This window comes from Actinoplanes auranticolor (assembly GCF_018332655.1).
Lineage (GTDB): Bacteria > Actinomycetota > Actinomycetes > Mycobacteriales > Micromonosporaceae > Actinoplanes > Actinoplanes auranticolor.
This window is the reverse complement of the sequence record NZ_BOQL01000093.1, coordinates 1-44,459: the sequence shown is the minus strand read 5'-3', so window position 1 is coordinate 44,459 and position 44,459 is coordinate 1. Positions and strand designations below refer to the sequence as shown.

Here is a 44,459-nt window from a genome sequence, read left to right as displayed (position 1 = left end):
TCCGCCCGGTCTTTCGTGTGCCGGCGACTCAGAAACTGGGCGCCGAGGTGGGGGCCCGCAACGTGCCGAGGTACGGGTGCCACAGGTGGTCAGGATTGTTCTCGACCGCCGTGACGACGTCGCGCATGACGGCGAGCACCTTGGGTTCCTCGCCGTCGTACACGTCGCCCTGCAGCATCTTCAACACGTCGACGCGGTATCGGGGGTCCTGGACGAACGCGGTGAAGAGAACGTTCAGGCGGTAGTAGATCGAGATGAACTCGTACCAGTACTTCACCGCGCGGCGCAGCTTGTTCTCGTACGTGACGAACCGGTCCCTGGCGAAGTCACCGGCCTGGTGCGCGGCGATGACGTCCTGCGCGGCGATCCGGGCGCTGTTCAGGGCGACGCTCACCCCGCTGGAGAAGATCGGGTCGACGAAGCGGGCCGCGTCCCCGATCAGCACGAACCGGTCACCGGTGATCTGCTTCATCGCATAGCTGTAGTCACCCTCGGCCTTGAAGGGCCGGATCCGGCGCGCGTCCTGCAATGCGTCCCGCAATTCCGGACGGCTGCTCACGAAGTCCCAGAAGAACTTCTCCCGTTCGTTGCCGGCCTGCGAGAACCGCTTCTTCTGGGTCACCACCCCGATGCTGGTGATCGTGTCGGTGATCGGGATCTGCCAGACCCAGGTGTCCTTGATCGGCAGGAAGTGCACGAAGATGTGGTCGGCGTCGCCGCTGGTGCCGGCCACCCGCTTGCGGTCCAGATCCTCGAACCAGGTGTGGATGGCGTACTGGTCGAAGACCGGGTCGGGCACTTTCACCTTGAGCTGGCGCCCGATCAGGGTCTGCCGGCCGGACGCGTCGACCACCATGCGGGCGGTGAACGGCACCTCCCGGGGTCCGAACCGGCACCCGAGCCGGACCACGGCGGGGTCGCTGAAGTCCACGGCGAGCACACGGGCACCGTTGAACACCGTGGCACCCTGTTCCTCGGCGTGGCGCAGCAGGATCGCGTCGAACCGCCCGCGATCGACGTGGAACGTGTAATCGCGATCGACACCCGGCTGGTTGCGCTCCACGAACTGGATGTCCGCGGTCCAGCCGTGGCTGAGCCCATCGTAGCCGAGATCGGGGATGTCCCGGCTCTCCGCCGAGGTCCACGAGGCGCCGTACTTCTTCGGGAAGCCGGCCTCGTCGATCTTGTCCAGCGCGCCGATCTCGGCGAGCACCGGGGTTGTGGCCGGGACCAGGGACTCGCCCACGTGCGGCCGGGGGAAGGTCTCGCTCTCGAACACGACCACACTGAGCCCGGCGCGCGCCAGATAGGACGCCATGGTCGAGCCCGCGGGTCCGCCGCCGATCACGGCCACGTCGTAGTCGGCTGCCGGGACGGTGCTCATGCGCGGACTCCGTCCGCGGACTCGTCGGCCAACATCTCCGAGATCGTCCGGATGTCTTTGAAATGCTGGCCGTCGATCTTGTCGAACGGCACGTGCACGCCGAGTTCACGCTGGATGAAGGACATCAGGACGGCCACCCTCAGCGAATCGAGGATGCCGGATTGCACCAGCGGGGTGTCCTGGTCGAGGACCAGGTCGTCGCCGGGCTGGGCGAATTCTCTCGACACGAAGTCGAGCAGTGCGGCCGAGTACTTCTCCGGTTCCATCGCGGGGATGCACCTTTCTGCTGTCGATCGCGGTAACAGTGGGAGGGTCACGACGTGCGGGGGCGGCCATCGCCCGGATGCGACGCGCCGGCGACCAGTTCGGCCGCGGACATCCGGTCGGCTTCGGCTCGGATCTCCGCCTCGACCGCCGCGGCGAGACCGGTCACCGTGGGTCGCTCGAAGACGGCGCGGATGGGCAGATTCACGTCGAAGGCGGATTGAACGGCGGCGGTCAGGCGGATCGCCAGGATGGAGTTGCCGCCGCGGGCGAAGAAGTCACCGGAGCGGCCGGCCTCGGCTCCCAGCAGGTCGGCGAAGATGCCCGCGATCCTTTCCTCGACGATGCCGACCGGCGCGTCCGTGACCGTCCCGGCGACGTCAGCCAGGGCGGGCAGGGCGCGGCGGTCCAGCTTGCCGTTGGCGGTCAGCGGTATCGCGTCGACGACGACGACGGCGGGAACCAGATAGTCCGGCAACCGCTGAGCGCAGTGGTGGATGACCGTGGCCGAGAGCAGCGACGTGTCGGGCAGGCCGATCGCGGGCACGCAATAGGCGACCAGGCGTACGTCGGTGCCGGCCGTGCGATCCACCACGACCACGGCCTCGCGGACATCCGGGTGCCCTGTCACCACCGCGGCCACCTCGCCGGGCTCCACCCGGTAGCCGCGGATCTTGACCTGGTCGTCGATCCGGCCGACGAAGTCGATCACGCCGCCTGGCACCATCCGGGCCAGGTCGCCGGTGCGGTAGATGCGGGCGCCGGGCGGCCCGTACGGGTGGGGCAGGAAACGCTCGCCGGTGAGCGCCGGCCGGCCCCGGTAGCCGCGGGCCACGCCGAGGCCGCCCACGTACAACTCGCCGATGACCCCGACCGGCACCGGGCGCATCCGGTCGTCGAGAACGTGCATGTCCACGCCCGGCAGCGGCCGGCCGATGGGCACCGCCACCGAATCGTCTCCCGCGGTAACCGGATGGGTACAGGCTCCGACGGTGGTCTCGGTCGGGCCGTACTCGTTGATCAGGCGGCCGGGACCGAGCAAGCCGGCCCATTGCTCGGCCACCGGCACCGGCAGCACCTCACCGGCGACCACGACGACCTGGGCGAGCCCGGCGAGCTGCGCCGGAGCGAGTTGGTCGGCCAGCACCCGCAGGTGTGCCGGGGTGAGCTTGAGGAACGCGAACGGTGCCGCCTCGTGCAGCCGGGCGCCGAGCTCGGTGAGGTCCATGTCCTGGGGCAGCAACCGGGTCGGCTGCCCGGCCAGCAGGGGCGCCCACACGTTCGGTACCACCAGGTCGAAGGCGACGGACGAGAAGACCGCTCCGCCGCCGGAGCCCTGGGAGGCCAGCTCGTCGACCGCCCACCGGATGTGGTTGGCCAGCGCGCCGTGCGTGATCTGCACGCCCTTCGGGGTGCCGGTGGAACCGGAGGTGTAGATCACGTACGCGAGATCCTCGAGCGTGTTGTCCGTACGCGGTGGCAGCGCACCGGGGACCGGCCCGGTGGCCTCGCGTCCGACATCGAGCACCGTCACGGTTGCCGGCAGGGCACCCGCGAGCCGGCCGGGGTGACTCCCACCGGTGACGAGCAGCGGTACGGCGGCATCGGCGAGGACCGTCGCGACCCGCGGCGGTGGAGCCGCCGGATCGAGCGGAAGGTAGCAGGCGCCCGCCTTCCAGACGGCCAGGAACGCCGCCGGCAGGTCGACGCCACGGTCGAGCAGCACCCCCACGGTGTCGCCCGGTCGCACGCCGAGCGCATGCAGGTGCCCGGCCAGCAGGCCGGCCCGCTCGTCGAGTTCGCGGAAGCTCAGCGATCCGTCGGCGGCGATCACGGCGACCGAGTCCGGCACCGCGGCGGCCCGCGCCTCGAACCGGTCCAGCACGGAGTCCGTGACGGGGGCGACCGGGTTGCGGCCCGCGGCGATGATGGCGTCCTGTTCCGTCGTCGACAGGAGGCCGAGCTCTGCGAGGGGGGTTCCGGGCGCGGCGGCGGCCTCGGCCAGCAGCCGTTCCAGGTCATCCGCGACCCGCTGTACGGTGGCGGGATCGAACAAGGAGGTGGCGTACTCGAGGACACCGAACAGCCTCCCGTCGACGAGCTCCCGCAGGTAGAGAGTGAGATCGGTCTTGGCGATCGTGGACGACTCCACCAGGGCGCGCAGTTCGGTGGGATCGTCCGGCAACCCGGTGTGCCGCCGGTCGTGGAAGTCGAACGCGATCTGATAGAGCGGGGTCCGTGAGCGGTCCCGCGTCGGCGCGAGTTCGGCTACCACGCTGTCGAACGGGAGGTCCTGATGGGCGAAGGCCGCGCGGCACGTGTCACGGATCCTGCTCACCGAGTCGGTGAACGACAGCCCGCGGTCGAGGTCACAGCGCAGCACCAGGTTGTTGAGGAAGAAGCCGACCACGTCTTCCAGTTCGGGGCGGTCACGACCCGCGACCGGCGTGCCGATCGTGACGTCCCAGCGGCCGGTCTGGCGGGCCAGCCCGGTCGCGAAGGCAGTCAGGGTCGTCATGAACATGGTGGCGCCGGTCGTGCGGCCGATCTCCGCCAGTCCACTCACGGTGCCGGCCGGGACGGTGAAGGTGATGACCGCGCCGCGGGGGTCGCGGACCGGTGGCCGGGGCCGGTCGGTGGGCAGCTCGGTGGGCTCGGCTCCGTCCAGTGTGGTCCGCCAGTGTGCGAGCGCCCGCTGCTTGGCCGTTTCGTCGAGCCGGGTCTGTTCCCAGACCGCGAAATCCGCGTACTGCACCGGTGGCGGCGCCAGGGCGGCGCCCCGTCCGGCGACGATTTCCTGATACTCGCGGCGCAGCACGGCGGCCGACCAACCATCGGCGGCAATGTGATGGGTGAGCAGGACGAGGACCGGTTCGGCGGCCGTCGCCCGGGGCATCGCCAGCAACGCGCGCGCCATCGGCCCGGACTCCAGATCGAATCCAGCCGCGGCCTCCTGTTCCACCAGCGCGCCGATCGCGTCGGGTCCGGCGTGCTCGACCCGCAGCGGTACGGCTCGAGGCGGGTCGACAATCTGCACCGGTTCGCCGTCGAGCAGGACGAAGCGGGTGCGCAGGGCCTCGTGCCGGGCGATCAACTCGTCGAGGGAGCGCCGCACGACGGCCTCGGTGGTGCCGTACGGCACGGGCAGGAAGACGCCGGTCACCCATTCCCGGGAGGACGGCTCCAGCCGGTCGAGCATCCACAACCGGCGCTGGCCCGCCGACAGCGGCAGTGGTCCGCCGCGCGGCACCGGCCGGATCTCCGGGTCAGGGGTCTCGACGCCGGTGAGCAGACCGGCTTGTTCCGTCAGGGTCGGCGCGGCGAGCAGGCTGCGCAACGAGATCTCGTGTCCCGCCCGCCGTAGCTGGTTGGCCAGCCTGATCAGCTGCAGCGAGGTGCCGCCGAGCGCGAAGAAGTCGTCGTCGCGGCCGACCGGCCCGGTGTCCAGCAGGTCCTGCCAGAGATCGGCGACGAGTCGCTGGGCCGCGGACACGGGCTCCGTGTAGGGCCGTGGCGCCACGTCGGCCGAGCTGAGAGCGGCCCGATCGATCTTGCCGCTGGATGTGGTGGGGAACTGCTCCGCGGCGATGAAGGCCGCCGGCAGGTACGTCTCCGGCAACCGGTCGAGCAGGAAGGCCCGGAGCTGTCCGGTGGTCGCCCGGCCCCGGACATGGGCGGCGAGCCGGGTGGTGCCGTCGGTCATGCGGTACGGCACGACGACGGCTTCGATCACGTCGGGATGGGCGGCGAGTGCGGCCTCGACCTCACCCGGTTCGATCCGTACCCCGTTGATCTTGACCTGGTGGTCGATCCGGCCCAGGTAGTCCAGTGTCCCGTCGGCGCGCCGGCGGGCCCGATCACCGGTCCGGTACAGCCGCTGCCCCGGCACACCGGTCGGGTCCGGCACGAACTGGGCCGCGGTCAGGGCCGGGCTTCCCAGGTAGCCGCGGGCGACGCCGATGCCACCGACCATGAGCTCACCGGGCTCGTCCGGTGCCGCCTCCGTGCCGTCGGGCGCCATGATCAGCACGCGCATCCCGTCGACGGGCCGGCCGATGCACACCGGCCCGGACCGTTGGAACAGGTCGAATCGGTGCGCGGTGACGTCGATGGAGCACTCGGTCGGGCCGTAGGTGTTCCACACCTCGATCTCGTCGTCGCCGTCCTCGACCAGCGCGAGGAACTTCTGCACCAACTCGGCGTGCAGCGGCTCCCCGGCGCTGAAGAGCAGCCGCAGTTTGTCGCAGCGCTCCCAGCCGGGCTCGGCGACCAACCGGCGCAGCACCGACGGCACCACCTGAAGCACGGTGACGTCATGCCGTGCGACCGCGCGGACGATGGCACCGGGATCGCGTTCCGCTCCCACCGGTGCCAGCACCACCGTGCCACCGCACACCAGAGGCGCGAAGATCTCCCAGCCCGCCGCGTCGAAAGTGATCGCGGTCTTCTGCAGCACCCGGTCGGCCGCGCCCAACCGGTGCGTGTCGACGGTCCACGCGACCCGGTTGGCGATGCCGCCGTGGGTGATCACCACACCCTTGGGCCGGCCGGTGGAGCCCGACGTGTACAGAACGTATGCCGCGTGCTCGGCGGTGACCTGAACGTCCGGCCTAGCGACGGGCCGGTCACGCAGAAGCTCCAGCGCCGGGTCCAGCACCAGGGTACGGATGCCGGCCTCAGCCTTGTCCACGTCGCTCACCAGGACCGAGGCCCGGGTGCCGGCAAGTACCTCCGCGGTACGCGCCGCCGGGTGCTCCGGGTCGAGGGGCACGTAGACGCCACCGGCCTTCCAGATCGCCAGCAGGGCCACGACCAGTCCGGTGCCGCGGGGCAGCCGTACGGCGACTGGAGTCTCGGCCGTGACGCCGGCCTTGGTCAGCAGGTACGCCAGCTGACCGGACCAGCGGTCGAGGGCCGCGTAGGTGACGGTGCTGTCGTCACCGACGACGGCGACGGCCTCGGGGGTGGCGGCCGCCTGACGGGCGAATTGCTGAGGTAGGGGCTGTACTGCGTTCATCGGACCTTCCCGGTGGGTTGGCTGGCACGGGACCCCCAGGAGCTCAGCAGCTGGATCAACGGGGGTAGGGAGTGGCGGTAGTAGAAGTGGTCACCGGGCAGCACCCGCAGGTCGAACCCGCCGACCGTGTGCATCCGCCACCGAGCGGCGTCGGCCGGGCCGACCGCCTGATCCGCGTCGCCCACGATCGCGGTGATCGGGCAGGTCAGAGGTGGCCCCTGCCGGTAGTGGTAGGCCCGGGACATCCGGCTGTCGTTGCGCAGCACCGGAAGCACGAGGGCCCAGAGCTCGTCGTCGTCCAGCCAGGCGGGACTCGCGCCGCCGATCCGGCGCAGCTCGTGCCGGAGCTGCTCGTCGTCGTCCGGCGTCGTCCTCTGCGAGACCGGCGGGACCGGCCCGGCCGCTGCCGATGGCGCCTTGCGGGCCGACACGAACAACCGGTCCGGCACCGCGGTCATCCGCCGGGCGACCTCGAAGGCCACTGTCGCCCCCATACTGTGCCCGAAGAACGCAGTGCGCCGGTGTGCCCGGGCCAGCACAGCGGGGACGATGTCCGCCGCCAGCGCCGGAAGGTCGGTCGGCAGCGGCTCGGCGTACCGGTCGTGCCGGCCCGGATACTGCACGACGGCCATTTCGATCGTGGGCGGGAGCTCGTCGGCCCAGGACCGGTACACCGCGGCCGAACCGCCGGCGTGGGGGAAGCAGACCAGCTGCCGTGACGCGTCCGGGCGGGGCCGGTGGACACGGAGCCACGGATCGGTCATGTGTCCCGCCGGCACCACTCGAGCACCGCCATCGCGCTGTACATCTTGTTCGCCGCCTGAGTGAACGCGATGCTGAGCGGGCCGTCGAGCAGTTCGGCGGTGACTTCCTCACCGCGGTGGGCCGGTAGATCGTGCATGAGCACGGCGTTCGGGTTGCCGTCCCACAGGTGCTTGTCCACCTGGAAGGGCCGGAAGATCGTCATCCAGTCGGCGTCCGGCTTGCTGGTCCCGGTGGTGCGCCACCGGGTGGTGTAGATGACGTCGAAACCGTCCGCCACGTCGGCCATGTCGTGCCGCTCGGTCACGGTGGCACCGGCGGCGGCCCGGGCCCGGGCCCGGGCGAGGATGTCCGGTCCGACGCCGTATCCGGGCGGGGTGCGCAGCTCCAGGTGGCTACCGGGGCACCGCATGAGGGCGAGCGCGAGCCCGACGGCGGTGTTGTTGCCTTCACCGACGTAGAGCACTCGCAGATCCTCGGTCCGGCCGAAGTGGCCGATCATCGTGGTGAGGTCGGTGAGCGCCTGGGTGGGGTGTTCGTCGACGCTCATCGCGTTCACCACGCTCAAGCCGCCGGCCCATTCGTACAGGTGCTGGTTGTGCAGATCCACCCGCGCCACCAGGCCGTCCAACATGGAGCCGAACACGACGCCGGTGTCGCGGGTCGACTCGCCGGTGTTGAGTTGCAGGTCGTTCGGCCCGTAGGTGACGAGGCCGGCGCCGAGCCGCAGCGCGCCCGCGGAGAAGGCGGTCCGGGTGCGGGTCGACGTGAGCTGGAAGAGCAGCCCGATGACCTGGCCGTCGAGCGGCCGGGACCGGTCCACCCGGCCGGCCGAGTGGGCCGCCCCGCGCTCCACGATCCAGCGCAGCGCCTCGTCGTCCAGGTCGTCGATGGAGACGACGCTGTGGTTCCTGACCACCATGGCGTACCTCTCAGGCGTGGGCGGGTGCCGGCGTGAAACGCATCGGCAGTCGTTTGAGGAAGCGGAAGTTGATGCTTTCCAGCCAGTCCTGCCTCGCCGCGGCCGGCTCGAGGGAGCTGGTCCGGTCCAGCAGCCGCACCAGGGCGATCTCGATCTCGGCCAGCGCGAGCGCGGCGCCGAGGCAGTAATGGATGCCGTGGCCCAGCGACAGGTGGTCCGAGGCCTTGCGGGTGATGTCGATCCGGTCCGGGTCGGGGTAGTGCCGCGGGTCGCGGTTGCCCGATCCGAGTACCAGGGTGACCGACTCCCCGGCACGGATCCGGTGCCCCGCCACCTCGATATCGGTCGACGCGACCCGGGTGGTGAACTGCACTGAGCTGTCGAAGCGCATCAGTTCCTGGGCTGCCCCGGTGGCCAGCTCGGGCCGCTCGCGCAGCAGGCGCAGCTGGTCCGGCTGCTGGGTCAGGGCCAGCACCGCGTTACCGATGAGGTGTGTCGTGGTGGCCTGTCCGGCGTCGATCAGCAGCAGGAAGTTGGCGAAGATCTCCTCGTCGTCGGCGTCGACCCGGTGCAACTGTTCGCCGATCATCCTGCTGAACACGTCGTGGCCGGTGCCGCTGCGCCGGGCCTGCGCACCCTCGGCGAACACGCACCGCAGCTTCTCGACCCGGGGGATCTCGGTGCGGGACTGGCTGAAGTACTCGGGAAGCAGCCCCTTCCAGGACTCGAGCAAGGGCATGGCGTGCTCGGGGACTCCGGTCATGCGGGAGATCACCGCCCTGGTGAGGGGCTCGGAGTAGTCATGGATGATGTCGATCCGGCCGCTTCCGGCCACCTTGTCGAGCAGGTCGTCGGCCACCGCGGTGATGAACGGCCGCAATTCGCGGACGTAGCGGGGGGTCATGCCCGGTTTGACGAGCTGACGCAGCCGGGTGTGCCGGGGCGGCTCGTTGAACAGCATCATGTCGGACAGGACACCGGTCAACGGCGCCATCTCCGCACGGATGTCCGCCGGCAACGACTCACTGAAGCCCACGATGCGGGCACCGGAGAGCCGGTCGTCCTTGCCGAAACGCGCGATGTCGTCGTAGCCGAGCACGACCCAGCTGCGCATGATCTCGTCCCAGAACACGGGGGTCCGCTCGCGCAGATGCCGGTACATCCCGTACGGGTCGTCGGCCCAGCGGGCCGAGAAGAGATCGAGAAGGGTCGGCGCCTGGGTGCCGGTCATGCGCGCACCGCCTCGCCGCCGGCCACCGCGCCGGTGAGCAGCGTGAGCAGCCGGGCCGTCTGGTTCTCCAGGTAGAAGTGGTCACCGGGCAGCACCGCCGTGTCGAAGGCCCCGGTCGTGTGCAGACGCCAGGCACGCATCTCCGGTAGCCCGACGACGGGGTCACGGTCGCCCACGACCGCCAGGACGGGGCTCGTCAGCGGTGGTCCCGGATGGTAGGTGTAGCCGTCGTTGAGCCGCAGGTCGTGGCGCAGCACCGGGAGGGCGAACCGGAACACCTCCTCGCGGCCGAAGGCGGCGGCGCCGGAACCGCCGAGGCGGCGTACGTAGTCCCGGATCTCCTGGTCGGAGAAGGACAGTCCGGTCGGCTGGGCCCGGGACGGGGCGTTGCAGCCCGACGCCACGAACGCCACCAGCGGCCGCGCGGACGTGGCGTTCCAGAGCCGGGCGACCTCGAATGCCGCCAACGCCCCCATGCTGTGCCCGAAGACGGCGGTGGGCCGTGCGTCGCCGTTGTGCAGGGCCGCCCCGATCTCGGCAGCGAGCAGCGCGATGCTTCCGGCCATCGGCTCCCCGAAACGGTCCTGCCGGCCGGGGTACTGCACGGCGGTCACCTCGATGGAGGGGGGTGCGGCGTGCGCCAGGTCGTGGAAGGAGCTTGCGGCTCCCCCCGCGTGGGGGAAGCACACCAGGCGCACGGCCGCGGCGGGCTTCGGGACGAAAACCCGCAAGGGTGAGCTCCGGGGTCGGAAGTCTGCCATGCCCCAAGCCTCCGGAAGCCTCTATATTTCTTCGGTATCGCGGCTATCCCCGGCCGGAGTGACGCGGCCGGTCCGGCCTCGTGGCGGGAGCGGCACCGGTCGGTCGGCGCTGCGTACGGCCGGGCTGATCGCCGCGGCGGCGGCGGTCAGCACCATCGTGATGCCCGCGCCGAGCACAGTGACGAACGTGCCGAAATGGGCCAGGACCACCCCCGCGATCAGCGGGCCGATCGAGTTCGCGCCCGACGCCAGCATCCCGGCGACACTGCCCACGCGGCCCTGCAACTCATCGGGCGTCGCCTGAACCTGGTACGCCCCCGCGGTCACGTTCAGCAGGGCCCCGGCGAACGACATCCCGCCGAAGAGCGCGCCGAGTATGAACGGGTTGGCGGTGAACGCCACCGCCGACATGAGCCCGGCCCAGGCGGTGAACGCGGAGATGAGCACCACGGCCGGAGAGACCCGCCGGACGAACCATGATGCACTGATGGCGCCCAGCACGCCGACCGTACCGGAGATCACCGCGATGACACCGAGCAGCGCCGGTGAGCCGCCGCTCTCCTTGATGATGACGATCAGGGACAGCGACATGATCTGGAAGAGCACGTTCGAGCATGAGACGAGCAGGAGTGCCGCCCGCAGGAAGCGCTGCCGGAACAGCCAGGTGATGCCTTCCACGACCTCGGCGCGCAGGTTGCGCTGCCGGATGGTCCGGGGGGCCTGGAGGGGCGTACGGATGCCGAGCAGGAGCACCAGCGCGATCAGGTGAGTGAGCGCGGTGACCCCGAACGGGAGCCAGCGGAACACGGTGAACAGGCCACTGCCGAGCGGTTGTCCGAGCAGCCCGGCAGCACGGCCCCGGGCCTCGTTTCGGGCATAGGCGGTCATGAGATGGCTCTGGTGCACGACGTTGCGGATCGCCGCCCGCTCGGAGAGCCGGTACAGAATGACGGCACTGCCCTCGACGAAGGCCGCCGCCATCAGGTGCGGCACCCACAGATGCCCGGTGAACAGCGCGATCGCGACGCTGCCGATGGCGGTCAGGCCGGCGACGTCGCACCAGATCATGGTGCGGCGGCGATCCCAGCGGTCCACCAGGACCCCTGCCGGGAGCTGCAACAACAGGGTGGGTAGCAGCGCGGCGAAACCCACGACTCCGGCCGCGGCTACCGAGCCACCGTCGAAGACCAGCAACAGCGGATAGGCCACCGCGCTGACGCGGGCGCCGAGCATCGACATCCCGGCACCCAGCCACAGCAACAGGAAGTCGCGATTCTTGCGCAGCGGTGGCGGGGTGGCCGCTTCCGCACTCTCCTCCAGGACGCTCAACGTTCCTCGTTTCGATAGGTGGTGCCCGGTCTCCGCACTTACGCGAAAGCCCTCACCACGGCATCGCCCGAGGCGCCGTTGGTCAGTACCACCCAGCCGTCACCGGATTGCACCGTGCAGGTGGCGAAGGCGTAATAGCCCACGGGTTCGCCGGCATGACCGAAGCGGATGTCCTGGCCGGAGGCGTCGACGACCGCGCCCAGTCCGTACGAACCGTCAGGACGGGTCCGCAACAGCGCCTGGGCCGATCCGGTGGACAGCTTGGCCAGCGGTCGTCCGAGATGGCCGCGACGGATCTCCAGCAGCAGCGACGCCAGGTCGATCGCCGTGGTCCACAGTCCCGCGGCCGCCTCATCGGGGCGCTTGAGCCATCCGTCGACGGCCGGTACGCCGTCCGCGTCGTGGCCCGCCGCCACCGTGCGCCCGCACCGCGACGGGAAGTCCTGGTCGAAACTGGAGCCGGACATCCCGAAGGGCTCGAACACCTCGGCCCGCATCACCTCGGCGAAGGGCAGGCCGGTGGCATCGATGACGACCTGTTGGACCACGTCGTAGTGGACGTTCGCCAAACGGAACGTGTCACCCGGCGCCGACTCGCGGTGCACTGGTTCGTTGCGAGCCGGGGGCCGGCCGTTCAGAATGTCCAGGATGGACGGTGCCGGCTCGCCGGCGGAGTAGCCTTTGCCGGCTACCAGCGAGAGACCGGAGCGGTGGCCGAGCAGATGCCGCAGGGTGATCGGACGTCCTTCCCCGGGGATCCGCCACTGCCGTAGGTATTCGTTGACGTCCTTGTCCAGGTCGAGGACTCCGCGGTCGACCAGTCGCAGGACACCGACCGCGGTGACCAGCTTGCTCAGTGAGCCGACCTGGAACACCGTGTCGGCGGTCACCGGCACGTCGCTGCCGGCGCGGACGGTGCCCGCACCACCCGCTTCGAGGATCTCGCCGCCCCGTACGACCGCGAAACCAGCCCCCGGAACCTGCGCCGAGACCAGCACGCGCATCGGCAGCGCCGGCGTGACGACGGGTTCTGGCTGCGGGGCGGCTGTGACGGCGGCCGAGACGGCTCCCGCGAGCTCGCCCAGCGTGGCGTACTGGTAGACCATGAAAAGCGTCAGTGGCAGCCCCTGCCTCGTCGCGTCGGCGACCAGCCGGATGACCAGGATCGAGTGCCCGCCCAGGTCGAAGAAGTCGTCGTCCAGGCCGACCTGGTCGACGCCGAGCACCCGGCTCCACAGCTCGGCCAGTGCCACTTCGACGGCGGAGGCCGGTGGGCGTTTGGCGACGGGCGCCGCGGTGGTGGGTGCGGGCAGGGCGCTCTCGTCGAACTTACCGTTCGCGGTGAGCGGCAGCTCATCGAGAACCATGAACGTCGAGGGCACCAGGTAGTCGGGCAGACCGCGCGCGAGGGCCGTGCGCAGCTCGTCCGGGTCGCACCCGCCCGGTTCGGCCGCCACCAGGTAGGCGGTGAGCCGCTTGTCGCCGGGCCGGTCCTCACGGACCACGACGCGTACCTGGCCGACACCCGGTTCGGCCGCGATGGCCGCCTCGACCTCGCCCAGCTCGATGCGATAGCCGCGGATCTTCACCTGGCGGTCGATGCGGCCCAGGAACTCCACCACACCGCCGTCCCGCATCCGTGCCAGGTCTCCGGTGCGGTAGAGCCGGGAGCCCCCGGCGCCGAACGGATTCGGGACGAATCTGCCGGCGGTCAGGCCGGGACGGCCCAGATAGCCACGCGCCACGCCGGTCCCGCCGACGTACAGCTCGCCCGGGACGCCGGTCGGCACCGGCTGCATGCGGCGATCCAGGACGTACATCGTCATTCCGGGCAGGGGGCGGCCGATCGGTACGACGTCACCGGTGACCGAGCCGGTGACCGGATGGATGCTGGTACCGACCGAGGCCTCCGTCGGCCCGTATTCGTTGATCACCAGGGTGGCCGGGGCGAGCGCGGACCAGCGATCCAGCATCGCAACGGTGAACGCCTCCCCCGCCACCAGGATCCGCCGGGCCAGAGTGTCCGCTGCTTGCTCGGGCAACTGGGCCGCGAGCATCTCCAGGTGCCCCGGGGTCAGCTTGATGAAGGAGTAGGGCGCGCCGGTGAGCAGCTCCGCGCCGAGCTGAGTCGGGTCGCCGCCGATGAGGTGCAGGCGGCTGCCGGCCATCAGCGGTGCCCACAGGATCGGGACCACCAGGTCGAAGGCGACAGAGGAGAACAGCGGAGCACCGCCGTCACCCTCGCACAGCTCCCGAGCCGCCCAGGCGAGGTGATTACCCAGCCCGCGATGGTCGACCAGGACACCCTTGGGCCGGCCGGTCGAGCCGGACGTGTAGATGACATAGGCGAGCTGGTCGAGCCCGACCCGCACGCCGGTCGCGCTCGAGGGAGCATCGTCCTCGTCGCCGGGCACGACGATCTGCCCGGCGAACCGGCTGGACAGAGCCGGCGCCCGGTCCGCGCCGGTGATCAGGGCGACCGCGCCGGCATCGGCGAGCAGGGCCGCCACCCTCTCGTCCGGGTGTGCCGGGTCCAACGGCAGGTATGCCGCGCCGGCCTTCCACACGCCCAGCAACGCGGCCGGGAGTGCGACCTCGCGGTCAAGCAGGACGCCGACCACCGTTTCCGGGCCCGCTCCGGCCGACCGCAGACGGTGGGCGAACCGGTTGGCCCGCGCATCGAGTTCCCCGTAGGACACGGCGCCGGTAGCCGTGGTCACCGCGACCGCGTCCGGTACGCGTGCGGCCTGCTCCTCCACCATGGCGAGCGCCGTCCTGGTCAGTGGTTCGGCAGCGGTGTGCGACCACTCCCGTAGCAGCTGGACGGCCTCGCCGGGGGGAAGGACGTTCGGCACCGCGTCGCCGTCGGGGTCGGCGGCCATCTCCTCGAGCACCGCCCGGATCATCGCGGCGATCCTGGCCGTGTCCACGGCGCTCACCGCGTCGGCGGCGGCGCGCAGGGTCATGACCTGCCCAGCGGTGATCACGGAGAGCGGGAACTCGTTGCTGGCGAAGCCCGTGCCCGCGTCGGCGTCGGTCAGCCCGGGATCCGGCCGCTCGAAGTCGTGGAAGCTGAAGTACACGTCGATGAGCCGGCGGCCGTCGCCCCATTCGCGCTGGATCGCCGGCATCGGGTAGTGCCGGTGCGGCCACATCCGGGCCTCGTCGGCGAAGGTACGCCGGACCAGCTCGCGCCAGGTGCCAGTGGGCCGGTCGGCGGGGAACGGCACGGTGTTGAGGTGCATGCCCAGCACCCGGTCCGCGCCCGACAACTCGGGCCGCACGTGGGTGGCCAGGCCGAGGAAGACCTCCTGGTCCACACTCAGCGTGGCCATCACCTTGACGAACGCCGCGAGCAGCACGCTCTTGAGCGGGGCGCCCGCCTCGGCAGCGAGACGGCGCAGCCCGGTGTCCACATCGCCGAAGGGCACCTCGGCCGTGCACAGCCGTCCCGGCCGCGGCGAGCCGGGAATCCAGGCGGTGGGCAGGCCGACCGGCCCGCGGTGCGTGACCACGGTGCGCCAGAACTCCCGGTCCGCTTCCGACGTCAGGGACCGGAGTTCCGCCGCGACCGCGTCGGCGAAGCGTGCGGCCGGTGGCTGGTAGGCCGGAGCGTCCGCGCCGTCGCGCAGCCGGTGGTAGTCGTCCAGCAGCTCGCGCCGCAGCAGATCCAGGCTCCAGCCGTCCACGATCAGGTGGGACTGGGTGATGGTGCACTGCCAGCTGTCGTCGTCGCACAGATGGATGTGGAACCGCATCAGCGGGGCCGACTCGTGGGCGAAGAGCGTCTCGCTCTGCTGCCGGACATAGGCGTCGATGATCTGCTGCCGGCGGGCCTCCTCCAGGTCGTGCAGGTCCGAGACCTGCACGGGCAGGTGGACATCGGCGTGTACGTACTGCACGGGCACCGAACAGGAGGTCAGGTCCACCGAGGTACGCAACACCTCGTGCCGGGCCACCAGCAGATCGACGGCCTGCTGGAACGCTGCGGCGTCGAAGGGCCGGCCGTCGCGGAAGCGCACCGAGTTGACCAGGTGGTAGTGACCGCCCCCGTCCTGCTTGGCGAGCATCTCCACGAGCATGCCCAGCTGGTTCTGGGTGAGCGGGTACGCGTCCATGACCCCCGCCGGCACCTTCGCCCGGTCGGACTCGGTGAGCAGGGCGAAGGGCTCCACCGTGGTACCGGAGCCCGGATGGCCGGAACCGCGGCGCAGCCCGGTGCAGAAGTCCGCCAGTACGGGCCGCTCGAAGACGTCGCGGACGACCAGCTCGAAGCCTTCCGCCCGGAGCATCCCGGCCAGGGTCAGCACCCGCATCGAGTCGCCACCGAGGTGGAAGAAGCTGTCGTTGCGGCCGACGCGGCCGACGCCGAGCACCCTGGACCACACGTCGGCGACCTGCTGTTCCACGGGCGTCGCCGGGGCGGCATAGGTGTCCTTGGCGACCGCTTCGTCGTCCGGGGCCGGCAAGGCGCGTACGTCGAGCTTGCTGCTGGTGTTCAGTGGCAGCCGGTCGAGCACGACGAAGGCCGACGGCACCATGTACGAGGGCAGCGAACGGGCCGCCCAGCTCCGCAGGCCGGGTACGTCGGGGCTTACCGGGCCGGCCGGCACGACGTAGGCGACGAGCCGTGGTTCGCCGTTCTGCTCCCGGACCACCACGACGGCGTCACGCACCTCGGCGTGCCCCGTGAGGCAGGCCTCGATCTCGCCCGGCTCGATCCGATATCCGCGCAGTTTGACCTGCCCGTCCATCCGGGTGACGAAGTCGATGGCGCCGTCGGGCATCCGGCAGGCCAGGTCACCGGTGCGATACATCCGGGTGCCCGGTGCACCGTACGGGTCGGGGCGGAACCGGTCAGCGGTCAGTCCTGGCCGGTGCAGGTAGCCGCGGGCCACCGTGGGGCCGCCGACGGTGATCTCCCCCGGCACGCCGTCGGGCACCGGCAGGCCGTCGCTGTCGAGCAGGTGGACGGACAGGCCGCTCAGGGCCCGGCCGATCGGCGCCCGACCGGCCGCGATGTCGTGGCGGGTCAGCCGGTGCTGGAGGGCGTACACGGTGCTCTCGGTGGGGCCGTACAGGTTCATGACCACGGTGCGGCCGAGTCCGCGGCGGGCCAGCCACGGCTCCAGTGTCCGGGCCTCGAGCGGTTCTCCGGCGAACAGCAGCAGGCGCACCGCGAGTTGCTTGACGCGCGGATCGCCGGCCGCCGCCGCGGCGTTCAGGCCACGGAACGCCGACGGTGTCTGGCAGAGCACGGTGACCTCGTGTTCCACGAGCAGGTCCAGCAGGTCCTCCGGGGAGCGGGCGACCTCGGCCGGCACCACGACCAGCCGGCCGCCGGTGAGCAGTGCACCCCACAGCTCGAACACCGACACGTCGAAGGCGTACGAGTGGGTCATCGCCCAGACGTCAGAGTCGTCGGTCGTGACGTGTTCACGGACTCCGGTCAGGAACTGCCCGACGTTGGCGTGGCTGACAGCGACGCCCTTGGGCCGGCCGGTCGATCCCGACGTGTACATCAGGTACGCCAGGTCGGCCGGCTCCGCGAGCGGCGACGGGTCGGAGTCGGGCTGGTCCCCCTGTTCGGACTGGTCGAGCAGGATCACGGTGCCGGTGAAGACGTCCTGGACCGAGTCGGCCGTTGCGGACGTGGCCACCACGATGCCGGCCCCGGCATCGGCCAGCATGAAGCCGAGCCGCTCGGCGGGGTTGGAGAGGTCGAGCGGAAGGTATCCGGCCCCGGACTTGAGGACACCGAGCAGGGCGGGCACCAGGTCCGCGCCGCGCTCGAGGCAGACGCCGACCACTGACTCGGGACCGGCTCCCAGCTCACGCAGCTGCCAGGCCAGGCGGTTGGCGCGCGCGTTGAGCTGGGCGTAGGTCAGCTCGACGCCCTCGGCGACCACGGCGACGTCGTCGGGGCTGCCGGAGGCCCGCGACTCGAACAGTGCCGGCAGACATTCTCCCGTCGCCTGCGGGACGGTCTCCGCGACGGTCTCCGGCACGGGCTGGTCCACGAGGCGGACGGAACGGGTGTCGCCATCCGGGTCGGTGGCCATCGCCTCGAGCACGGCGCGGAACATGACCGCGATCCGGTCGAGAGCGGTCTGGCTCAGCACGCCCGGTGCGGCCCGCAGGGTGATCCGGTCCTCTCCGCGGGCGTGCACGGACAGCGGGAACTCGGTGGCGGCGCTGCCGATAGCGACGCGCATCTCTTCGCTCTGCTCGCCGCGGGCGAAGTCGACGTAGTTGAACATGACGTCGATGAGCCGGACGCGGTCGCCGGTCAGGCGCTGCATCTCCGGCATCGGGAAGTGCCGGTGCGGCCACAGTCCGGTCTCGGTGTCGTAGACCTCCTGGACGAGTTCACTCCAGGTGCCCGTGGGACGGGTCGCCGGGAACGGAACGGTGTTGAGGAACATGCCGTGGACCCGGTCGGCGCCCGGGGTCTCAGGCCGGGTGTGCGCGACGAGCCCGGTGTGGAATGCCGGTTCCTCGGTGAGCTGGCTCATCACCTTGAGGTGGGCGGCGAGCAGGACGCTCTTGACCGGGCCGCCGACCCGTCCGGCGAGCGCGCGAAGGCCATCGGCGAGATCGTGACAGGGCACCGTGGCGACCGGTGAGCCGTCCTGGTCATCGGGTGCGGCCCAGGCCCTCGGCAACCGCAGTGGGGCATACCCCTCGACGATGCGCCGCCAGTAGGAACGATCCTCCGCCGAGTTGAGGGCCGCCAGCTCGGCGGCGATCGCGTCGGCGAACCGGACCGGCGGCGCCTCGTACGGTTCGGCTTGTCCCGTGTCGCGGATCTGCCGGTAAGCGGCGACGAGCTCGTTGAGCAGCCGGTGGTGACTCCAGCCCTCGAGGATGGCATGGCTCTGGGTCAGGCTGAGGAACCATCCGCCCTCTCGCTGGTGGGCGTGCACCCGGAACAACGGCGCGGCACCGGAGAGCTCGAACGCGTCGGCGCGTTCGGCGGCCACGAAGGCGGTCATGCGCTGCCGCTGTTCCGCCTCGTCGAGGCCGCGCAGGTCTCCCTCGGCGCAGGGCACGGCGGTGTGCGCCCAGACCAGCTGCAGGGGCACGCTGTAGGAGCTCAGATCGACGGAGGTACGCAGTACGTCGTGGCGGCCGGCGACGATGTCCACGGCGGAGCGCAGGGCCTCGAACGAGAACGGCCGGTTGTCGTCGATCAGCACGGAAGAGACGTTGTGGTAGAGCCCGCCTTCACTGTCGTGCAGCATCTCCACAAACATGCCCACCTGGTTCTGCGACAACGGGTACGCGTCGGACAGTCCCTCCGGCAACCGGTCCCGGTCCGCGTCGGACACCAGCGCGAAGGCCCGCACGGATCCCTGGACCGCGGGGGCGGCGCCACCGCGTTCCTCGGCCACAGCGGCCAGGCCGGCGACCGTACGGTGCTGGAAGACGTCGCGCACGGACAGGTCGAACCCCTCGGCCCGCAGCGCGCCGACGAGGGCGACGCCGCGGACGGAGTCTCCCCCGAGGGCGAAGAAGCCGTCGTCGATGCCGACGTCGTCCAGCCCGAGCACCCGGCACCAGACGGCGGCGATGCGCTCCTGCCCGGCCGTACGCGGCGTCGTGTCCGGACGGGCGGACGGTACGCCTGCCTCGGGTGCCGGGAGCGCCTTGCGGTTCAGCTTGCCGTGGACAGTCAGCGGGATCGACGTCATGCTCACGAACGCCGAGGGCACCATGTACTCGGGCACGCTCTCGCCGGTGAATGCGGCCAGCTCCGCCGCGGAGGGCAGTTGCTGTGCGGCCGGTACGCAGTAGGCCACCAGACGCTGCTTGCCGGCCTCGTCCTCGCGGACGATGACCACCGCGGACCGGACGCCCGGGTGGGTGCCCAGCACCGCCTCGATCTCGCCGAGTTCGACCCGGTAGCCGCGGATCTTGACCTGGGCGTCGGCCCGCCCGACGAAGTCCAGGCCCCCGTCGAGACGCCAGCGGGCCAGGTCGCCGGTGCGGTAGGCCCGGGTTCCCGGTGGGCCGTACGCGTCCGGCACGAACGAGCGGCCGGTCAGAGCGGGCCTGCGGCGGTAGGCACGGGCGACCGACGGACCGCTGATGTACATCTCGCCGGGCACGCCGATCGGCACGAGCTGACCCGCCGGGTCGAGCAGACGCACGATCACGTCCCGCAGGGGCGGGCCGATCGGGATCGGGCCGTCGTCGTCGACGGTGACGGTGTGCCAGCTGTCGATGACCGCCGTCTCGGTGATCCCGTGGACGTTGACTAGCTCCGGGGCGGTCAGCCCCAGCCGTTCGGTCCACGGGCGCAGGTCCGCCGTGTCGAGCGGCTCTCCGCCGTTCATGACGACCCGGAGCGTGAGGTCGTGAATGCGGTCGTCGTCCTGGGCCACCCGCGCGACCAGGGCCCGGAAGGCGGACGGTGTCTGGTTGAGCATCGTCACCCGGTGCTGGACGAGCAGCTCCAGCAGGTCCTCAGGGGAACGGCTGACGTCCTGGGGGACGACGACCAGCCGGCCGCCGTGCAGCAGCGCACCCCACATCTCGTAGACGGAGACGTCGAAGGCGTACGAGTGGAACAGTGCCCACACGTCGGTGTCCCGGATGTCGACGTGCTCGCGTATCGCGGTGAACAGACGTAGCACGTTGCCGTGGGTGACCTCGCAGCCCTTGGGGCGGCCGGTGGAGCCCGAGGTGTAGATGACGTACGCCAGGTTGGCGGCCTCCCCGGTGGCCGCCAGGTCGTCGGCTGAGCGGCCCGCGGTGGTGCCCGGATCGTCGGTCACGACGAGCGGCACGTCCGGCATCCGTCCGGTGAGCGACGACTGGGTCAGCACCAGCGCGGCTCCGGAGTCGGCGATCACGTACGCCAGCCGGTCGTCCGGGTTGATCGGGTCCAGCGGTACGTACCCCGCCCCGGTCTTGAGAACCGCGAGCAGCGCCGGTAGCAGCTCGATACCCCGCTCGACGCAGACACCTACGACGGTCTCCGGGCCGACTCCGCGTTCCCTCAGGACCCGGGCGAGCCGGTTGGCCCGCTCGTTCAGCTCGCGGTACGACAGGGTCACGCCGTCGGCCAGCACCGCTACCGCGTCAGGGGTCGCTTCGACCTGCCGTTCGAACACCCGGTGCAGGGTGGTTCCCGGCTCGTCCGGGGTCTCGGTGCCACCGGCAGCGAGCAACCAGTCCCGTTCCCCGGCCGGCAGGTGGATCGTCCGGGCGCTCGCGTCCGGATCGGCCGCCATCGCCTCGAGGACAGCCCGGAACATCTCCGCGATTCGTGCGGTGTGGGCCCGGTCCAGTACCGAGGTGCGCGTCTTCAGTGTCAGCCCCTGAGCGACGGAGCCGGTGACGGCCAGGTCGAACTCGGTGGCGCCCTCGCCGAGCCCGGTACGGGCGTCGACGGTGCGGTCGTCCACGACGGGGAAGTCCAGATAACTGAACAGCACGTCGATGAGGCGCCGGCCGTCGCCGTCGAGACGCTGGATCTCCGGCATCGGAAAGTGCCGGTGCGGCCACATCGCCGTCTCCGTGCGGAACACGGCCCGGACCAGCTCCCGCCACGTTCCGGCCGAGCGGTTCACGGCGATGGGCAGAGTGTTGACGTAGGTGCCGTACACCCGGTCAGCGTCGGCCGCCTCCGGACGGACGTGCGAGACGAGCCCGGTGTGTACACAGTCCTCGGTCGTGAGCTGGCTGATCACCTTCAGGTGCGCGGCGAGCAGGACGGTCTTGAGTGAGGAACCGGTCGCGACGGCCAGGGTCCGCAGCGGCGCTTCGAGGTCACGGATGTCGACTCGCACGAGGTAGTCCTCCGAGTCGTCCCGCTTCGCACCCGCCCAGGACGCGGGGAAGGTGAACGGCGCGGCGCTGTCCACGACTTCCTGCCAGTACGCCCGGTCCTCCGCCGAGACGAGCGCGTCGAGTTCGGCGGCGATCGAGTCGGCGAAACGCAACCGGGGCGCCTCGTACGCAAGCGGCTCCCGGCCGTCACGCACGCTGCGGTAGACCTCCAGCAGCTCGGTCATGAGCGCGTGGAGGCTCCACCCCTCGATGACCATGTGCGACTGCGTGAACGACAGCCGCCAGCCGTCGTCCTCGAGGTGCACGGTGATTCTGAGCAGCGGCGCGACCGCGACGTCGAAGACGGTCGCCCGCTCCAAGGCGACGTGTTCCCGCATCGCGTCGTAGCGCGCGCCGACCGGCAGGGGCCGGAGGTCGTGCACGGCGACAGGCGTCTCCACTCGCGCATGGACGACCTGCATCGGTGTGGTGAACGTGGACAGGTCGAACGAGGTCCGCAGCACGTCGTGGCGCGCCGACACGATGCCGATCGCGGTGCGCAGTGCATCCACGGCGAACGGTTCGCTGTCCTGCACATAGTAGGAGGCCAGGCCGTGGTACCGGTTGCGGGTGGTGTCGGCCAGCATCTCGACGAGCATGCCGGTCTGCATCTGCGAGAGCGGATAGACGTCCACCACGTCGGCCAGCACCCGGGCGCGGTCGTCATCGCCGATCAGCGCGAACGGCGCGGTGACCCCGTCGGCGCCGGCCGGCAGGACCGTTCGCCCGGCCAGCAGGCCGGCCAGGCCGGCGACCGTCTCGGTCTGGAACACGTCACGGACGGCGACGTCGAGGCCCGCGTCGCGGAGCCGGCCGACCAGCGTCACGACCCGGATCGAGTCGCCACCGAGTTCGAAGAAGCCGTCGTGGGCGCCGACCTGGTCGAGGCCGAGCACGTCCGCCCAGACGAGGGCGATCCGTTCCTCGGCGGGGGTGCGCGGCGCCACGAACGTGCGGCGGTGCATCGAGCCCGCCTCGGGGGCCGGCAGCGCGGCCCGGTCCAGCTTCCCGTTGACCGTCACCGGGACAGCGGAGATCGGTACGTACATCGTCGGCACCATGTACACGGGCAGACTGCGGCCGGCGAACTCCGCGAGGTCCGCCGCGGACGGCAGCTCGACGGCGGCCGGTACACAGTACGCCACCAGGCGCTGCTCGCCGGGCGTGTCCTCGCGGACGATGACCACCGCCTCGGACACGTCCGGATGCGCGGTCAGGACCGCCTCGATCTCGCCGAGCTCGATCCGGTAGCCCCGCATCTTGACCTGGTGGTCGATCCGACCGAGGAATTCCAGCCCACCGTCGGGGCGCCGCCGGCCCAGGTCACCGCTGCGGTAGAGGCGGGCACCGGGCGGGCCGAACGGGTCGGGGACGAACCGCTCGGCGGTCAGCGACGGCCTGCGATGGTAGGCGCGTGCCACTCCCCCGCCGCCGGCGCAGATCTCTCCCGGGACGCCGATCGGCACGGGGTGCCCGGCGGCGTCGAGCAGGTGCAGGGTCTCCGACTCCATCAGGGCACCGATGTCGATGACCGTGCTGGTGTCGTCGGGGTCGACCCGGTGGAAGGTGGACACGACGGTGGTCTCGGTGATGCCGTACATGTTGATCAGCGCCGGACCGCGGTCGCCGAAGTGTCGCCACCACGGTCGCAGCGCCGCCGACTCCAGCGCCTCACCGCCGAAGATGACCTGGCGCAGGGCCAGCCGCGCCAGCCGCGGATCGTCCTGGCCGGCCAGCGTGACCAACCGGCGGAACGCCGACGGCGTCTGGTTCAGCACGGTCACCTGGTGGGTGACCAGCAGATCGAGCAGGTCCTCAGGAGACCGGCTCACCTCCGGCGACACCACGACCAGCCGGCCGCCGAGCATCAGTGCGCCCCACATCTCCCAGACCGAGAAGTCGAAGGCGTACGAATGGAACATGGTCCACACGTCGGTCCTGGAGAAGCCGAGATGACGCACGCCCCCGGCCATCAGCCGCAGTACGTTGCCGTGGGTGACGACACAGCCCTTCGGCCGCCCGGTCGTGCCGGACGTGTAGATGACATACGCGGTCGTGTCAGCCGTGGCCGGTGACTCCGGGGCCGGGTCCGGGTCGCCGTCGAAGAAGCCGTCCGCGTCGATCAGCAACGATTCCGCGCCGGGCACCCGCCTTGCCAGCGTCGCCTGGGTGACGACCAGTCGCACATCCGCGTCGGCCATCACGAAGGCCAGCCGGTCATCCGGGTTCACCGGGTCCAGCGGCACGTAGCCGGCTCCCGACTTCAGGATGCCGAGCAGGGCAGGGACGAGATGGACGCCCCGCTCCAGGCATATCCCGACCAGGGTGTCGACGCCGGCGCCGCGGTCCCGGAGCATCCGGGCCACCCGGTTGGCCCGGGCGTCCAGTTCCCGGTAGGTGAGCGTCACGTCGTCGCACACCAGCGCCACCGCCTCCGGGGACGACGCGACCTGCCGCTCGAACGCCTCGGACAGGTTCGCGGCGTCCGGGCCGATCACGGATTGGCCAGTTCTGGACGGGCCGGTCGCGGCCGCCATCAGCCAGGTGGCTTCACCCGCCGGCAGGCACGCTGCCTTCGCGTCCCCGTCGGCGTCGGCGGCCATCGACTCCAGGATCGTGCGGAACATCTGGATGACCCGCTCCGCGTACTCCTCGCTCAGGGTGTGGGAGTCGGCGCGCAGGCTGAGCGTGCCGCCCAGCGCCGTGATGCCCAGGCCGAACTCGTTCGGTGCGTCGTTGAATCCCCAGCCGTCCTCCGCGACCCCCTCGTCCAGTTCGTGGAAGTCCAGGTACGCGAAGAAGACGTCAACGAGCCGGCGGCTGTCCCCGCTGCGCGGGATCGCGAGCATCGGGAAATGCCGGTGCGGCCACGCCTCGATCTCGCGGTCCGCCACCTGCCGGATGAGCTCGCGCCAGGTTCGGGCGGTGCGGTCCGCCGGAAACGGCAGGGTGTTGAGGAAGGTGCCGTAGATCCGGTCGCCCCCGCGGGCCTCGGGCCGGGTGTGGGTGACAATGCCGGCGTGGAACCGCGGTTCCCGGGTCAGCTGCGAGAGCAGTTTGACGAACGCGGCCACCAGCACGCTCTTGAGGGAGACCCCGGTGGCGGCAGCCAGCCGCCGCAACGCCGGATGCAGGTCGTGATAACGGGCCACCGCGCGGACGGTCACCCGGGGCGCACCGCGGTCGCCGTGCCACCCCTCGGGCAACTGGAATTTGGCGTGCTCGGTCACCAGGTCCTGCCAGTAGGCGCGGTCCTCGGCGGAGGCCAGCGCCCGCAGTTCCGCGCCGATCGCGTCGGCGAACCGCACTGATGGCCGCTGCGGCTCACGTACGGGCAGCCCGTCGCGGATGCCGCGATAGACCTCGATCAGTTCCATAAGCAGTAGCTGGTTGCTCCAGCCGTCGAGGATGGCGTGGCTCTGGGTGAATACGCAGAACCAGGTGTCGGCGGCGGTCACCTGCGCGCAGACGCGGATCAGCGGGGTGCCGGCGGCGAGGTCGAACGGCGCCGCGCGCTCCGCGGCGACGAAGGCGGTCAGCTCGTGGCGGATCTCCGGCTCGGTGGCTCCCCGCAGATCGTGCCAGGAGACGGGTACGTCGGCGCGGGCGTGGACCAGTTGCACAGGCACCGAGTAGCCGGTCAGGTCGATCGTGGTACGCAGCACGTCGTGCCGGGTCACGACGACGGCCACGGCCGCCCGGAACGCCTCGGCGTCGAACGTCCGGTCGTCGTGAACCTCGTACACGTTCACGTTGTGATAGTTGTGGTCGTCGCTGGCGAGGCTTTCCACCAGCATTCCGGTCTGCACCTGGGACAACGGGTAGGCGTCCACGACGGACTGCGGCAGCTGCTCGCGATCGGCCGGTTCCAGCAGCGCGTACGGCTCGATGAAGGTGTCGGCGGGGGGTGGCCCGCCCGCCCGCTCGGCCAGCGCCGCGGCGACGGCGGCGACGGTCCGCAGCTGGAAGACGTCCCGCACGGTGACGTCGAGTCCCGTGCCGCGGAGCGCACCCACCAGCGCGACGGCCCGGATGGAGTCACCGCCCAGCTCGAAGAACCCGTCGTCGACACCGACCCGGTCGCGGCCCAGCACTTCGGCCCAGACAGCCGCCACGCGTTCCTCGAGAGGCGTCCGCGGAGCGGTCTGAACACCGGTCGAGTACGCCTCACGCCCCGGTTCTGGCAGCGCGCGGTGGTCCAGTTTGCCGTTGGCGTTCAACGGAATGAAGGGCACGGTGACGATCGCCGCGGGCATCATGTACTCCGGCAGGCTCCGGGCCAGCACCGGACGCAGGTCCGCCGGCTCCGCCTCGGTGACGACGTACGCCGTGAGCTGTTTGTCCCCGGTGGAGGTGGCCCGCATGAGCACCCGGGCGTCGGTGACCCGGGCGTCGGCGGCGAGCACCGACTCGATCTCGCCGAGCTCGATGCGGTATCCCCGGAGCTTCACCTGGCCGTCGCGGCGGCCCAGGAACTCGACGTCACCGTCGGGCAGGAGCCGTACGCGGTCACCGGTCCGGTAGAGGCGCCCACCGCCGGCGCCGTACGGGTCGGGCAGGAACCGCTCGGCGGTGAGCCCGGCCCGGTGCGTGTAGCCGCGGGCCACGCCGGTGCCGCCCACGTACAGCTCGCCCGGCGCACCCGTCGGCACCGGGTCGAGCCGGTCGTTCAGCACGTACATCGTCATGCCCGGCAGTGGCCGCCCGATCGGCATGACGTCGTGGAGGGGCGCCGCGCCGATCGGGTATGTGCAGGTGCCGACCGAAGCCTCGGTGGGGCCGTACTCGTTGATCAGGGTGGTGGCGGGCGCGAGCTCCCGCCACGACTGCACGAGGCGCCGGGTGAGTGCCTCGCCGGCGACCACGAGCAGCGGGGCGAGGGTGCGGGCCTGCGCCTCGTCCAGCTGTTGCACGAGGATCTCCAGGTGCCCCGGCGTCATCTTGATGAAGGTGTACGGCGCCGACCGGGTCAGCTCCGTGCCCAGCGAGCCGACGTCGACGTGCTGGCCGATCACGTGCACCGTCTGGCCCGCCAGCAACGGTGCCCAGACGTTGGGTACCACCAGGTCGAAAGCGATCGACCCGAAGAACGGGGCGCCGTCGACGCCGGCGGCGGCGAGCTCCTCGACCGCCCAGGACACGTGGTTGGCCAGGCCCCGGTGGGTCACTTCGACGCCTTTGGGTCGTCCGGTCGAACCGGAGGTGTAGATGACGTACGCCAGTTCGTCGAGATGGTGCGCGACCGGGAGGGTGGTGTCCGGCAGTGCGCGCAGGGCGTCGGCATCGCGGTCGAGCGCGATGACCGGGGCCGTGGTGGTGCCGAACCGGTCCACGTACTCGGACTGGGTGATCACGGCGGCGATACCGGCGTCGGCGATCATCGCGGCGATCCGGTCGGCCGGGAAAACCGGGTCCATCGGCAGGTAGGCGGCGCCGGCCTTCCACGTACCGGTCAAGGCAGCGATCAGGTCGGCGCCGCGGTCCAGCAGGACGGCGACCACCGCCTCCGGCCCGACGCCGGCGGCGGCCAGCCGGTTCGCGATCCGGGCGGCCCGGCCGTCGAGGTCGCGGTAGGTGCAGACGTCGTCCGCACCGGCGGCGACCGCGACCGCGTCGGGCGTCCGGCGCACTTGCTCCTCGAAGCGCCGCAGGACGCTGTGCGTCACCTCAGTGGTGGGATGGGTCGCCCAGTCCCCGAGCAGACGTTTACGCTCGTCGGCCGGGAGCAGGGTGGGACGGCAGTCGCCCTCGGGGTCGTCGACCATCGCCTGCAGGGCGGCGCGGTACATCGCCGCGATACGCTCGGTCACTTCCCTCCCCAGCCACCGGGAGTCCGCGGTCAGGAAGATGTGCCCGTTGCGTGAGGACACGGTCAGCGGGAACTCCGTCGGGCTGTCATCGATGCCGACACCGCCGTCGACCAGGGTGGCATCGACCTGCCGGAAGTCCTGGTAGTTGAAGAACACGTCGATGAGGCGGTCGGTGCCGATCATCTCCCGCTGGATCGTCGGCAGCGGGAGGCGCCGGTGCGGCCACACGCCCACCTCCCGGTCGAACACCTGCCGTACCAGGTCCAGCCAGGTCCGCGCGGACCGGTCGACGGCCAGCGGCAGGGTGTTGAGATACATGCCGAGCACCCGATCAGCACCGGCCATCTCGGGCCGGGTGTCGAAGACGAGTCCGGTGTGGAACCGGGGCTCGTCGGTGAGCTGGCTCAGCACCTTGACGTGGGCCGCGATCATCACGCTCTTCAGTGATGCGCGCGCGGTGGTGGCCAGGTCGCGCAGCTCCTGTTCCAGGTCCTGCCAGCCGACCATCACGTGGTGGGTGGTGCGGGGACCACCGCTCGGTTCCCCCCAGCCGGCCGGCAGGGTGAACTTGGGGTACTCGTCGACGATGCCCTGCCAGTAGAGCCGGTCCTCGGCCGACGCGAGCGAGGTGAGCTCGGCCGCGATGGAGTCGGCGAACCGCACCGGAGGCAGTTCGTACGGGCCGGTCACACCGCCGTCGCGAAGCTCCCGGTATCCGGTCAGCACCTCCATCAACAAGGAGTGGTGACTCCAGCCCTCCAGGATCGGGTGGCACTCGGTCACCGTGATCCACCAGCCGTCCGGGTCGGTGACGTGTGCGAAGAACCGCATGAGTCCCGGCACCGCGAGGTCGAACGGTTCGGCCCGTTCCCGCCGCACGAACTCGTGCACCGCCGCCGTCGCCTGCTGGGGGTCGAGGTGGCGCAGGTCCTCGGCGCCACAGGCCGGTTCCGCGCTCGCGTGCACCAGTTGCAGGGGCACCGAGTAATCGGTGAGGTGCAGGGAGGTCCGCAGCACCTCGTGACGGGCGACCACGGTGCGTACGATCTGGCGGAACGCGTCGAGGTCGAAGGCCGCGTCGTCGCGGATCCGGAACGACGAGACGTTGTGGTAGTTGTTCTCCCCCTCGTCGGCGAGCATCTCGATGACCATGCCGAGCTGCAGCTGCGACAGCGGGTAGGCGTCGACGACGGTGGCCGGCAGTTGAACCCGGTCGTGCTCGGAGATCAGGTCGAACGGCGCGACGAGCCGCAGTGACTCCGGGGCCAGGGCCACCCGGCCGGTGAGCATTTCGCACAGCGAACTCACCGTCCGATGATCGAAGACGTCGCGGACCGCGAGGTCGAGACCCTCGGACCGCAGCGCGCCGACGAGCGCCACGGCCCGCAGCGAATCACCGCCGAGATCGAAGAAGTTGTCCTGGACGCCGATCCGGTCGCGCTCCAGCACCTCGCGCCACACCGCGGTCACCCGCTCCTCCAGCGGAGTGCGGGGCGCGACGAACGCGCTGTGCGCATACGCTTCGTCCCCGGGTGCGGGCAGAGCCCGGCGGTCCAGCTTGCCGTTGGCCGTCAACGGCAGTGCGTCGAGCCGTACGAACGCCGAGGGCACCATGTAGTCGGGCAAGGTTGCGGTGAGCAGCTCGCGCAGGGCCGTCGTCTCGGGCACCCCGCCGTCCACGCCGACCAGGTAGGCGACCAGCTGCGTACCGCCGGCGGACTCCCGCAGGAGCACGACGGCGTCCCGGATCTCGGGGTGGGCGCCGAGGGCGGCTTCGATCTCGCCGAGCTCGACACGATATCCGCGGATCTTCACCTGGTGGTCGATCCGGCCGAGGAAGTCGAGACTGCCGTCCGCCCGGCGACGGGCCAGGTCACCGCTGCGGTAGGCACGCGAGCCCGGTACGCCGTAAGGGTCTGGCACGAACCGCTCGGCGGTCAGTCCCGGCCGCGACAGATAGGCGCGGGCGACGCCCGGGCCGCCGACGTGGATCTCGCCGGGCACGCCGACGGGAACGAGCCGGCCGGCCGCATCGTAGAGCCGGACGGTGAGGTCGGCCAGCGGGTGCCCGATGGGATTGCCGTCGGCGGTGGCGACGTCCCCCGGCTGGACCACGTAGTACGTGGTGTGCACGGTGGTCTCCGTGATGCCGTACATGTTGACGAGCGTGGGCTGTTCGAAGCCCCGGCGATCGGTCCACGGCTTTAGCTCGGGCATGTCGAGCTTCTCACCGGCGAACACCACGTGGCGCAGGGCGAGCCGGTCGAGACGAGGGTCACCGGCGGCCGCGAGGGCGACCAGCGACCGGAACGCCGACGGTGTCTGGCTCAGTACGGTGACCCGCCGGTGCTCCAGCAACTCCAGGAAGTCCGCCGGCGAGCGGGTCACTTCCCGCGGTACGACGATCAGTTGCCCGCCGTGCCGCAACGCGCCCCACATCTCGAAGACCGAGACATCGAAGGCGTACGAGTGGAACAGGGTCCACACGTCGGTGGCGTCGAACGCGAAGTGCTGTTGCGCGGCGTCGACGAGGCGCAGCACGTTGCGATGGGTGACCACGCAGCCCTTCGGCTGCCCGGTGGATCCGGAGGTGTAGATCACGTACGCCACCGCGTCGGGGTCCGACCACACCGGCCGGGGTCCGTCCGCCAGATCGGCACCGAACGCGGCTGCGTCCAGCACGATCGCGGAGATGTCCGCGGCGACGCGGTGGGCCAGCGACTGCTCGGTGACGACGACGTCGACCCCGGCGTCGGCGGCCACGAAGGCCAGCCGGTCCGCCGGGTTCACCGGGTCCAGCGGCACATAGCCGGCTCCCGACGCCAGGACACCGAGCAGGGTGGGCACCAGGTGCTCGCCCCGCTCGACGCAGACACCGACCAGCGATCCGGGTCCGACGCCGCGCTGGTGCAGCACGCGCGCCAGCCGCTCGGCCCGTTCCGCGGTCTCGCCGTAGGTAAGCGTCCGGTCGCCGGCGACCACGGCCACCGCGTCCCGGTCGTGGGCCACCCGGGCCTGGAACGCCTCGTAGAGGGTGCCCGTCACCGGGACCTCCCGCACCCGCTGTGCGCCGATGACCACGGCGCGCTCGGCGGCGTCCATGATGTCGAGGCGGGAGATGGGCTCGTCCGGCCGGGTCGCCGCCCCGCGGATCAGGGCGAGCAGGTGGCGGGTCATCCGCTGGGCCGTCGCCTCGTCGAACAGGGCGGTGGCGTAGACCAGCTGGCCTTTAAAGCAACCGTCGGGGTTCTGGTGGATCTGCAGTTCGAGGTCGCACTTCGCCACGCGCCCGGTGACCGGATACCGGCTCAGGATCGGGCCCCCCAGGTCCAGCTCGTCGGCGTGACCCTCGTGCATGGTGATTGCCACCTGGTAGAGCGGGGTGCGCGACAGGTCGCGCTCCGGGCGTAGCTCGTCGACGAGTTTCGCGAACGGCACCGCCTGATGGTCGTAGGCGTCGAGCAGGGTGTTCCGTGCGGCCGCGACGAGCATCGCGAAGCTGGGATCGCCGTCCCACCGCCCCCGCAGCACCAGGGTATTGACGAGATACCCGATGAGCTGTTGTTCCTCGGGCCTGGTACGGCCGGAGACGACGGTGCCCACCGGCACGTCGGTCGTGCCCGTGTAACGCGACACCAGCACCTGGAAGGCAGCGACCAGCACCGTGAAGGGGGTAGCGCCGGACACCGCGGCGAGGCGGTTCACCGCGGCGCTGACGTCGGCGTCCAGGCTGAAGGAGACCTCGGCGCCACGGGTGTCGCGCACGGGCGGCCGGGCGCGGTCCGCGGGCAGCTCAATCACGGGGATGCCGGCGAGTTGACGCCGCCAATAGGCCAGCGGGCGGTCCGCTTGTGTGCCGGCGAGCGCCGCGCGCTGGGCGGCGGCGAAGTCGGCGTACTGGATGGGCAGGCTCGCCGACACCGGGGAGCGCCCGTCCCGGAAGGCGGTATAGAGCTCGCTGAACTCGGCGATAAACTGCCGGGTGGACCACGCGTCGCAGGCGATGTGGTGGAACACGACGGACAGGATGTGGTCGTCAGCGGCGAGCCGCAGCAGGCGGACGCGGACCGGCCATTCCTGGGCGAGGTCGAAGGGCGTGGTGGCCTCGACGGCGAGCAGCGCCTCGGCGGCGGCCTCGGCAGTCGTGCCGGCGGCGAGTTCCGCCAGGTCCTCAGCGGCGACGATCGACGGCGAGGGCGGGTCGATGATCTGGACGGGCTCGGCGCCGGCGAGGGCGTAACGCGTGCGCAGGATCTCGTGCCGTTCGACGATCCCGGACCAGGCCCGGCTCAGCGACGCCGGGTCGAGAGGTCCGCGTAGCCGCAGGGCGATCGGCACGAGGAACTCCGCACCGGCCGGATCGAGCCGGTTGAGGAACCACATCTGCTGCTGGCCGTGCGACAGCGGCAGCGGTGCGGTCCGGTCGGCCACGCTCGGCTGTGCCGCAGCGGGCCGGGCTCTCCCGCTGAGCCGGCGGCGGAGGTACTCGTCGCGAAGCGCGCCGACCTTGACGTCCTGCTCGATTTCCCCGGTGGTCATGTGTCCCCGTTCTTCGTCCGCGCTCTCGCCATCGCTACCGTTGTCCGCTGTGTCCTGCCGGCGCCGACGCCGTCCGCGCCGTCCCGGGTTCGGACGACCCGTTCCGGGCCGGACGGTCAGCCGGTGGTGGCCGCCATCCGCTTACGCAGGCTCAGCGGTCGCATGTCGGTCCACACCCGGTCGATGTGGTCGAGGCACTCCTGGCGGGTGCCCTCGGCGCCCTCGGCCCGCCACCCTGCGGGCAGGTCCCGGTCGGCCCACCAGATGGAGTACTGCTCCTCGTCGTTGAGCACAACGAGATACCGCTGGGTGTCCTGTGATTCCTCGGGCATGGCTGCTCCTGAGCTCGAAATGTGTCGTGACGAGCCAGCCGTCAGTTTCCGGCCGACTCGTGGCAGCCTCGCGACCGGAGCAATACAGGGTCTATATCGGGGCTATCGGCGCACAGCACAGTGCCGGCCCGCAGGTTGACGGGGGGCAACCTGCGAGCCGGCGGTCTGGGGGATGCGGGTGGACGCCCACGCGTGCCGGATGAGGCTCCGGGCACCGACTTGAGGTGAGGCGTCCGCCGCGCCGGCTCAGGGACAGCGGCCGGTGCGGCGAACCGCGGGAGGTGGACCGGTCAGTGGACGGCGGTGGGGGCCGGTTCGCGGACCGGTTCCGCGATGGTGGTCGTCTCGATCCCGCCGGGGAGCCGGTCGAGCCACCGCGGCATCTCCCAGGCATGGCGACCGAGCATGGCCACGAAGGCGGGCAGCAGTACCCCGCGGACGACGGTGGCGTCGATGATGATCGCCGCCGCCATGCCGACTCCCAGCATCTTGTACTCGATGGCACTGAGCAGGACGAACACGGCGAACACGGCGATCATGACAACGGCCGCGCTGGTGACCACGCCGGCGCTGCGGGCGACACCGTCGATGACGGCCTGCCGCGGTTCCGCGCCGTTGGCCCACCGCTCCCGGACCCGGCTCAGGATGAAGATGTGATAGTCCATGCTGAGGCCGAAGAGCATGACGAACATGAACAACGGCAACCATCCGACCACCCCGCCGTACGGGGTGAAGTTGAACAGCCCGGTCAGGTGACCGCCCTGGAAGACCCAGGTCAGTACGCCGTACGCGGCGCCGATCGACAGCAGGTTGAGCAGGATCGAGATGATCGGGATGGTCAGTGACCGGAAGGTCACCACGAGCAGGAAGAACGCCAGTACGAGCACGAAGATGTAGACGAGCGGGGCGCGGCTGGTCATCTTCTGGGCGAAGTCCTGAGCCGTGGCGGTGCGCCCGCCGACGGCGAAGGAGACGTCATCGACCCTGCCGATGGTTTCCGGCAGGATCCGTTCCCGCAACTGGGCCAGCGCGTCCACCGACGTCCGGTCGGTGCCGGAGCCGGCCAGCGGCACCCGGATCACCAGGGCACGGTCGACCTTGACGACGGCGACCGGTCCGGCGATGGGCCCGCCCGGTTGGGTCGTCCGGGCCTTCAGCTCGTCGATCGCGTCGCGCACGGCCGGCGTGTCCACGCTGGTTCCGTCCGGGTTCCAGATCACCACCTGGGAGGGCGCGGCGACTCCGGGGAAGGCTTCCTGCATCCGGATCGCCGCGTCGACGGTGGGCACCGAACGCGGCAGACTGTTGATCACAGCCGGGTCCTGGGGGTGCATGCCGATCGCCGGTACGGTGAGGGCGAGCAGCCCGAGGACGGCGAGGCCACCCCATACGAGCGGGCGGCGTACCACGGCCTGCGCCACCGTCGTCCACACGCGTGATTCCCGGGCCTCGGTGCGCCGCCGCCCGAGGAACGGCACCTTCAGACTGTCCACCCGCCGTCCCAGCACGCCCAGCAGTGCGGGCAGCACGGTCACCGAGCCGAGGACGGTCAGCCCGACCACCAGGACGGTGCCGACGGTCAGGCCGCGGAACACGCCGATGCCGGTGAACAGCAGGCCGCTGAGGCAGAGCATGACGGTGATGCCGGAGGCGATCACGACGCGGCCGGAGGTGCGGGCGGTTATGCGCAGCGCTGTCTGCACATCACGGCCGGCGAGTCGCTCCTCGCGCTCTCGCCGCAGGTAGAACAGGCAGTAGTCGATGCCGACCGCCATGCCGATGAGGAGCACCATGGCGTTCACGGCGCTGTTGATCGGCAGCCAGTGATCGATGAGCTGCAGCAGTCCGAAGGTGGCGATCACCGCGGTGCCCGCCAGCACCAGCGGGATGGACGCGGCGATCAAGGAGCCGAAGACGATGAGCAGAATGACGAGGCTGATCGGTAGCGCCAGGACGTGAGAGGTCTGGAAGTCATCCTTGATGGAGTTGTCGACCGCGGCGGAGAGGCTGCGGTCGCCGGCCTGCACGACGCGGACACCGGGATGTCCCGCGGCCGTCGCGTCGACGGCCTGCACCGCGGCCTGGAAGTTCGCCTTGATCTGCTCCGGCTGGCCGGCGATCTGGAACGTCACCAGCGCCGAGCGGCCGTCGGCGGACACCAGATCGGAGCGGTCAGCGGCGAGGGGGGAGCCGATATCGGTGACCGCACCCGACGTCCCCTGCAGCGCCTGGACCAGGTCCTGGGCGGCGGCGCGCAGCTCGGGGTTCTCCCGGAAGCCGGCGCCGGCGCCGTCCTGGCTCTGGACGAGGACGCTCTCCCGGACGGGGTTGAAGCCGTCCTGCTGCATGAGGGCCCGGGTCGCGGTGCCGGCCTCGCCGGGGTCGATGTTGCGCGCGCCCTCGCCGGTGGCGAGGGCGCTCGACACGGCAGCGAGGGCCACCAGCAGGCACCAGCCGACGATGGCCTTGACGGGATGGTGGGCTGACCAGCTGACGACCCGCTCCACCAGGGCTGCGGCCTGCGGTCTGTCCTCGGCATTCCCCGGATCACTGTGCGAGGTTCCTTTGCGCAGCATGCAGTACTGTCCTTTCTCAGAGCAGAGCGTTACGAAGAGTTCGCCGCGAGGCGAGGTGGTGCCTGCCCGGGTCGTCGAGTGCCAGCTCGACGGCCCGTTCCTTCTCATCGGCTCGCCGCGGCGGACAAGCTCTCGTGGTGGTGCTACTCGACCTGCTTGAGTACGGTCTCGATGTCCTCGACCCGCGTTCGCAGACTGGCCAGGTGCAGGTTCATCTCGATCAACTGCTGCGAGATCGATTCCTGACCGGTTACCACCTTTTCAGCCAGTTTGCGGTATTCCATCTCCCGGCTCAGTGCCGCTCGGGCCCGCATCCACGCACCGACCTGTGTCAACACGACGGTGACCAGGGTGATCAGCAGAGCGAAGACGCCGATAGCACCGACAACCTCGGTCCAGTCGCTGCTGCTATCCATGACTCGATTCCCTTCTCGGTGTCACATCTTGAGCGTCGAGGCCGGTGAGCGTGACGGCCGCATCAGCGATGAGCTGCGGAGTCAGCTGGAAACCGAACGGGACGACCTCGTAGAACTTCAGCGCCTTGCCGTCCTCCGACAATTCGAGGTCCGACGAGACCAGGCCGACCGCCTCCAACTTGCGAAGGTGTACCTGCAGGAGAGCCCGGCTGATGCCGAGCTCGCGGGCAAGCTGGCTCACATAATTTCGGCCACCGACCAGAGCGGCAACGACCCGTATGCGGTGGGGGCTCGCGAGAGCCGCCAGGATCCGCACCAGCTCGTCGCCGCTGGGCGATGAGTCCGTCATAACAACACCCCGCACATGCCAAGAGACTTTAGCAGGTGCCCCGATGATTTGATACCCGGATGTCAGGTGGCCATCGGGGCGCCTGACGGCACAGACGGCCGAAGCGCATAACCCGATTGCGGGTGCCGCGTCGCGGGTGCGTGGAGCCTATTTCTGTCCAGATCAGACCCGGTTCGGTCACCGCGACCAGGGCCGGCCTCCGCGGTGCGGCTCGGCTATCGCCACCGCGATCCGACGTGGCCCGGTGAACGGCTCCCGGCCGTGGGCGGCGGTCATGTTGTCGACCACCAGAGGTCGTCGCGCCGCCAGTCGAAGCGCACCGTCGCCGCCCGATAGCAGGAGCGCAGATGATCCATCACATCCTCGGGGATCCGGCCGCCGTCGCCGTAGTACGTGTTCGTCGGCAGGTCCTCCTCGTCGAAGAGCTCGAGCAGCCCCTCGCGGATGTCCGGCGCCAGCGTCGTGACGTGACGTGACGTGAAAGAAGGTGGCGTGGTTGAACCAGACCGGCTCGCCGGTGTCCGGGTGGGTGTGCACCGCGTCCCGTACGGCAGTGGTGCGCAATGCATCGCCGTGCCACTGCGCCCGTAGCCCGGCCTGCGCGCAGTACGCTTCGACCCGACTCTTGTCGTCGGTGTTGAACGCCTGCTGCCACGCCGCGCCGACCCGGGGATGGAAGTTGCGCACGACCATCCATCGGCGACGGGCGAACTCCTCCCGGACGGCCGGGTCGATGCGGCGTACACCTCGCGGATGTCGGCCAGCGGCGTGGCGCCCAGCGTGTCCGGCGGATTGACACAGTAGAAGAACAGTGTCCGCGGCCAGGCGGCCTGGTAGGAGTTCTCGTTGTGCAGGAAGATCTCCTCGTCCGCCGGGGTAGTCGGTGGAGGTGTAGACGCGACCCTCGATCGTGCTGCGCGGCGACGAGCGCTCCTCGTACGCCGGCAGATCGCCGGACAGCGCGCGCACCGCGGCGTCCATGCCGGGCACGCCGCCGACCGCGAAGCCGCGGAACAGCACTGCGCCGTGGGGCACCAGTTGCTCGGGGAACTCCGTCCGTTGCGCGCTCAGCAGATCCTGCCGGCCGTGGTCCGGCCCGTCCGCCCGGACCACGGCCGGCAGATGGTTCTCGGTCTCTGTTCGCGGGCTCACCCCCGCGCTCCTCTCGGGTCCGACATCACGGCCGTGGACTGCCTTCTCCGGCGGGTTTCCATCGGTTTCTCCCTCGAAGTACGGACTGTCATCGAGAGAGGATGCGATCGAGTTCTATAGCTTTTCCACATACGCGGCTTCCGTGACCGGCCGGGTCCGGCTGACCGGCGCCCAGCACCGCGATCCCCGGACCGGTGTACCTATAATCGCGCATACAGGGCATATAGATAACATATGTAAACACCGGTAAATCTGAGGCTCGAGTTATTCGCACCCGCTCGGGAGGCCACATGAGAGTCATTGGCGCCGGCTTCGGCCGCACCGGAACGACATCGACAAAGGCAGCGCTCGAACTGCTGGGCCTGGGACCGGTACACCACATGTCGGAGGTCAAAGCGAACCCGCCGCAGATACACGCCTGGCTGCGTGTCGCCCGCCACGGCGACCAGGGCTTGGACGCCGCCCTCACCGACGCGTTGGCCGGGTACCAGTCGTGCCTGGACTGGCCGGGCGCCGCCTACTGGAGAGAACTCGCCGGCTGTTACCCGGACGCGAAGGTGCTGCTCACGGTGCGGGACACCGAGCAGTGGCTCGACAGCATGGAGCAGACGATCTTCCGCAACGTCAGCCGCCGGCGGGGACTCATGTGGCACCTGAGGCCGGTGCTGAACAGTCTGCACAACCGGGATCACGGCGCGTTCCTGCGCATGACCCGCAAGGTGATCCTGGACCGCGTCTTCGATGGCGAGGCTTACGACCGGGCACGCATCCGCGAGGTGTACGAGCGCCATACGGCCGAGGTCGTCGCGGCCATCCCGGCGTCGCGGTTACTCGTCTACGACGTGGCACAGGGGTGGGAGACGCTATGTGCCTTCCTCGACGTACCCGTACCGGACGAGCCGTTTCCCCGGCTCAACGACCGCAAGGGATACCACAGCCCCAACCATGAGTTCGGACATCGATTGCTGCGCCGCTCGTAGGCAGACCCGCACCGCCCGGTCAACAGACGAGGCGGCGCGGGCCGGGCGTCCGGATCGCCGTGGAGCTCAGCCGTGGCGGCTGAGCTCCACGAAGAAGTCCGGCACCGCGGTGAGCTCCCCGGCGGCCGCGATCCGGTCGTAGACGAACCGGGCCACGGCCAGGTCCAGCACTCCGAGGCCGAACGGCGAGAAGATCACCGGGCGCGACGCCACCGGCTCGACGACGCCGTCGAGCACCTCGACCAGCGTGCCGGCCACGAAGTCCCGGTTGCCGTCCTGCTCCTGCGTGAGATGCAGCGAGGTGCCCGCCTTCAGGCAGTGCTCCACGTCGTCGACGACGTTGACCGCGCCGCGTATCACCGCCGGTGCGAGGTCTCGCAGCGACAAGTGCAGAACCAGGGGTGCGTGATCGAACAGGGCCCGATCGTGAACATGCGGTTCCCCGGCCACCGTCGCGAAGACGATGAGGTCGCTTGCTCGCAGCAGATCCTCGGAGCTCTCATACTGCCGTACGGCGGAATCACCGGTACGCCGCAGAAACCCCGCGAAGCCCTCATGCGCGGCCGGCTGCTTGTCATGGAGACCGATCTCCTCGAACGAGAAGCCGGCTGCTCGCAGGTATGTGTGAACGTAGCGCGCGATCAGGCCGGTGCCCACATACCCGACTCTGGTGGGCCGCGGGCCACGCCGGTCGGCGATCGCCGCGGCGGCCAGAGCCGCCGACGCCGCGGTCCGGGAGGCACTGATGATCGAGCTCTCCAGGCAGGCGAACGGATAGCCGGTGCGCGTGTCGTTCAGGATCACGACGGCGGAGGCCCGCGGCAGGCCGTCCGCCACGTTCCCCGGAAAGCTCGAGATCCACTTGATGCCGTGCACGTCCACATCCCCGCCGACCGAGGCGGGCAGAGCGATGATCCGTTCCGCGGGCCGGTCGGGAAAGCGCAGGAAGTAGGAGTCCGGATTGACGGTGCCGCCGGCGGCATGCGTACGGTACGTACGCTCCACCAGGTCGATCAGATCCTTCGCGGTGCCGTCCAGGACGGTGCGCACCTGGGCGCCTGAGATCACACTGAACGTGGGCCGGCCCGCTGCTGGGGTCATCGCAGTCTCCTTCGGGTGCCATCCTCAACGGTCGGCACTGAGCATCCGATTCTGTTCGTGACGAAGGGTCTCCTCGGCGTCGATCTCGACCCGCGCCATCGCGGCACGCAGAATCGGCGGGCCCATCAGCGATGTGACGATCGCAATGAGGACGATCACCGTGTACATCGCCGTGCTGAGGACACCCAGCCGGATGCCGACCATCGCCACGACGACCTCCACCACTCCGCGCGCGTTCATACCGGCACCCAGGGCCAGCGCTTCCCAGCGGTTGAGCCGGCAGATCCGGGCGCCGACGAACGCGCCCGCGAACTTGCCCACGATCGCGATCAGCAACAGCACCAAGCCGGCGAACAGCACCTGGTGATCGGCCAGCGCGGTGAGATTCATCCGCAGCCCGGCGATCGCGAAGAACACCGGGGCCAGCACGAACGTGACCACCCCCCGCAACGAGGCGAGCCGCTCGATCACTTCGGGCCCCGCCGACGCCACCAGCATCCCGGCGACGAGTGCGCCGAAGATCGCCTCCAGACCCAGCAGGTTGGTCACCGCACTGAACAACAGCACGATCGCCACGGCGGCGGCCATGGTCACCGGGGAGTCACCAGAGCGGAGCGTACGGCGCAGAATGAACCGTACGGCGAGACGGCCGGGACCGGCGGCGATCGCGATGAACAGCACCAGGTGCAGCACCGACCGCAGCACGCCCGCCGTGTGCAGGCCCACCGTCGCCATGGCTGTCACGAGCGACAGGCCCAGCCATCCCAGGACGTCGTCGATCGTGCCGCTCATCAGGATCAGCTGGCCGATGTTGCGGTGCATCAGTTTCAGATCCATCAACGTCTTCGCGATGACAGGGATGGCGGATACACACATCGCGACACCCAGGAAAAGCGCGAAGACGATGCGCTCGGTGCCCTGCATGATCAGCGTCGCCGGCAGCAGCAGACCGGCTCCGATGCCCAGCCCCAGCGGGATCACCAGACCGGGCAGGCTCACGCCGACCGCGGTGGCGGCCCGCCGGCGAACGAGCCGCAGGTCGAGTTGCATACCGGTGATACCCACCAGCAGCACGACGCCGACCTGCCCCACCGCGTCCAGCAGATGCCATTGTTCCGGCTGGTGCGGGAAGAGCCAGTCGGCCGCCGACGGAGCGATCCAGAAGAACAGGGACGGACCGACGATCAACCCGGCCAGCAGCTCGCCCACGATCGGCGGCAGCGACAGCCGCACCGCGAGACGGCCGAGCAGCAATGCCATGCCGAGCAGGACCGCGATCTGGAAGAACAACAGCGACAGTGCGGAACCGCCCAACGGAGGCAGGGGAAGCGCTGAGGCCAATGCCATGGAAACCTGCCTATCAGGGCTCGGGAACGTCGTCGTGGAATACGCCGTCGAGGAAGATCAGTGGTGACCGGGCCTGGTCGGACACCTCACAGCTGGTCACCTCGGCGACGATCAGGTCGTGATCGCCCACCGGGTGTACCGTCCGGAGCTCGCAGATGAAGTGCGCGACGCAGCCGGGTACGAGCGGGACCGCTCGCCCCGGGCCGACGGCCGAGAGCACGAGCCCCACCGGGTGGCCGGACCGATCCCACCCGGCGAAGTGACGGGCGTAATCCTGTTGCACCGAACTGAGCACGCTCACGCCGAAGGTCGCGCAATGGTCCACTGCCGCCCGCATCCGTCCGTCCGGGCGCACGGCGATCCCGATCAGCGGAGGTCGCAACGACAGTGTCACGAACGAATTCGCCGTCAGCGCGTGTGAATCGACGCCATCGTGAACCGCGACGACGGTCACCCCGGTGGCGAAGCGGCGGGCGGCATGCCGCAGCACGGCACCAGCCGTGGCGTCGATGGTCGTCGCGGGCGCGTGAGGGCCGACGGCGGCCATCAGTCCGACATGGCGACGAGGATTCGGCGCGGCCCGGTGAAGGGCCGCCGGCCGTGTCCGACCAGGACGTTGTCGATGACCATGAGGTCGCCGGTACGCCAGTCGACGTCGACCGCCGCGGCGAGCCCCCGGTCCCGGATCTGCAGGACGTAGTCCGCGGGGATCGGCGACCCGTCGGCGAACGTGACAGCCTGGGGCAGCTCGTCCTCCGGCAGGATCTGGTAGAGCGCGGCGGCCGTCTCATCGCCCAGCCCCGCGGCGTGCCACTGGTCGGCCTGGTTGAACCAGACCTCAGCCCCGGTCCGCGGATGGCGCGTGGTCGACGGACGTACCTGGCTCACCCGAAGGCCGCCGTCGGGTCGCCATTCCCACCGGGCGCCGGTCTCCGCCAGGAACGCCTCCACGTCGCCGCGCTCGGTGGTCTCGAACGTGTCCTGCCAGCTCTTGCCGAGCCCTCGACCTCCGTGCAGGTTCTGGGTGTACCGGACCCCACCGGCGAACGCGGCCCGTAGCTCGGCGTCCAACGACTCGAGCCACCGCACACCGTCCACGACCGGCGTCGCGCCACCCGTCTCGGGAGCCCGCTCGCAGAAGAACATCAACCGCGCCGGCCACTGGTGCGCGTACGACATCTCGTTGTGCATCGAAATGGTGTATTCCGGCGGATACTCCGTCGAGGTATACAGATTCTGGCCCACCTTGCTGCGTGGTGAGTTGCCGTGCACGTAGGCGAGCCGACGGGGCAGCAACAGATCGATCACCGCGTTGATCTCGTCGGCGGAGACTCCGAAGTCCCGGAAGACCACGGCTTTCTCCCGGTCCAGCAGATCTTGCAGACTGTCGAGCTCTTTCAGGAACGCGAGCAGCCCAGTTGGACTGGATTCGGCACCACTGCTGCCCGGATCGACCACGAACGGCGCCCAGGGCTGGTTGTCGGCCATCTAGCTTCCCCCTCGAGTGGACTGCCGTCACAGTCAGGGATCTGCCTATATTTCTTCGGTACTACGACTATCCGGCTACCCGCCGGCATCCCCACTGCCCGCCCCGGCCGGCTTGGTACAGCGGACACGCTGCTGCGGCCATCGGCAGAGCCTGCGCGACTGGGAGTTCGTCGCGTTGCAACGCCGCCTCGGCGGGCTCACCGACGCCGAGGCCGCCGGCCAGTTGTGTACCGAGTTCCTCGACCAGCTGTGCTCCGCCGAACGTGACGTCGCCTTCTACGCCTACTGGGTGATCAGCTGCCGGCGCGAGCAGCTTCGAGTTGGGCTCGTTCGAGGCGGTTCCTCGGGGCAGGCGGTGGTGAAGAGCCACTCGAGGCCTTCGGGGGCTCCCCGCGTGTCGTCGGCGGCCCGTGCCGTGATGTCGTCCAGTAGCCGGTGGATCAGCAGCGCGAGTGCGCCGGGCCGTTGCCGGAGTACCCCCATCCGAGTCCCCACCTTGGGTCCTGCGGTGCCGGGTAGACGGTGCCGTCAGCGGTCCGGATCCAGATCGGGTCGTCGAGCACGAGCTCGGCCAGCGGCGACGTCGTGGGAAGCCACTGGCTCATGGCGATCCGGATGCGGGCGCCGTCCTTGCTGGTGATGCGGATGGCTGGGGCGTCGGTGGCCGGGTCTACCAATGTTTCGGCGTCCGGCGGTGCTTCGAGGAACCGGGATGCGGCCGTGCGGGTGAGGCGTGAGGCGGGCGATGACCTCGTCGCTGATCGGGTCGCCGGCCACGAGGTCGACCGGCGCCCCGAAGGGGCAGTCCCGGCCGCCGTCCCAGCGCACCAGCTGCTCCACGCAGGCGTCGGCGAGCACGTCGGCGCGCCCGAGGATCTCCAGCCATCCCGCTCGGCGTACCGTCTCCGCCAGCTCATCGAGATCAGCGCGGGGCACCGGTATCGGTCGGGCCGCGATCACCACCGTGCTGTCGAGCGTCATGCTTTCGACGCTGGCGATCATCTGGGCAGCGGCCTGCGATTCTCGCCACGTCACCGTTCGGAAGAGCCGGACGAGCACCTGCGCGGCCGGATGATCGCTGTCGTAGAGGGCGGCCAGGCGCAGCAGCACGTCCAGGTCCATCTCGGGGTCTACGGCCAGTGCCTGCACGGTGGGCCGGCCCGGTTGCCACGCGTCGATCAATCGGCGTTGCTGCAGCGGGATCGTCCAGTACGGCAACGGCTGACCCAACGCCTCGGCCAGCTGATCCCAGGCCGCCTCCGGCCCGTCCGCGACACCTGGAACAGATACAGGACGTAGCGCGGGCCCGCCGACGCCGAGACGCGGCATGGCCCGCAGCCCGGCACCGACGTCGAGTTCACGAAGGTGGTCCCCCAGCTCGGCGTCGGCGATCGGCGGCCCGTCATAGGTGTTCCAGACCAGTTCGATGACACCCGTTCGTGCCAGGTATTCGGCCTGCTCTTGAAACCATGCCCGACCGAATCCGCGGTCCGCCGGGATGTCGAAGTCAGCGCTCATGAGCCTCACGATGCCAACCTTGTCGGCATGGGCGCAGACTCCCCGGCGACCTTGGGGGCGCACACCACCTACGGCATCCTAGGATATTCAGTGTCCACGTCATGCCACTCTCACCTGCAACTCCTGCGCCCGCTCCGTCGCCGCGCTCGCACCGTAGCGCCGCGGCATGTCCTCCGACGCCCACCCTCGCAACAGCATCAGGTCGCCGGTGTTGCCGCCGGCCCGGTGCCATTCGTGAGCGAAATTTGCGCGCCACCGGTGCGCGTGCGTATTCGTCACGCCGGTGGCTGCGCCGCGACGCTTGAGCATCGGCTTGACGCCGTTGGGCGACAACGGCTTACCGCCTCTCTCGGCCATCCACAGCTGCGGCACCTCGGCGGCCCCCTTTAGAGCCCCTTTCGTGTCTGACGACGTCACCGGGATCGAGCCTCGCCGCTTGTAGACCCTTGACTCGGCAGGTGACGAGAGATGCCCCTGCTGAAGCTCGACTGACTGTGCGACGGCCTGGAGAAGGGCGACGGGGCCGGCGTTCTGCGCGACTGGGACCGTGCCCTGCGGGCCGGAATCACCCGCTACAACTACTTTCTGGCCGCCGCCCAATTGGCGAAGTATCTGGCCACGGAATCACCGGACCCGGACGCCGATGACGCCGGGCAGGATCCGACTTTGGTGACCAAGGCGCACATCGAATCGTTCCGGGCGTGGATGATCGAGACCCGGTCGGCGTCGACCGCTTTGAACAAGCACAAGAGCCTCTACCAGTTCTTCAGGTACCTCCTCGAGGACGAGGAGATCGACCGATCCCCGATGGAGCGGGTGAAGCACCGCAGACCCCGCACCAGCTGGCGCCGATCATGGGCGACGGCGGCACGAAGAAGCTGCTCGACGGCATCAAGGGCAAGACGTTCATGGCGTTGCGGGACGAGGCGCTGATCCGGCTGTACTACAACACCGGTGCCCGGCTGTCGGAGATCGGGAATCTGTTGCTGACCGATCTGGACATGAATGCCGAGTCGGTGCACCTGCACGGCAAAGGCTCCCAAAGACCGTCGGGCGCGGTTCGGCCCGAAGACGTCCCGGGCGATCGCCCGGTAGCTGCGAGCCCGAGCGAAGCGTAAGAGCTCCTAACACGATCTGCTGAATCGATGTTGATCAGCGTCACGACGTGAAGATCCATCTCGTTCGCTGGTCGTGGCCAGGCCGTGGGATGTTGATGACCAGTTGTGGGCGTTGATCGAGCCGGTGTTGCCACCGTGGCCAGAGAAAGCACCAGGGCCGAAGCCGATCCCGGACCGATCCTGCCTGCAAGGCATCCTGTTCGTACTGCACACCGGGATCGGCTGG

At 70.1% G+C, this 44,459-nt stretch carries 24 protein-coding genes and 1 pseudogene; 5 read left to right on the top strand and 20 right to left on the bottom strand.

What is annotated here, in order from left to right; translation table 11 throughout:
- Positions 1–28 precede the first annotated feature (28 nt).
- The 14 genes and pseudogenes from Aau02nite_RS44355 to Aau02nite_RS44290 all read right to left on the bottom strand — a co-directional run bounded on the left by Aau02nite_RS44355 (position 29) and on the right by Aau02nite_RS44290 (position 36,549).
- Positions 29–1,384 (bottom strand): NAD(P)/FAD-dependent oxidoreductase, encoded by a 1,356-nt coding sequence (locus tag Aau02nite_RS44355; RefSeq protein ID WP_212994715.1) that lies wholly within the window; start codon positions 1,382–1,384, stop codon positions 29–31.
- Positions 1,381–1,650, bottom strand: coding sequence for a phosphopantetheine-binding protein (locus Aau02nite_RS44350; RefSeq protein ID WP_212994714.1), 270 nt, complete (start codon positions 1,648–1,650; stop codon positions 1,381–1,383). The genes Aau02nite_RS44355 and Aau02nite_RS44350 overlap by 4 nt, the downstream gene beginning before the upstream one ends.
- 47 nt (positions 1,651–1,697) lie before the next feature.
- Positions 1,698–6,665 carry a non-ribosomal peptide synthetase gene (locus Aau02nite_RS44345; RefSeq protein WP_212994713.1) on the bottom strand — a complete coding sequence of 1,656 codons (4,968 nt, stop codon included), beginning with the start codon at positions 6,663–6,665 and terminating at the stop codon, positions 1,698–1,700.
- Positions 6,662–7,429 (bottom strand): thioesterase II family protein, encoded by a 768-nt coding sequence (locus Aau02nite_RS44340; protein WP_212994712.1) that lies wholly within the window; start codon positions 7,427–7,429, stop codon positions 6,662–6,664. The genes Aau02nite_RS44345 and Aau02nite_RS44340 overlap by 4 nt, the downstream gene beginning before the upstream one ends.
- Positions 7,426–8,349, bottom strand: a complete 924-nt coding sequence (locus tag Aau02nite_RS44335) for an ornithine carbamoyltransferase (RefSeq protein ID WP_212994711.1) — start codon at positions 8,347–8,349, stop codon at positions 7,426–7,428. The genes Aau02nite_RS44340 and Aau02nite_RS44335 overlap by 4 nt, the downstream gene beginning before the upstream one ends.
- A gap of 10 nt (positions 8,350–8,359) precedes the next feature.
- Positions 8,360–9,580 (bottom strand): cytochrome P450, encoded by a 1,221-nt coding sequence (locus Aau02nite_RS44330; RefSeq protein ID WP_212994710.1) that lies wholly within the window; start codon positions 9,578–9,580, stop codon positions 8,360–8,362.
- Entirely contained in the window at positions 9,577–10,341 is a 765-nt protein-coding gene (locus Aau02nite_RS44325; RefSeq protein ID WP_212994709.1) for a thioesterase II family protein, read from the bottom strand. Before Aau02nite_RS44325 ends, Aau02nite_RS44330 begins: the two co-directional genes overlap by 4 nt.
- A gap of 21 nt (positions 10,342–10,362) precedes the next feature.
- The gene (locus Aau02nite_RS44320; protein ID WP_246595907.1) at positions 10,363–11,670 is read right to left on the bottom strand and encodes an MFS transporter; all 1,308 of its coding nucleotides are present in this window, start codon (positions 11,668–11,670) and stop codon (positions 10,363–10,365) included.
- Between the two features lie 38 nt (positions 11,671–11,708).
- Positions 11,709–31,856 (bottom strand): non-ribosomal peptide synthetase, encoded by a 20,148-nt coding sequence (locus Aau02nite_RS44315; RefSeq protein WP_212994708.1) that lies wholly within the window; start codon positions 31,854–31,856, stop codon positions 11,709–11,711.
- A 116-nt stretch (positions 31,857–31,972) separates the two neighbouring features.
- Positions 31,973–32,188 (bottom strand): MbtH family protein, encoded by a 216-nt coding sequence (locus tag Aau02nite_RS44310; protein WP_212994707.1) that lies wholly within the window; start codon positions 32,186–32,188, stop codon positions 31,973–31,975.
- Positions 32,189–32,478: 290 nt separating this feature from the next.
- A complete protein-coding gene (locus Aau02nite_RS44305) occupies positions 32,479–34,764 on the bottom strand; it encodes an MMPL family transporter (RefSeq protein ID WP_212994706.1) in 2,286 nt (761 codons plus the stop codon).
- Positions 34,765–34,907: 143 nt separating this feature from the next.
- Positions 34,908–35,180, bottom strand: coding sequence for a hypothetical protein (locus Aau02nite_RS44300; RefSeq protein ID WP_212994705.1), 273 nt, complete (start codon positions 35,178–35,180; stop codon positions 34,908–34,910).
- Positions 35,173–35,529 (bottom strand): ArsR/SmtB family transcription factor, encoded by a 357-nt coding sequence (locus Aau02nite_RS44295; RefSeq protein WP_212994704.1) that lies wholly within the window; start codon positions 35,527–35,529, stop codon positions 35,173–35,175. The genes Aau02nite_RS44300 and Aau02nite_RS44295 overlap by 8 nt, the downstream gene beginning before the upstream one ends.
- Before the next feature lie 272 nt (positions 35,530–35,801).
- Positions 35,802–36,549, bottom strand: a pseudogene (locus Aau02nite_RS44290) (TauD/TfdA family dioxygenase).
- Between the two features lie 422 nt (positions 36,550–36,971).
- Between Aau02nite_RS44290 and Aau02nite_RS44285 the strand changes: the two are divergent.
- Positions 36,972–37,661, top strand: a complete 690-nt coding sequence (locus Aau02nite_RS44285; RefSeq protein ID WP_212994702.1) for a sulfotransferase family protein — start codon at positions 36,972–36,974, stop codon at positions 37,659–37,661.
- Positions 37,662–37,727: 66 nt separating this feature from the next.
- On the opposite strand, the gene sbnB is transcribed toward Aau02nite_RS44285, so the two are convergent.
- From sbnB to Aau02nite_RS44265, 4 genes are read right to left on the bottom strand one after another with little or no spacing between them, the layout of a single operon-like run.
- Positions 37,728–38,762 carry a 2,3-diaminopropionate biosynthesis protein SbnB gene (gene sbnB, locus Aau02nite_RS44280; protein WP_212994701.1) on the bottom strand — a complete coding sequence of 345 codons (1,035 nt, stop codon included), beginning with the start codon at positions 38,760–38,762 and terminating at the stop codon, positions 37,728–37,730.
- Positions 38,763–38,786: 24 nt separating this feature from the next.
- Positions 38,787–40,076, bottom strand: a complete 1,290-nt coding sequence (locus tag Aau02nite_RS44275) for a cation:proton antiporter (protein ID WP_246595906.1) — start codon at positions 40,074–40,076, stop codon at positions 38,787–38,789.
- A gap of 46 nt (positions 40,077–40,122) precedes the next feature.
- The gene (locus tag Aau02nite_RS44270; RefSeq protein ID WP_212994700.1) at positions 40,123–40,656 is read right to left on the bottom strand and encodes a flavin reductase family protein; all 534 of its coding nucleotides are present in this window, start codon (positions 40,654–40,656) and stop codon (positions 40,123–40,125) included.
- Entirely contained in the window at positions 40,656–41,597 is a 942-nt protein-coding gene (locus tag Aau02nite_RS44265) for a TauD/TfdA family dioxygenase (protein WP_212994699.1), read from the bottom strand. Before Aau02nite_RS44265 ends, Aau02nite_RS44270 begins: the two co-directional genes overlap by 1 nt.
- 16 nt (positions 41,598–41,613) lie before the next feature.
- On the opposite strand from Aau02nite_RS44265, the gene Aau02nite_RS48195 reads away from it, so the two are divergent.
- Positions 41,614–42,237 carry a DUF8757 domain-containing protein gene (locus Aau02nite_RS48195; RefSeq protein WP_498368222.1) on the top strand — a complete coding sequence of 208 codons (624 nt, stop codon included), beginning with the start codon at positions 41,614–41,616 and terminating at the stop codon, positions 42,235–42,237.
- Here Aau02nite_RS48195 and Aau02nite_RS44260 read toward each other — a convergent pair.
- A complete protein-coding gene (locus Aau02nite_RS44260; protein ID WP_212994698.1) occupies positions 42,126–43,115 on the bottom strand; it encodes a hypothetical protein in 990 nt (329 codons plus the stop codon). The genes Aau02nite_RS48195 and Aau02nite_RS44260 overlap by 112 nt on opposite strands.
- Positions 43,116–43,214: 99 nt before the next feature.
- A complete protein-coding gene (locus Aau02nite_RS44255; RefSeq protein WP_212994697.1) occupies positions 43,215–43,487 on the bottom strand; it encodes a site-specific integrase in 273 nt (90 codons plus the stop codon).
- 228 nt (positions 43,488–43,715) lie between these two features.
- Here Aau02nite_RS44255 and Aau02nite_RS47140 point away from each other — a divergent pair, with 228 nt between their 5' ends.
- From Aau02nite_RS47140 to Aau02nite_RS44245, 3 genes are all read left to right on the top strand, one after another.
- Positions 43,716–44,048, top strand: a complete 333-nt coding sequence (locus Aau02nite_RS47140; protein ID WP_246595905.1) for a phage integrase N-terminal SAM-like domain-containing protein — start codon at positions 43,716–43,718, stop codon at positions 44,046–44,048.
- Positions 43,970–44,233 carry a tyrosine-type recombinase/integrase gene (locus Aau02nite_RS47135; RefSeq protein WP_307857986.1) on the top strand — a complete coding sequence of 88 codons (264 nt, stop codon included), beginning with the start codon at positions 43,970–43,972 and terminating at the stop codon, positions 44,231–44,233. Before Aau02nite_RS47140 ends, Aau02nite_RS47135 begins: the two co-directional genes overlap by 79 nt.
- Positions 44,234–44,306: 73 nt before the next feature.
- On the top strand, positions 44,307–44,459 hold a 153-nt coding region (locus Aau02nite_RS44245), incomplete at its 3' end, for a transposase (protein ID WP_246595908.1).

Excerpts from the sequence above, each read along its gene's own strand:
- Aau02nite_RS44355 (WP_212994715.1), bottom strand. The coding sequence starts at position 1,384 with ATGAGCACCGTCCCGGCAGCCGACTACGACGTGGCCGTGATCGGCGGC.
- Aau02nite_RS44350 (WP_212994714.1), bottom strand. The coding sequence starts at position 1,650 with ATGGAACCGGAGAAGTACTCGGCCGCACTGCTCGACTTCGTGTCGAGA.
- Aau02nite_RS44345 (WP_212994713.1), bottom strand. The coding sequence starts at position 6,665 with ATGAACGCAGTACAGCCCCTACCTCAGCAATTCGCCCGTCAGGCGGCC.
- Aau02nite_RS44340 (WP_212994712.1), bottom strand. The coding sequence starts at position 7,429 with ATGACCGATCCGTGGCTCCGTGTCCACCGGCCCCGCCCGGACGCGTCA.
- Aau02nite_RS44335 (WP_212994711.1), bottom strand. The coding sequence starts at position 8,349 with ATGGTGGTCAGGAACCACAGCGTCGTCTCCATCGACGACCTGGACGAC.
- Aau02nite_RS44330 (WP_212994710.1), bottom strand. The coding sequence starts at position 9,580 with ATGACCGGCACCCAGGCGCCGACCCTTCTCGATCTCTTCTCGGCCCGC.
- Aau02nite_RS44325 (WP_212994709.1), bottom strand. The coding sequence starts at position 10,341 with ATGGCAGACTTCCGACCCCGGAGCTCACCCTTGCGGGTTTTCGTCCCG.
- Aau02nite_RS44315 (WP_212994708.1), bottom strand. The coding sequence starts at position 31,856 with ATGACCACCGGGGAAATCGAGCAGGACGTCAAGGTCGGCGCGCTTCGC.
- Aau02nite_RS44310 (WP_212994707.1), bottom strand. The coding sequence starts at position 32,188 with ATGCCCGAGGAATCACAGGACACCCAGCGGTATCTCGTTGTGCTCAAC.
- Aau02nite_RS44305 (WP_212994706.1), bottom strand. The coding sequence starts at position 34,764 with ATGCTGCGCAAAGGAACCTCGCACAGTGATCCGGGGAATGCCGAGGAC.
- Aau02nite_RS44300 (WP_212994705.1), bottom strand. The coding sequence starts at position 35,180 with ATGGATAGCAGCAGCGACTGGACCGAGGTTGTCGGTGCTATCGGCGTC.
- Aau02nite_RS44295 (WP_212994704.1), bottom strand. The coding sequence starts at position 35,529 with ATGACGGACTCATCGCCCAGCGGCGACGAGCTGGTGCGGATCCTGGCG.
- Aau02nite_RS44285 (WP_212994702.1), top strand. The coding sequence starts at position 36,972 with ATGAGAGTCATTGGCGCCGGCTTCGGCCGCACCGGAACGACATCGACA.
- sbnB (WP_212994701.1), bottom strand. The coding sequence starts at position 38,762 with ATGACCCCAGCAGCGGGCCGGCCCACGTTCAGTGTGATCTCAGGCGCC.
- Aau02nite_RS44270 (WP_212994700.1), bottom strand. The coding sequence starts at position 40,656 with ATGGCCGCCGTCGGCCCTCACGCGCCCGCGACGACCATCGACGCCACG.
- Aau02nite_RS44265 (WP_212994699.1), bottom strand. The coding sequence starts at position 41,597 with ATGGCCGACAACCAGCCCTGGGCGCCGTTCGTGGTCGATCCGGGCAGC.
- Aau02nite_RS44260 (WP_212994698.1), bottom strand. The coding sequence starts at position 43,115 with ATGAGCGCTGACTTCGACATCCCGGCGGACCGCGGATTCGGTCGGGCA.
- Aau02nite_RS47135 (WP_307857986.1), top strand. The coding sequence starts at position 43,970 with ATGGGCGACGGCGGCACGAAGAAGCTGCTCGACGGCATCAAGGGCAAG.